The organism is Streptomyces sp. 4N124 (genome assembly GCF_052245395.1).
GTDB lineage: Bacteria > Actinomycetota > Actinomycetes > Streptomycetales > Streptomycetaceae > Streptomyces.
In genome coordinates this window covers 1-57288 of sequence record NZ_JBQQBS010000020.1, presented here as the reverse complement: position 1 = coordinate 57288, position 57288 = coordinate 1, and the positions used below count along the sequence as shown (strand labels likewise).

The 57288-nt window shown below is 69.1% G+C and carries 48 protein-coding genes and 4 pseudogenes (1 of these 52 only partly in view); 23 read left to right on the top strand and 29 right to left on the bottom strand.

What is annotated here, in order from left to right; genetic code table 11:
• The 5 genes from ACTWQO_RS21445 to ACTWQO_RS21425 all read left to right on the top strand — a co-directional run.
• On the top strand, positions 1 to 610 hold the 3' portion of the coding sequence (locus tag ACTWQO_RS21445) for an ABC transporter permease (RefSeq protein ID WP_443238938.1). It extends 158 nt beyond the left edge of the window; 610 of the gene's 768 nt are visible here — the last part of the coding sequence; the start codon falls outside the window, past its left edge; the stop codon is at positions 608 to 610.
• Positions 607 to 1464, top strand: coding sequence for an ABC transporter permease (locus ACTWQO_RS21440; RefSeq protein ID WP_443238937.1), 858 nt, complete (start codon positions 607 to 609; stop codon positions 1462 to 1464). The genes ACTWQO_RS21445 and ACTWQO_RS21440 overlap by 4 nt, the downstream gene beginning before the upstream one ends.
• Before the next feature lie 158 nt (positions 1465 to 1622).
• On the top strand, positions 1623 to 1841 hold the full coding sequence (locus ACTWQO_RS21435; RefSeq protein WP_443238936.1) for a hypothetical protein: 219 nt from the start codon (positions 1623 to 1625) through the stop codon (positions 1839 to 1841).
• A gap of 289 nt (positions 1842 to 2130) precedes the next feature.
• Positions 2131 to 2568, top strand: a complete 438-nt coding sequence (locus ACTWQO_RS21430) for a L,D-transpeptidase family protein (protein ID WP_443238935.1) — start codon at positions 2131 to 2133, stop codon at positions 2566 to 2568.
• 278 nt (positions 2569 to 2846) lie between these two features.
• Positions 2847 to 4130, top strand: coding sequence for a vanadium-dependent haloperoxidase (locus ACTWQO_RS21425; protein WP_443238934.1), 1284 nt, complete (start codon positions 2847 to 2849; stop codon positions 4128 to 4130).
• Positions 4131 to 4339: 209 nt separating this feature from the next.
• On the opposite strand, the gene ACTWQO_RS21420 is transcribed toward ACTWQO_RS21425, so the two are convergent.
• The 16 genes from ACTWQO_RS21420 to ACTWQO_RS21345 all read right to left on the bottom strand — a co-directional run bounded on the left by ACTWQO_RS21420 (position 4340) and on the right by ACTWQO_RS21345 (position 29657).
• A complete protein-coding gene (locus ACTWQO_RS21420) occupies positions 4340 to 6640 on the bottom strand; it encodes an MMPL family transporter (RefSeq protein ID WP_443238933.1) in 2301 nt (766 codons plus the stop codon).
• A 952-nt stretch (positions 6641 to 7592) separates the two neighbouring features.
• Positions 7593 to 9233 carry a PucR family transcriptional regulator gene (locus tag ACTWQO_RS21415; RefSeq protein WP_443238932.1) on the bottom strand — a complete coding sequence of 547 codons (1641 nt, stop codon included), beginning with the start codon at positions 9231 to 9233 and terminating at the stop codon, positions 7593 to 7595.
• A 99-nt stretch (positions 9234 to 9332) separates the two neighbouring features.
• Entirely contained in the window at positions 9333 to 10451 is a 1119-nt protein-coding gene (gene menC / locus ACTWQO_RS21410) for an o-succinylbenzoate synthase (RefSeq protein ID WP_443238931.1), read from the bottom strand.
• Positions 10448 to 11431: a GNAT family N-acetyltransferase gene (locus ACTWQO_RS21405; RefSeq protein WP_443238930.1), complete on the bottom strand. Its 984-nt coding sequence runs from the start codon at positions 11429 to 11431 to the stop codon at positions 10448 to 10450. Before ACTWQO_RS21405 ends, menC begins: the two co-directional genes overlap by 4 nt.
• Complete coding sequence (locus ACTWQO_RS21400) at positions 11428 to 12609, bottom strand: M20 family metallopeptidase (protein WP_443238929.1); 1182 nt, start codon at positions 12607 to 12609, stop codon at positions 11428 to 11430. The genes ACTWQO_RS21405 and ACTWQO_RS21400 overlap by 4 nt, the downstream gene beginning before the upstream one ends.
• A complete protein-coding gene (locus ACTWQO_RS21395; RefSeq protein WP_443238928.1) occupies positions 12606 to 16004 on the bottom strand; it encodes a serine hydrolase in 3399 nt (1132 codons plus the stop codon). The genes ACTWQO_RS21400 and ACTWQO_RS21395 overlap by 4 nt, the downstream gene beginning before the upstream one ends.
• 64 nt (positions 16005 to 16068) lie before the next feature.
• Positions 16069 to 17067: an ABC transporter ATP-binding protein gene (locus ACTWQO_RS21390; RefSeq protein ID WP_443238927.1), complete on the bottom strand. Its 999-nt coding sequence runs from the start codon at positions 17065 to 17067 to the stop codon at positions 16069 to 16071.
• Complete coding sequence (locus tag ACTWQO_RS21385) at positions 17064 to 19109, bottom strand: dipeptide/oligopeptide/nickel ABC transporter permease/ATP-binding protein (RefSeq protein WP_443238926.1); 2046 nt, start codon at positions 19107 to 19109, stop codon at positions 17064 to 17066. The genes ACTWQO_RS21390 and ACTWQO_RS21385 overlap by 4 nt, the downstream gene beginning before the upstream one ends.
• A gap of 3 nt (positions 19110 to 19112) precedes the next feature.
• Positions 19113 to 20147 carry an ABC transporter permease gene (locus ACTWQO_RS21380; protein ID WP_443238925.1) on the bottom strand — a complete coding sequence of 345 codons (1035 nt, stop codon included), beginning with the start codon at positions 20145 to 20147 and terminating at the stop codon, positions 19113 to 19115.
• A gap of 33 nt (positions 20148 to 20180) precedes the next feature.
• Positions 20181 to 21773: an ABC transporter substrate-binding protein gene (locus ACTWQO_RS21375; RefSeq protein WP_443238924.1), complete on the bottom strand. Its 1593-nt coding sequence runs from the start codon at positions 21771 to 21773 to the stop codon at positions 20181 to 20183.
• A 55-nt stretch (positions 21774 to 21828) separates the two neighbouring features.
• Positions 21829 to 23217 carry a serine hydrolase domain-containing protein gene (locus tag ACTWQO_RS21370; protein WP_443238923.1) on the bottom strand — a complete coding sequence of 463 codons (1389 nt, stop codon included), beginning with the start codon at positions 23215 to 23217 and terminating at the stop codon, positions 21829 to 21831.
• Between the two features lie 398 nt (positions 23218 to 23615).
• Positions 23616 to 23969: a hypothetical protein gene (locus ACTWQO_RS21365; protein WP_443238922.1), complete on the bottom strand. Its 354-nt coding sequence runs from the start codon at positions 23967 to 23969 to the stop codon at positions 23616 to 23618.
• A 474-nt stretch (positions 23970 to 24443) separates the two neighbouring features.
• Complete coding sequence (locus ACTWQO_RS21360; protein WP_443238921.1) at positions 24444 to 26921, bottom strand: WD40 repeat domain-containing protein; 2478 nt, start codon at positions 26919 to 26921, stop codon at positions 24444 to 24446.
• A 270-nt stretch (positions 26922 to 27191) separates the two neighbouring features.
• Positions 27192 to 28046, bottom strand: coding sequence for a GNAT family N-acetyltransferase (locus tag ACTWQO_RS21355; protein ID WP_443238920.1), 855 nt, complete (start codon positions 28044 to 28046; stop codon positions 27192 to 27194).
• Positions 28047 to 28239: 193 nt separating this feature from the next.
• On the bottom strand, positions 28240 to 28740 hold the full coding sequence (locus tag ACTWQO_RS21350; protein WP_443238919.1) for a cupin domain-containing protein: 501 nt from the start codon (positions 28738 to 28740) through the stop codon (positions 28240 to 28242).
• A gap of 713 nt (positions 28741 to 29453) precedes the next feature.
• Positions 29454 to 29657: a hypothetical protein gene (locus ACTWQO_RS21345; RefSeq protein WP_443238918.1), complete on the bottom strand. Its 204-nt coding sequence runs from the start codon at positions 29655 to 29657 to the stop codon at positions 29454 to 29456.
• A gap of 43 nt (positions 29658 to 29700) precedes the next feature.
• Between ACTWQO_RS21345 and ACTWQO_RS21340 the strand changes: the two are divergent.
• Positions 29701 to 30051, top strand: a pseudogene (locus tag ACTWQO_RS21340) (ISAzo13 family transposase); the annotation flags it as partial.
• Positions 30052 to 30074: 23 nt separating this feature from the next.
• Here ACTWQO_RS21340 and ACTWQO_RS21335 read toward each other — a convergent pair.
• Positions 30075 to 30899 (bottom strand): helix-turn-helix transcriptional regulator, encoded by an 825-nt coding sequence (locus tag ACTWQO_RS21335; RefSeq protein WP_443238917.1) that lies wholly within the window; start codon positions 30897 to 30899, stop codon positions 30075 to 30077.
• Positions 30900 to 31182: 283 nt separating this feature from the next.
• On the opposite strand from ACTWQO_RS21335, the gene ACTWQO_RS21330 reads away from it, so the two are divergent.
• The gene (locus ACTWQO_RS21330) at positions 31183 to 31380 is read left to right on the top strand and encodes a hypothetical protein (protein ID WP_443238916.1); all 198 of its coding nucleotides are present in this window, start codon (positions 31183 to 31185) and stop codon (positions 31378 to 31380) included.
• Between the two features lie 255 nt (positions 31381 to 31635).
• Here the strand turns inward: ACTWQO_RS21330 and ACTWQO_RS21325 are convergent, their stop codons facing one another.
• Together ACTWQO_RS21325 and ACTWQO_RS21320 are read right to left on the bottom strand one after the other, a co-directional pair.
• Entirely contained in the window at positions 31636 to 32334 is a 699-nt protein-coding gene (locus ACTWQO_RS21325; RefSeq protein ID WP_443238915.1) for an ABC transporter ATP-binding protein, read from the bottom strand.
• Between the two features lie 4 nt (positions 32335 to 32338).
• Positions 32339 to 33787, bottom strand: a complete 1449-nt coding sequence (locus ACTWQO_RS21320; protein WP_443238914.1) for an ABC transporter permease — start codon at positions 33785 to 33787, stop codon at positions 32339 to 32341.
• A gap of 190 nt (positions 33788 to 33977) precedes the next feature.
• Here ACTWQO_RS21320 and ACTWQO_RS21315 point away from each other — a divergent pair, with 190 nt between their 5' ends.
• From ACTWQO_RS21315 to ACTWQO_RS21290, 6 genes and pseudogenes are all read left to right on the top strand, one after another.
• Positions 33978 to 34640 (top strand): response regulator transcription factor, encoded by a 663-nt coding sequence (locus ACTWQO_RS21315; RefSeq protein WP_443238913.1) that lies wholly within the window; start codon positions 33978 to 33980, stop codon positions 34638 to 34640.
• Positions 34637 to 35830 carry a sensor histidine kinase gene (locus tag ACTWQO_RS21310; protein ID WP_443238912.1) on the top strand — a complete coding sequence of 398 codons (1194 nt, stop codon included), beginning with the start codon at positions 34637 to 34639 and terminating at the stop codon, positions 35828 to 35830. The genes ACTWQO_RS21315 and ACTWQO_RS21310 overlap by 4 nt, the downstream gene beginning before the upstream one ends.
• A gap of 73 nt (positions 35831 to 35903) precedes the next feature.
• A pseudogene (locus tag ACTWQO_RS21305) lies at positions 35904 to 36325 on the top strand (ISL3 family transposase); the annotation flags it as partial.
• A gap of 682 nt (positions 36326 to 37007) precedes the next feature.
• On the top strand, positions 37008 to 37625 hold the full coding sequence (locus tag ACTWQO_RS21300; protein WP_443238911.1) for a TetR/AcrR family transcriptional regulator: 618 nt from the start codon (positions 37008 to 37010) through the stop codon (positions 37623 to 37625).
• Positions 37626 to 37657: 32 nt separating this feature from the next.
• Positions 37658 to 37897: a ferredoxin gene (locus tag ACTWQO_RS21295; protein ID WP_443238910.1), complete on the top strand. Its 240-nt coding sequence runs from the start codon at positions 37658 to 37660 to the stop codon at positions 37895 to 37897.
• A gap of 105 nt (positions 37898 to 38002) precedes the next feature.
• Positions 38003 to 39199, top strand: coding sequence for an FAD-dependent monooxygenase (locus ACTWQO_RS21290; protein ID WP_443238909.1), 1197 nt, complete (start codon positions 38003 to 38005; stop codon positions 39197 to 39199).
• A 284-nt stretch (positions 39200 to 39483) separates the two neighbouring features.
• Here the strand turns inward: ACTWQO_RS21290 and ACTWQO_RS21285 are convergent.
• A pseudogene (locus tag ACTWQO_RS21285) lies at positions 39484 to 39906 on the bottom strand (Scr1 family TA system antitoxin-like transcriptional regulator); the annotation flags it as partial.
• A gap of 153 nt (positions 39907 to 40059) precedes the next feature.
• Here ACTWQO_RS21285 and ACTWQO_RS21280 point away from each other — a divergent pair.
• Positions 40060 to 40458, top strand: a complete 399-nt coding sequence (locus tag ACTWQO_RS21280; protein ID WP_443238908.1) for a hypothetical protein — start codon at positions 40060 to 40062, stop codon at positions 40456 to 40458.
• A complete protein-coding gene (locus tag ACTWQO_RS21275) occupies positions 40455 to 40646 on the top strand; it encodes a helix-turn-helix transcriptional regulator (protein ID WP_443238907.1) in 192 nt (63 codons plus the stop codon). The genes ACTWQO_RS21280 and ACTWQO_RS21275 overlap by 4 nt, the downstream gene beginning before the upstream one ends.
• A 242-nt stretch (positions 40647 to 40888) precedes the next feature.
• Here the strand turns inward: ACTWQO_RS21275 and ACTWQO_RS21270 are convergent, their stop codons facing one another.
• Positions 40889 to 41119, bottom strand: a complete 231-nt coding sequence (locus ACTWQO_RS21270) for a hypothetical protein (RefSeq protein ID WP_443238906.1) — start codon at positions 41117 to 41119, stop codon at positions 40889 to 40891.
• Positions 41112 to 42557, bottom strand: coding sequence for a pyridoxal phosphate-dependent decarboxylase family protein (locus ACTWQO_RS21265; protein WP_443238905.1), 1446 nt, complete (start codon positions 42555 to 42557; stop codon positions 41112 to 41114). Before ACTWQO_RS21265 ends, ACTWQO_RS21270 begins: the two co-directional genes overlap by 8 nt.
• Before the next feature lie 311 nt (positions 42558 to 42868).
• Between ACTWQO_RS21265 and ACTWQO_RS21260 the strand changes: the two genes are divergently transcribed.
• Positions 42869 to 43489 carry a TetR/AcrR family transcriptional regulator gene (locus ACTWQO_RS21260; protein WP_443238904.1) on the top strand — a complete coding sequence of 207 codons (621 nt, stop codon included), beginning with the start codon at positions 42869 to 42871 and terminating at the stop codon, positions 43487 to 43489.
• A gap of 349 nt (positions 43490 to 43838) precedes the next feature.
• On the opposite strand, the gene ACTWQO_RS21255 is transcribed toward ACTWQO_RS21260, so the two are convergent.
• Both ACTWQO_RS21255 and ACTWQO_RS21250 read right to left on the bottom strand, forming a co-directional pair.
• Positions 43839 to 44399, bottom strand: coding sequence for a hypothetical protein (locus ACTWQO_RS21255; RefSeq protein WP_443238903.1), 561 nt, complete (start codon positions 44397 to 44399; stop codon positions 43839 to 43841).
• A 305-nt stretch (positions 44400 to 44704) separates the two neighbouring features.
• A complete protein-coding gene (locus tag ACTWQO_RS21250) occupies positions 44705 to 45424 on the bottom strand; it encodes a TetR/AcrR family transcriptional regulator (protein WP_443238902.1) in 720 nt (239 codons plus the stop codon).
• Positions 45425 to 45519: 95 nt separating this feature from the next.
• Between ACTWQO_RS21250 and ACTWQO_RS21245 the strand changes: the two genes are divergently transcribed.
• Both ACTWQO_RS21245 and ACTWQO_RS21240 read left to right on the top strand, forming a co-directional pair.
• On the top strand, positions 45520 to 46602 hold the full coding sequence (locus ACTWQO_RS21245; RefSeq protein ID WP_443238901.1) for a Kelch repeat-containing protein: 1083 nt from the start codon (positions 45520 to 45522) through the stop codon (positions 46600 to 46602).
• Between the two features lie 88 nt (positions 46603 to 46690).
• Positions 46691 to 46900, top strand: a complete 210-nt coding sequence (locus ACTWQO_RS21240; protein WP_443238900.1) for a tautomerase family protein — start codon at positions 46691 to 46693, stop codon at positions 46898 to 46900.
• Between the two features lie 154 nt (positions 46901 to 47054).
• Here ACTWQO_RS21240 and ACTWQO_RS21235 read toward each other — a convergent pair.
• Positions 47055 to 48409: pseudogene (locus tag ACTWQO_RS21235) on the bottom strand (IS701 family transposase).
• Positions 48410 to 48540: 131 nt separating this feature from the next.
• The gene (locus ACTWQO_RS21230) at positions 48541 to 49005 is read right to left on the bottom strand and encodes a MarR family winged helix-turn-helix transcriptional regulator (RefSeq protein WP_443238899.1); all 465 of its coding nucleotides are present in this window, start codon (positions 49003 to 49005) and stop codon (positions 48541 to 48543) included.
• A gap of 134 nt (positions 49006 to 49139) precedes the next feature.
• Here ACTWQO_RS21230 and ACTWQO_RS21225 point away from each other — a divergent pair, with 134 nt between their 5' ends.
• The 5 genes from ACTWQO_RS21225 (at position 49140) to ACTWQO_RS21205 (ending at position 51725) form a co-directional block, all read left to right on the top strand.
• Positions 49140 to 49877, top strand: a complete 738-nt coding sequence (locus tag ACTWQO_RS21225) for an SDR family oxidoreductase (protein ID WP_443238898.1) — start codon at positions 49140 to 49142, stop codon at positions 49875 to 49877.
• Between the two features lie 83 nt (positions 49878 to 49960).
• On the top strand, positions 49961 to 50347 hold the full coding sequence (locus ACTWQO_RS21220) for a VOC family protein (RefSeq protein ID WP_443238897.1): 387 nt from the start codon (positions 49961 to 49963) through the stop codon (positions 50345 to 50347).
• A 189-nt stretch (positions 50348 to 50536) separates the two neighbouring features.
• Entirely contained in the window at positions 50537 to 51118 is a 582-nt protein-coding gene (locus tag ACTWQO_RS21215; protein ID WP_443238896.1) for an SMI1/KNR4 family protein, read from the top strand.
• Between the two features lie 205 nt (positions 51119 to 51323).
• Entirely contained in the window at positions 51324 to 51545 is a 222-nt protein-coding gene (locus tag ACTWQO_RS21210; protein ID WP_443238895.1) for a hypothetical protein, read from the top strand.
• A 33-nt stretch (positions 51546 to 51578) separates the two neighbouring features.
• On the top strand, positions 51579 to 51725 hold the full coding sequence (locus tag ACTWQO_RS21205; protein WP_443238894.1) for a hypothetical protein: 147 nt from the start codon (positions 51579 to 51581) through the stop codon (positions 51723 to 51725).
• A 1028-nt stretch (positions 51726 to 52753) separates the two neighbouring features.
• Here ACTWQO_RS21205 and ACTWQO_RS21200 read toward each other — a convergent pair.
• The 3 genes from ACTWQO_RS21200 to ACTWQO_RS21190 all read right to left on the bottom strand — a co-directional run.
• Complete coding sequence (locus ACTWQO_RS21200; RefSeq protein ID WP_443238893.1) at positions 52754 to 53581, bottom strand: hypothetical protein; 828 nt, start codon at positions 53579 to 53581, stop codon at positions 52754 to 52756.
• Positions 53578 to 56028 carry a WD40 repeat domain-containing protein gene (locus tag ACTWQO_RS21195; protein ID WP_443238892.1) on the bottom strand — a complete coding sequence of 817 codons (2451 nt, stop codon included), beginning with the start codon at positions 56026 to 56028 and terminating at the stop codon, positions 53578 to 53580. The genes ACTWQO_RS21200 and ACTWQO_RS21195 overlap by 4 nt, the downstream gene beginning before the upstream one ends.
• The coding region (locus ACTWQO_RS21190; protein WP_443238891.1) for an ATP-binding protein at positions 56025 to 57288 on the bottom strand (1264 nt) is incomplete at its 5' end. The genes ACTWQO_RS21190 and ACTWQO_RS21195, both read right to left, overlap by 4 nt.

The window sequence follows — 57288 nt, the reverse complement described above, 5'->3', positions numbered from 1 at the left end:
CGCACCGGTGCTGATGGGTGTGTGGAGCATGGCGATGCTGATCTCCGGGGAGGTCGTCGACAACGACCGCTGGCTCGGCACCCTGGAACTTCAGATCGCGGCACCGGCCGACTTCGCCCGGGTGGTGCTCAGCAGGGTCTGGGTGACCACGGCGATCAGTCTGCTGACGGTAGTGGAGGTCGCCGCCGTCGCGATCCTCGGCTTCGGCATCGTCCCCGAGGTCCCCCACCCGTTCGTCTTTTTGGTGAGCCTGCTCGCCACCGCGGTCGCCACCGCCGGGTCCGCCACCCTGATGGCCGCCCTGTTCGTGGCTACGCGCACCGCCCGTACCTTTCAGAACTCGCTGAGCTATCCGGTGCTGCTGCTCGGCGGGGTGTTCACCCCCCTCGACCGGCTGCCGGAGTGGACACACCCCATCGGTCGCCTCCTCTACCTTTCCTGGAGTTCCGACCTCCTGCGTGACGCGCTCAACCCGGCCCCCGTTACCTCGGCGGTCTGGCGGACCAGCGTCGTCCTCGGCCTCGGGCTCCTCAGCGGGCTGGGCGGCCGACTGCTGCTCGGCAGGGTCGTACGGCTGGTACGGGAGACCGGAACGGTGGGACTGTCATGAGCGGCGTCACGGACCTCACGGCCACCCCGACGGGCGACGGCACGCCCGACACGTCCAGCGGCTTCGGCCGCCGTCTCCAGGTACTGAGCTGGGCGGCGCGCGCCGGAGCCGCCGACTACGGCACGGTCTTCACCTGGAAGACCTGGCTGCTCGGCTGGTTCGTGCGGATGCTCGCCCAAGTGCTCTTCTTCACCACCATCGGCGACCTGCTCGGCCCCGGCCAGGCCCGCTACCTGCTGATCGGCAACGCGGTGGCGCTGGTGGCGCTGCACGGCATCTTCGCGACAGCGTCGACCACATGGGAACTCCAGAACGGCACCCTGCCGCTGCTGGTCGCCTCCCCCAGCAGCCCCTCGCTGGTCCTGCTGGGACGGAGCCTGTTCTGGCTGCCGGACGGCGTGGCATGCGGCCTGGGCGCGATACTCATCCTCGCCCCCGTAGCGGACCTGCGGCTGACCGTGGCCAGGGTGGCCCTGCTCGCCGCTCTCCTCGTCCTCGTCGCGATGACGACCTACTGCCTCGGCCTGTTCCTGGGCTCCCTGGTGCTGACCGCTGCGGACCTGCGCAACGTGGTGTCGAACGCCACGTTCACGGTGATGCTGATCGTCTGCGGCCCTGAGGTCCCGGCGAGCGCCGTCGGCCCGGTGCTCGGCCGGATCGGAGACGTCCTGCCGCTCACCCACGGCCTCCTCGCGGTCCGCGAAGTACTGGCCGGAAGAGCGGGTACCCACACCGCTGTGCTGGCGGGCTGGGAAACACTCATTGGGGCCTGCTGGCTCGCGGCAGCCCTCACGGCACTGACATGGCGAGCCCGCCGCAGCCGCCGCGACGGGGCGGCCCTCTTCCTGACTTGACCCCGGTCCGTGACCTGAGCTCAACTCTCTCGGGATCTTGAGGCTCCCGGTGCCCCCAGCATGATCAAGGAAAACGCTTGGGCTGTTCCCGATACCGGCCCTTTTCGCCGTCACCCGTCCGTCCGTGTCGCGGACCGGGTGAGTTGGAGCAGCCTCTGATGGATTTCTCCGATGTCCAGGACGTGCCAGCCCTCCAGCGCCCATCACGTCCAAGCGGCAGCCGCGACCCCGCGGTGACGGCGATGGTCTGGGGCAGGACGACCACCCGGGAGGGGCTGGGGCGGACGGCTGTGAACGAGCGGGCGAAGACCGCCGAGTCGACGTCAGCGACGACGGCATCGGACCCGGCCGTGCCCAGGGCGGCGATCGCGGTGTAGGCCAGCACGGCTGCTCGGCGCGGTTACTGGCGTGGCGTTGCAGGAGGTAGCCCAGGCAGCCGCCGAGAAGGGCCGACGACTGCGATGAAGCCGGTAAGGACTTGGGTCACCGGTTCGGGAGCGGGCGTTACAGCGGGAGTTGTATACCAAGTTCCTGCATGGCGGCGGAGGGCGGGCCGCCTTCGGGAGTAGCCCTTGACGCGGGGTTGGAGGGTGCGATCCTGCGGAGCGAGGCGTCGGTGCCGCGAGCCGGCCTGGACCGGAGGTCGGTAGGGTCGGCTCCAACGGCGTGACCGACGGGGCCACCCGCCGACAGGGCACGTACACCACCCCCACCGGCACCTACACCATCACCGAAGGCTTCTGCGTCGAGGCAGGCGGCACCACCATGCCGTACCACCGGGTCACCGACGACGACTGGTGGGTGGAGGACCCCGAGTCGAAGTTCTACAACTCCATGCACGGCGAAACAGGCGCGGACTTCCCGCTCACCGAGTCGGGCGACCGCAGCAGCGAACACCTCATCAACTACCCCGTCCAGTACGCCAAGGCCCTCGTCATCAACTTCAACCGCTGGCCCGCCACCCCGGGCCGCGGCGCCGGCATCTTCCTCCACATCAACGGCAACGCCGCCACCGCCGGCTGCGTCTCCGTGCCCAGGGCCACCATGGACCGCATCATGAGCTGGATCACCCCGTCGGCCCACCCTCGCATCGCCATCGGCTGAGCATCGTTGCTCTTTTCCTGACTGCGCCGCGCTGATCCTGCTCGACGAAGGACAGGTGGGCACCTTCTGACAGTCAACTCAAAGATGCTTGCTGACAGTTGGGGCAGCGGGGAGCGTGGCACGCGAACGCTTCGCCAGGTCGCTCTTTCCTCCGCCACCGGGACGTCAGGGACCTTGACGAGGGTCGGCGGTGCGAGGAGATTGGCGGGACCGGGCCGACGGCGGCGCGGGTGGATCTCGCCTCCTGGTCCCGCCGACCGGCTCCGGTTGGGGGAATCATGTCTGCCAGGAGGTTCTTGCGGTTGGCCGCCGGGTTCACCACGGCGATGGCGGTGGCGGCCTCAACCGGGCTGGTGGGCACCGCGCAGGCATCCCCGCGCACCACCGCGGACCCGGCGGTGATCACGGACTGGAACGTCATTGCCGTGCGGACGATCTTCACCGAAGGGCAGCAGCCCCCGCCGGTGGCGCAGTTGTATCTGGGGTTCGTCTCGACCGCCGTGTACGACGCAGTGGCGGCGATCGACGGCAGGTACGCGCCATACGCCAAGCAGCCGCGCCCCCGCCCGCACGCCTCCTCGCAGGCCGCCGCAGCGACGGCCGCGTACAAGGTGCTCAGTCACTACTTCCCGGCGTCCGCGCAGGCGTTGAGCTCCGATTACGCCGCGTCGCTCGCGAAGATCCGCGAGGGTGCCGGTAAGACGCACGGCATCCGGGCGGGACAGGCGGCCGCCGCCACCCTGGTGCGGCTGCGTACGGGTGATGGACGCGGCGCCGACGTGACGCTGGACGTGACCCCCGCGCCGGGGGTGTGGCGGCCGACGCCGCCCGCGTTCGCGCCGATGCTGGCTCCCTGGCTCGGGTTCGTCCGACCGCTGCTGCTCAAGTCCCCGACCCAGATACCCCTGGCCGGCCCTGACGCCCTGAACAGTGCCGCCTACACCCGGGACTTCGACGAGGTGAAGGCAGTCGGCGTGGCGTCCAGCGGCAGTCGTACGCCGGCGCAGACGGAGACCGCCCGGTTCTGGAACGACAACCTGCCCCGCCAGTTCCAGACCGCGTTCCGTGACCAGGCCGCCCGCCGGCATCTGGACATCGCGGACAGCGCGCGGATGTTCGCCCTCCTCAACGCGACCGCCGCGGACGCGGCCATCGCCTGCTGGCGCGGCAAATACGACCAGGCCTACTGGCGTCCGAGCACCGCGATCCAGCTCGCCGGCACCGACTCCAACCCGGCGACCGCACCCGACCCGGCGTGGAGTCCGCTGGTCGTGAACCCGCCCTATCCGGAGTATCCGAGCGGACACGCCTGCCTCACCGGCGCGACCACGGCCGGCCTCAGCCACCTGTTCGGGGCGCGGCACATCGCCCTGACGGTGGACTCCGCCATCACCGGCACGACTCGGCACTACACCGCCGCGGACGCGCTGAATCAGGAGACGAAGAATGCCCGGATCTGGCTGGGCATCCACTTCCGCACGGCGACGACCGACGGCAACCAGCTGGGCCGCTCAGTCTCCCGCTGGGCACTGGGGCGCTACTTCCGGCCCGCCGGCCGGTGACCTGGGCGGATAGCCGGCGTCGGCATCGTCGATGGTCGCCACCGATTACCGCGAGCCAGTGAGCACGGGCGAACCTTGTTCGCCGTCGCCCGCTTGATCCTCGTCATCATCTGGCACCTGATCAACGACGCCGACGTCACTGAAAACCGCCGAGTGGGACCTGGCTGTGCGCCTTGCCGCTGCAGAGCCAATTCCGCAACGTATCGGCGCTATTCACTCCGCCTCGCTTCGGCCTGGCCCAGGCGTGCCGGAGTGTTCACGATGGCGGCGGTCTCGCGCTCTCCTTCGGTGTCCACGTGGGGCAGGAGCCTGTCCAGCCAGCGGGGTGTCCACCACGCAGATCGGCCGAGCAGGGTCATGGCCGCGGGCACGAGCAGCAGCCGGACGATGGTGGCGTCGATGAGCACGCTGGCGGCCAGTCCCAGGCCGAGCATCTTGACCACGATGTTGTCGCTGACGATGAATGCCGCGAAGACGCTGACCATGATGAGCGCCGCACACGTGATGACGCGCGCCGTGATCTCCAGGGCGTGCGCGACGCTCGCCTTCGGTTCCCCGGTGCGCAGCCATGCCTCGTGGACGCGGGAAAGCAGGAAGATTTCGTAGTCCATGCTGAGCCCGAAGACGATGGCGAACATCATCATCGGCACGTAGCTCTCGATCGGAACGTCACCGGAGACGCCAAGTGCCGGGCCGCCCCAGCCCCACTGGAAGACGGCCACCACGACGCCGTACGAGGCGGCGATCGACAGCACGTTGAGTACGGCCGCCTTGAGGGCGACGAGCACGCCGCGGAAGACGACGAGGATGACGATGAAGGCGAGGCCGACGACCACCGCGATGATCAGGGGCAGTCGGCTGGAGACGATGTCCAGGAAGTCGACCTGAGCGGCCGTCGTACCTGTCACGTACGTACGGGCAGCGGTGCCGGACACCGCCTGGGGCAGGACGTCGTCCACCAGCCGGTTGACCAGATGGGTGGTCTTCTCGTCCTGCGGAGCGGCCACCGAGTACGCGGTGCCGATCAACACATCACCGTCGGACGTGGGCTTCAGGGGAGTGATCGTCGCCGCGTCCGGCACCTGGGCCAGGGCGCTCTGCGCGGCGGTGGCCAGTGACGCGCGGTCGGCTTGTGGGACGTCGGTCTGGTCGATGACGAGGGTCATCGGGCCGTTCGAGCCGGGCCCGAACGCCGAGGACATCAGGTCGAAGGCGCGTCGGTCGGTGAAGGACTTCGGGTCGGCTCCGTCGCCGATGTGTCCGAGCTGGATGGAGAAGAGCGGGATCGCGAGGACGGCCAGGACCGCGATGCCGGATGCCAGGAACCTCCAGGGGTGGCGCTCCACGCGTTGGGCGTAGCGGTGCCAGGTGCCGTGGGCCTCCTCGCCGGGTTCGGCGTCGGTCTCGGCGACGGGCTTGCGTACCCGGAGCGTGTCGATCCGCCGGCCGATCAGTCCGAGCATCGCCGGGACCAGGGTGAGCGCGCCGAGCACGGCCGTGACCACGGCGACAGCGGCGGCCAGGCCGAGTTTGCCGATGAAGCTGATGCCGGAGACCCACAGGCCCGACAGGGCGATGACGACCGTGCAGCCGGAGACCAGCACGGCGCGGCCGCTGGTGGCCGTCGCGAGGCCGGCCGCGATCACCGGGTCCTGCCCGTTCATGAGGTTCTGGCGGTGCCGGGTGATCAGGAAGAGCGCGTAGTCGATGCCGACACCGAGACCGATCATCGTGGCGAGCGTCGGCGAGACCGTGGCGAAGGTGAACGCCACGGCCAGCAGTCCCAGGAGCGCCAGTCCGCAGATCACTGCGATGAGCGCCGTCAGCAAGGGCAGTGCTGCCGCCATGACGCTCCCGAAGCCCAGCAGCAGCACGAGGATCGCCACGCCGAAGCCGATCGCCTCGCTGATGCGGTCGTCGGGTTCCGGCCGGGCCAGTTCGCCGAGCGGGCCACCGTACTCCACCGTCACGCCGGCTGCGCGCAGCGGTTGGACAGCCGTGTCCACCCCGTCCAGGTAGGAGGAGCCGAGCGTGGAGGGCTGGACGTCGAATCTGACGGTGATGTAGGCCGTCTTCCCATCGGTGGAGAGCGGGCCGACGTTCGGGGTCCCGGCGGGCGGCGGGGTGGTGCCGGGTGCGGGCAGCGGGTTCTGCGCGCTGATCACATGGGGCAGTTTCTGCAGGTTCGCCACCACCGTCGCGATCTGGGAGCTCACGTCGGCGAGCGGTTTGGAGGCGTCGTGCAGCACGATCTGGGCGCTGTATCCCCCGGCGTCGGGGTCGTGTGCCTTGAGGACGTCGACGGCGTCCTGTGACTGGGAACTGGGCAAGGTGAAGTCATCCGAGTACCCGCCGCCGTGCGCCCGGTCCAGCACCTGGAGCCCGGCGAGAGCGGTCAGCCACAGGACGACGACGGTCACGAAGTGGCGGGCACACCACTCGCCGACGCGACGCAGCACGCCTTTGCCGGGAACGGTGGCGCGCTCGGCTGCGGGCTGAGACAACGACATGCTTACTCCCGACGACCACCGGCGCTGCCGCGGCGACGGTCCGTGGGGACCCTCGCGCGGGGCTCCCGAGGAATGACGTACTGGACTACCGCCAGTGAAAGGGCCTCCGGTCCCCTCAGCACTTCCGCGCGGGAGAACGGGTGACACGAGGGGCGCCACGTCCCGGGCTGCCCCACACTGGGCGGCAGCCGTACGGATCCCGGCAGGAGACGCATCACCGAAGCCCGACGCCACCCTCCCGACGGCCGTCCTGCCCACCGCCAACCGTCCAGCCCTTTCCGACGCCGCAGGACCCTTCGGCGTACACAGGTCCGGCGCCGACGCGCCTGCGGGATGCGGCGCCAGCACTCCGGAGGCTTGGGCCAACGTGATCAATTTACCCAAGCAAACCTCGCACGACTCCGCCTCCGAACAGGGCTCCCCTGCGGAGAATCTGGGGAGTTTCGGCCGCGCTGGGGAGCGCGTGGGGAGAATCGACTGCATGACGCCGCACCAACTTGAAAGGCAATGAAAGAGGCATCAGCACAGGTCAGGACCGCGCAGGACTGCGTATCCGCAGGCCAGCGCCACCAGGTAGATGACTTCAAGAAGATCTCATCGCGCCTCTTCGCCAGGAGCTCCCAGAGACACACCCACCAGCTCTCTCGCAACTGTCAGCTCCGTACACAAGAAACTACGAAGAAAGTCAGCATGAGTCCGATCAAAGGTGATCGAACCTGCTGAGACTTGGGAACGAGGAGAGTCCCCTGAAGGGGCCGCTGGCCTGGGAAAAGCCCAGTTATGCCGGGATTGCCGCGCCGCGCCGCCTTGACGCATCGTCTCGCCCCCGATGCTCACGGCATCAACGCTCCGGTGACGTTCCGCTGACCGATACGGAGCGAACATCCGGACGCAATCGGCTGTCGGAGTGCCGAGTGCTCCGGGCGGCAGAGGGCGACGTGTGCCTGCCGACTCACCGCATCCGGTCCGGCGGCATCACACGCAGCTGAAGCATGGCGGCGAACCGCGCTTCGGAGTCGTTCAGGTCGATGCCGCCGACCTCGGCGAGACGGTGCATCCGGTAGCGGAAGGTGTTCGGATGGACGTGTACGGCGGCCGCGGCGGCACTGATGTCGCCGAACGCGTCGAGCCAGGCGCGCAGTGTCTCGATGAGGTTCGATCGGCGCCGCCGGTCGTAGGCGGCCAGCCTCGCTATGGGCCCCATGGGTTCGTCACCGCGGGCCGTCACGACGTCCCGAAGTTCGTACAGAAGGGCCTCGACGTGGACGTCGGCGAGCCGGGTCACCCGCCGCTCGCTCCCCTGGGCGCGCAGGACCCGCAGGGCCCGGTCGGCGCCGGAACGGGCTTGGGCGAGGCCGCCCGCGTCCTCACCCCTCGGGCCGATGCCGATCACCCCACCGGTCCGCGCGCCGATCCGGTCGAGGAAGTCGCTGGCGGTCCGCACCGCTCGCTCCTCACCGGCGTCACGGTCCTGCTGCGCGGGGACGAGCCCATAGGCGGTGTCGCCCAGTAGAGCGGCGGCGGAGTGCGGGTGCACCGCGCCCAGGTGCAATGCGAAGGCGTCCGCCAGGCGTTCCCGCACCGTCGTCAGATCCGCGTCCGCCTCGCCGGCGGCGCCATTGGTGCCGTCCCGCAGCCCCAGGGCGAGCACCACGACCGGACGATCGGCCAGACCGAGCCGGCTCAGCGCCTCACGCGCACCGGCACCTCCCTCAAGCGCGGTGCTCACCAGGTCGGCGCGCAGTCTGCGCTCGACGTCGGCACCGGCCCGCAAGCGCAACATGTGCAGAGCGACGACCTTGGCCGAGTCCCGCAACGCCTGGGACCGCTCCGGCGTGAGCGGCTCACGCACGGCGGCCCAGATCGAGCCGATCGCCTCGTCGCCCGCGCGGACGGCGATGGCGACTCGCGGCACGGTGGGACCGTCCGAGCCGTTCTGCAGGGGTGCGACGTGGACCAGCCCGTCGCTGCGGTACAGATCGCGGAAGACACCCCGGCTGGCGAGCATGCGGGAGAAGCGTTCGGGGACCTGACGGCCGAGGATCGTCTCGGTCCGTGAGGCGTCGGCCTTGTGCTGCTGACCAGAGAAGGCCAGCACCCGCGAGTGCGGGTCCTCGATCGTCACGGGTGCGTCGATCAGCGCGGCGATCGCGTTGGCGACGGCGAACAGGTCGCCGGAGAGAGTGCCGCCCAGGGTCTCCAGACCGTCGCCGCCCACGTCGCCCTCGGCGACGAGGGCCCGCAGCATGGCGGCGACCTGGATCCACGACGCCCCGCGGGTCAGCCCGAGGACGCCGACGCCCGACTCCTCGGCCGCGATCTTCACCGCGGTGTCCAGCGGCACCGGAGCCCGGACGACCAGGGCTACAGCGTGCCGACCCCCCAACTCACCGAGCAGGCCGGCGATCTCGTCCGGTTCACGCAATCCGACCCCGAGCACAAGCGCGTGGGCCGGCAGCACGGAGTCCTCCACGGGGTCGTGGATGACGATGCCGCCTATGCCGGCGCTGTGCCGCGCCCCGCCGTGGACGACGTCGAGCAGAGTGCCACCCAGGTTGTGCAGAACCTTGACGAGGCTGCCCTGTGCGTTCATGGGACCGGTGCCTTCCGGAGTTACAGCAAGACAGCACCACACTTGGTGTGCGGCCACAAGACCGTGCACGGTTTCGGTGCCGACGCACGGAGCCGGACGTCACAGCAGGGGCTGGCCGGAAATCCACTCGACGCTGCGCGTGACGTCACCGAGTTCGCCCTTCAGGGGGTCCACGCCGATGCCGGGCCCGGTGGGCACCTCCAGGTGGCCGTCGCGCACGACGAACGGCTCGGTGATGTCGGTGCGGTAGTAGCGGCCCGAGCCCGAGGTGTCTCCGGGAAGGGTGAAGCCCGGCAGTGCGGCCAGAGCTACGTTCGCCGCCCTGCCCAGTCCGGTCTCCAGCATGCCGCCGCACCAGACCGGCACGCCGTGCGCCACACACACGTCGTGGATGCGCCGCGCCTCCAGATAGCCGCCGACCCGGCCGGGTTTGATGTTGACGATCGCGCAGGCGCCCAGCCGGATCGCGTCGGCCGCCGCGCGCGCCGACGTGATCGACTCGTCCAGGCAGACCGGTGTGCGGATCTGCCGGGCCAGCTGGGCGTGCCCGAGGACGTCCTCCTCGGGCAGCGGCTGCTCGATCAGCAGCAGGTCGAAGTCGTCCAGACGGGCCAAGTGGCGGGCGTCTGCGGGGGTGTACGCGGTGTTCGCGTCGACCTGGAGCGCCACCTCATCACCGAAGCGTTCGCGCACGGCCCTGACCGGCTCGACGTCCCAGCCGGGCTCGATCTTCAGCTTGATCCGGACGTATCCCTCATCGAGGTAACCCGCGACGCTGTCCAGCAGCGCGGGCACGGAGTCCATGATGCCGACGGAGACACCGCACGCCACCTTGTCCCGTACGGCGCCGAGTTCACGGGCCAGCGGACGCCCGGCGGCGCGCAGTTCGGCGTCCAGGACGCCCATCTCCAGGGCGGCCTTGGCCATCCGGTGGCCCTGGAAGGGAGCCAGCGCCAGGGCGACGGCGACCGCGTCAAGGCGGTCGGTGCGGGCAAGCGCCGGTATCAGGAAGCGACGCAGGACGTCGGCGGCGGCGTCGACGTACTCGGAGGAGTACAGCGGGCTCGCCATCGCCACGCACTCGCCCCAGCCCTCTCCCTCGTCGGTGACCACCCGCAGCAGGAGTGCCTCGCGGCTGGTGGCGGTGCCGAAGGACGTGCGGAACGGCGCCACCAGAGGCATCTCGATTCGGCGCAGTTCAACGCCCGTCAGCTTCATCGCTTCTCCTCGTCTGTCACGGGATGGTGGGGTGCGCGGGGGCGCTCTGCGGCGGAGCTCTCGTCGCGTCGTAGGACGTACCAGCCGGACCGGTCGAAGCCGGTGACACGGGCGCCCTGCTCCATCAGCGTGCCGAGGGCCTCGCGCAGCGCCGCGCGCCAGTCCTTGGCCTCGCCCGGCCCGGTCAGTCTGAGCCGCTCGATGTCCGGTGGGACTGCGACGAGCAGCGTCGAGGAGTCGGCGGTGCCGGCGACCGGTGTGCCCTTGGGGCTCTTGTCGAGGACGACGGCGGCGCCCGCCGCCCGGCAGGCCGCGGCGTCGGCCGACGCGAACTCGCCCGCGCAGGCCGCGCGGACCGGTTCGCCGACGAGCTGCCACCTCACGAGCAGACGGTCGGTGTCGTCGCCGTCGTTGATGCCGTCGTGCACGCCGCCGTAGAAGTTGGCGAGGTACTCCGCGGGCCGCGCCGCGAGTTTGACGAGGTTGAAGTAGGCGTTGCGGCGGATCAACGGATCGAAGGTCCAGCTGATGGCCGACACCCCGCGCCGCAGTGACCAGGCGCGCTGGTGCAGCTTGAGGGCGAAGCCGACGCTGCGGCCCCGGGCTGCGTTGGACACCCCGGCGATGTGGCTGTGCATGGCCTCGTCCGCCGGGGCGCCGAAGAATCCGACGCACGCGCCGACCAGTTCGTCGCCGTCGAAGGCGCCGCCGATGTAGTTGCCCGACTTCGCGAGGGCGCGCAGCAGTTCGCCGGTCATCGGCGCGCCGGCGGGTCCGGGCTGCCAGATGAGGTTGAACAGGTGGTGGACGGCATCGAGTTCCCGCCCTCCGCTCACCTCGCGGACCTGTACCCCGGCTGCCGCGGCGGCGGCGATGGCCTGGTCGACGGCGTCGTCGGCGGCACCTCGGATCGCGTCTGCGGTGAGGTGGTTCGGGTCGATCACGGTCCTGGAACCTCCTGCCAGTGGTGACTCGGTCATGGGCGGTCTCCCTGAAAGACGGGGCCGGCCCGACGTGCGCCCGTGCGGGGCGGTGGATCGGTGAGCAGATCGTCCGTCAGGGCGGCCAGTAGCGCGGTGCGTCCGGGGAGTTCGGCGACGACCACGTGTTCGTCGTCGGCGTGTGCGCCGCCGCCCACCGCGCCGAGGCCGTCCAGGGTCGGGGTGCCGACTCCCGCGGTGAGGTTCCCGTCGGACGCCCCGCCGACCGCCGCGCCGACGGGCTCGGGCAGGCCGAGCCGGCCCGCGAGGGTGATGGCGCGTGCGAGGAGCCCCGCTGACGAACCGTGTTCCAGCGGCGGGCGGTTGGGGCCGCCGGTGATCTCCAGCCGGGCACCGGACAGGACCGGTCGCAGCGCGCGCATGGCCCGGTCCACCCGGGACTGCTCCGCCGTGTCCCGCACCCGTACGTCGACGGCGAACCGTCCGGCGTCGGGCACCGTGTTGGTGGTGTGGCCCGAGGTCAGCACGGTCGGGGTGACACTCGTGCCGCGCTCCGCGTCGGGCAGGGCGCTCACCGTGAGGACCTGGTGGGCGAGTTCGAGGGTGGTGCTGACACCGCGTTCGGGTTCGAGGCCGGCATGGGCGGCGCGTCCGTGCGCCGTCACGTGGTACAGCGACACACCCTTGCGGGCGGTCTTGAGCGCGCCCCCGTCGGCGGATGCCTCCAGCACCAGCGCCGCGACGCAGGCGGACGCCTCTTCCTCCACCAGCGACCGTGACGAGGGCGAACCCAGTTCCTCGTCGCCGGTGATCAGGATGGTGACGCCCGACGGGTCGGGCAGGGCCGCGACGGCGTGGAAGGCCATCACCAGGCCGGCCTTCATGTCGAAGCAGCCGGGGCCGCTCACCACGCCATCGACGACGGAGAAGGGGTGACGAGCCAGCGAGCCGATCGGCCACACCGTGTCGTGGTGCCCGAGCAGCAGCACCCTCGACGGCGCGTCGCCCAACCGCCACCGCAGATGGGTGCGCCCCTCGACGACGATCCGCTCCGGCGGAACGCCCAGCCGGGCCGTGCCCAGCTCGGTCACCACTGCGGCGCTCGTGGCGACCGCGTCGAGGTCGGCCGACGGCGATTCGCAGCACACGAGCGTCTCGAGGTCGGCGATCATCTGTGGGAGGACCGCCGTCATGTGTCCGACCGGCGATGCCGTCATGACGTGGCCACCTTGGGGGTGGCGCGCACGCCGTGGTGCACGTATCGCTCGCCGCCGGGCAGAGTGTAGAAGACCACCGGCTGCCAGATCTGTCCGTCCGGGTCCCGGACCGCGAAGCGCTCCCCGGAGGCGTCGAGGGGCACCATCGGATACTCCTCCACTGGGTCGGGAACCAGCTCGGCCAGCGGACCCGTGACGGTGATCCGCAGCACGCCCCGGCCGTCCCGCTCCAGCACCTCCATGCGAGCGCCGGCCCGTTCATAGACACCGACGTGCGATCGGAAGTCGACGGCCGGCGGGCTGGCGGGCGGTGCCGGTGTGCGCGGCATGTCGAGGCCGGCCAGCTCCGCGAAGATCTCCTGGAAGAGGTCCTCGTACAGGTCCCGGGCGTTGCCTCCGTTGGTGAGGAGTGTGACGGCGAGTCCCTCGGCGGGCAGCAGGCGCAGGAACGCGGCCTGGCCGATGGTGTTCCCGTCATGGCCGAGGACGAGATGGCCGTCCCAGGTGAAGCGGCCCCAGCCGAGCCCCCAGGAATCGCCCAGGGTGTACGGATCGGGCAGTTCGGCGTGCAGGTCGGCCATGGCTCGGGTGCCGGCTTCGCTGAGGATGCGTCCGCCGTCCGCGGTGCGTCCGCCGCACAGGTGGGCGCGGGCGAAGGCCAGGACGTCGGCGGCGGTGGAGGTGATCAGCCCGGCCGGTCCGAGTGAGCGGGGCAGGCTCCAGACCCGCGCCCGCTGCGGCGAGCCGCCGTCGTATGTTTCGTGACCGACGGCCGCACGGTACAGCAGCGCCTCCTCAGGCAGGGTCACCGTACGCTGCAGCCCCAGGGGCGTGAAGATCCGCTCGCGGATCGCCTGGTCCCAGGTGAGTCCGGTGATCTTCTCCACGACCCGGCCCATCAGGGAGAAGCCGGAGTTGCAGTACGACCAGGTGGCGCCCAGGGGGTGGTTCTGCGGCACGTCCGCGAGCCCGGCGACATAGGTTTCGAGGCAGTCGTCGCCGCGTCCGGTGTCGGTGAACACGTCACCGTCGATGCCGCTGGTGTGGGTCAGCAGGTGCCGCATGGTGACGGACTTGGTGGTTTCCGGGTCGGACAGCACCAGTTCGGGCAGGACGGTGACGAGCGGTGCGTCCAGGTCGAGCAGTCCCTCGTCGGCGAGTCGCATGACCAGGGTGGCCGTCCAGACCTTCGACACCGAGCCGATCTGGAAGAGCGAGTCGGTGGTGGCGGGCACACCTGTCTCGGTGTTGAGCACGCCGTGGGCGACCTCGGCGAGTTCGTCCTGTGCCGTGGCACCGTCCGGACCGACCCGGAGGATGCCCAGGGTCGCCCCGGGCACCCGGTGCCGGGCGGCCAGGGCGGCGAGCCGACGCTGCCAGTGTGCGGTGTCGACGGGTGGCCGCCCGCTTCCCGTGGACCGGCCGGAGTGGCGCTCCACCCACTCGGCGACGCGGCCGTTGAAGTCCAGCAGGTGTGACGGGGGTCCTTCGAGTACGAACAGGTGCGAGCCCCCCGGGTAGAGGACCAGTTGGGTCGGCACGTCCCGCTCACGCAGGGCGGTGTGCCACTGCGATGCCTGGCCCACGGGACATACCAGGTCGGCCGTGCCGTGCAGGATCAGGGTGGGGGTCTGGACCCGGTCGACCCGGGTCAGGGGTGACATGGCCGCGTACCGCTGCCGCTGGGCCCAGGGCGGTCCGCCGAACTCGTGCGTGGCGAGGAAGTGCCCGTCCTCGGCGGCGCCGGCCATGCTGGTGAGGTCGCAGACGATGCCGCCTGCGACGGCTGCGGCGAACCGGTCGTCGTGACCGGTCAGATAGCAGGTCATGTAGCCGCCGTAGCTGTACCCGGTGACCGCGAGGCGGTCGGGGTCGGCGATGCCTTCGTCGACCAGGGTGTCCACGGGTTCCAGGAAGTCCTGCGCGTCGGCCAGTCCCCAGGCGCCGTTGACTGCGTCGAAGAACCGCTCGCCGTAGCCGTCGCTGCCGCGCGGGTTGACCAGGAGCACGCTCCAGCCACGGGCGGCGAGGATCTGGTGGTAGAGGTGCACGTGGTCCGCGGCGGCGTTCCACGCGTTGTGCGGACCGCCGTGGATGTCGAGCAGCAGCGGGCGCGGCGAGCCGTCTCCGGTCGCTCCGTCGCCGATCAGCCAGCCCTGGACCGTGGTGCCGTCGGAGATCGTGAACTCCCGCTCCACGCGCGGGTACAGCTCGACGTCGGACAGGGCCGCGCCGTGTGAGGTGCGTACGGTGCGAGAACCCGACGCGAGGTCGAGCACGACGATCTCGCCGAACGAGGTAGGCGTGGCGAGGACGAGCGCGACCTTGCCTCCGCGCACGGACATGCCCGACACGGTGTGTCCGGCGCCGCCGAGCACGAGGCGGGGTGTGCACTCCTCGGGGGAGGCGTCGAGATCGACCGCGTAGACATGGGTGCATCCGCGGTCGCGGACGCAGAACAGCACGGTGCGGCCGTCACCGGTGAGCTGGGGCAGGGCGCCGGGGTAACCGGGGCCGCCCGGCATCACGTTACGGTCGAGCGAGGCGGCGAGGTCCGCCACGTCGGTGCCGGGCTCGTCGCCGAGCGGCATGTGCAGCAGGCGGGCGTGGCCCACCGGGTCCTTGAGGTGGCCGACGACCAGCAGCGCGTCACCGTCCGGGGTCCATTCGGCGGTGGCGGCCCTCCCGTCGGCGAAGCCGACCCTCTGTGGCACCGCGGCGACATCGTCGACGGCGACGACATGGGTCGCGGCGTGCGCGGTCAGGTCCGCATTCGGCGCGGTCGCGGCGGTGAAGGCCAGCTTCCTGCCGTCCGGGGACCAGGCGGGCCGCGAGGCGTACCAGTCCCCGTCGGTGATCCGGCGGCAGGCTCCGGTGGTGAGATCGAGGACGTGCAGGTGCTGGCGGACGTCGCCCACCAGGCCGTCCCCGTCGGTCTGGTAGTCCAGCCGGTCGATGACCACCGGCCTGCCCGGTGGCGTCGGGCGAGCGGTGTCAGGGTCGGCCGTGATGTCGACCGGTGCGCTGAAGGCGATCCGGGTCCCGTCCGGGCTCCATACGGGAGCTCCCGCACCCAGAGGCAGCGTGGTGAGCCGCTCGGCCTCACCGCCGTCGGCCGGCAGCTGCCACAGTTGCGCCGTCGTGCCGTCCGCGCGCAGGAACGCGATCCGGGTCCCGTCCGGGGACCAGGCCGGGGCTTGGTCGCTGTTGCCGCGGGTCAGCTGCCGGGCTTCGCCTGTGGCGCCCGGCACCAGCCAAAGGTTGTGCGCGATCCGGTCGGTGTCCAGGTCGCTCGTGCGCAGCACGTACACGATCCGCTCGCCGTCCGGAGACAGCGCCGGCTGCTCCGGGGTCGCGATGGCGGCCAGGTCCTCCAGGCGCAGGGGCCGTGTCATGGGGCCCTCCTCAGTGATGACAGGTGGGTGTGCAAAGGGTCGAGGTGCTGAGGGGCGGGCCCGCTCACGTCGGAGTGCTCGTCGGCACCGACGCTCCGACGGCGAAGTGGCAGGCGGTGGAGTGCACGCGTTCCGCCGCGCCCGCGGAGGGGTCGAGGGTCAGGCACTCGGCGCGTCCGGGCAGGACCAACGGCCCCACAGGACAGCGTGGATGGAAGCGGCAGCCGGCCGGTACGTGGTGCGGGTCGGGTGGTTCTACGTCGGTGACGGCGGCGCCGGTCTGCCCGGGGACGTCGTCCCGCACGTATCCGTCCCGGTGGGGTGCGGCCGCCAGGAGCTCGCGGGTATAGGGATGCTGGGGGGCGGCCAGGACCTCGTGCGCGGGGCCGCACTCGACAATGCGGCCGAGGTACATCACCGCGATGATGTCGCTGACGTACCGCACCACCGCGAGGTTGTGCGAGATGAACAGCGTCCCCAGGCGCATCTGCCGCTGGAGGTCACGCACAAGGTTGAGCACGGTTCCCTGGACCGACACGTCCAGTGCCGAGGTGATCTCGTCCGCGACGACCACCTCGGGACGGCCCGCCAACGCCCGTGCCAGTGCAACCCTTTGACGCTGCCCACCGGAGAGTTCGGCCGGCCGCGAGTGGACGTGCCCCGCGTCGAGGCCCACCAGCCCGAACAGCCGCGCGACCTCAGCACCGCGTCCCTGGCTGCCGGTCAGGGCGCCGCGCGGGATGGCCTCGGCGACCGAGTCGCCGACCCGCATCCGGGGGTCCAGTGAGGCGTACGGGTCCTGGAAGACCATCTGCACGGCCCGGCTCGTTCCGCGGGCCGGGCGGCGGTTCACGTCGTCGCCGTCGAGCAGTACCCGTCCGGCAGCGACCGGCGCGAGGCCGACCGCCGCGCGGGCCAGCGTGGACTTGCCCGAGCCGGACTCCCCGACCAGGCCGACCACTTGCCCCGGGGGCACGGTCAGACTGACCCCGTCGACGGCTTTCAGGGCCCTGCGCCCCGTGCCGTAGCGCACGGTGACATCTTCGAATCGCAGCTCGCTCAAGGCCGTTCACCTTCCTCGCCGGTGGAGGCGGCCGGCCGCTCGTCGTCGAGGGCCACCCCGTCGGTCTGCGGGTTCCAACAGGACACCCGGTGTCCCGGCGCGCTCACCTCGAGGTGTGGTTCGTCCGTACGGCACCGGTCCTGCGCGAAGGCGCACCGGGCCGCGAAGGCGCAGCCGGCCGGCACCTGGTCCGGGATGACGGGACGGCCCGGGACCACGGCGAGCGGCCGGTCGAGTTCGGTCTCCATGTGCGGCACGCTGGCGATGAGGGCACGCGTGTAGGGGTGCCGGGCCGCGGTGAGCAGCCGGTCCGAGGGCAGTTCCTCCACGATGCGGCCCGCGTACATCACCAGGACCCGGTCGCAGGTCTGCGCCACCACGTCGATGTCGTGGCTGATCAGCAGGAGGGCCACGTCGTCGGCGGCGCGGACCCGGTCCAGCAGGCCCAGCACCTGCCGCTGCACCGTCACGTCCAGTGCGGTCGTGGGCTCGTCGGCGATGATCAGCTTGGGGCGGCACATCAGGCCCAGGGCGATCATCGCGCGCTGGCGCATGCCGCCGGAGAACTCGTGCGGGTACTGGGCCGCCCGTCGCTCCGCCGCGGGCATGCGGACCTCACGCAGCCGTTCCACAGCTCGGGAGAGCGCTTCGCGGCGGCCGGTCCTCAGGTGCTGCTCCGCCACTTCGGCGAGTTGCCGACCGATGCGCATGGTCGGGTTGAACGAGGCTGTGGGGTCTTGGAAGACCATGGCAAGGGAGGTGCCCAGCAGGCGTCGAGTGGCCGCCCCGTGTTCTGCGCCGGCGAGCAACGAGGTCCCGAGGAACTCCAGACGGCCGGCGTCGACCGCGCCGGGATGCTCGACGAGCCGGCTCACGGCGAGGGCGGTGAGGCTCTTGCCGGACCCTGACTCCCCCACAACGCCCACCGCTTCCCCCTGGCCGACGTGGAAGCCGATACCGCGCACCGCGGTCACGGGGCCGCGCGGTCCGGGGAAGGTCACCCGCAGGTCTTCGACGGACAACACCGGCTCCTTGCCGGGCGCGTGGGTGTCCGGCGTCGCGACCGGTGCCCGGTGGGCCGCGGGCGGCCCGTCGGGGCGGAGGGGGCGCGAACGGTGTGCGGTGGGGACGCCGACGGCCTTGGCCACGGCCTCGCCCGTGAGGTTGAAGGCCAGTCCGGCGATCACTACAGCGACGCCGGGTGCCAGGGCCGCGGCAGGGTGGGTGTAGATGCCGCCCAGGCCCTCGCCGAGCAGTCGTCCCCAGTCGTACGACGGCGGCTGTACGCCGAGGCCGAGGAACGACAGCCCGGAGAAGGCCAGCAGCGCACCGCCCGCGCTGATGGTGGCGTTGACGATCAGCGGTTCGGAGATGTTCGGCAGCACATGGCGAGCGAGCACCCGCGCCTTGCCGACCCCGGCAACGCGGGCCGCGTGCACGTAGTCCCGCTCGCTGACCGACGCCACCAGCGTCTGGGCGAGCCGCGCGAAGCCGGGTGCCATCGCGAAGCCGATCGCTAGCACCGCGCCCTTGGCGCCGAGGCCGAACACCACGGCGAAGAACAGGGCCAGCAGCAGTCCGGGGAATGCCACGGCGACGTTCACCATCGCCGTCACCAGCCGTCCGACACGGCGGCCCAGCAGTGTCGGCGCCACGCCGAGCACCAGTCCGGTCACCACACCGAGAGCCGTGGCGAGCAGTGCCAGGGCGACCGAGAGCCGGGTGGCGACCAGCACCCGGAACAACACGTCCCGGCCGAGGTTGTCGGTGCCCATCCAGTGACGTCCCGACGGCCCCTGGAGGATCCGGTCGGTGTCGATGGCGTCGGCGCGGCCGGACCACAGCAGCGGTGCGAACACCGCGAGCAGCAGCACGAGCAGCAGGAGCGCAGCCGCGCAGCCACCGAGCGGGGTGCGCAGCAGTCCGAGCCACCGGTTGCCGTCCGGGCGGCTCGCAGCCTTCACGTCCTCTGCCGGGTCGCGGGCCCCGTCCGACATCGCTTGGCCCTCGCGCGCCCTGCGGGCCTCGTACTCCACCGCCATCGGTCAGCTCTCCCGGATCGCGGAACGGGGATCGAGCAGGGCCAGGACCACGTCGACCACGAGGTTCACCAGCAGCACTCCCGTGCCGTAGACGAGGACGACGCCCTGTACGACGGGGTAGTCCTTGGACAGGATCGACTCGACGATGGTGCTGCCAAGACCCGGCCACGCGAAGACGTTCTCCACCAGAACGGTGCCGGCCACCAGGCCGCTGAGCAGGAGCCCGCCGATGGTGAGGCCGGCGGTCACCGCGTTGGGCAGGGCGTGGCGGAGGTAGATCCTTCGCAGGGGCAGCCGTTTGGCGCGGGCGGTACGGATGTAGTCCGTGTGCAGCACCGTCAGCGTCTCGATCCGGACGATACGGGCCAGTACTGCCGCCGGTCCGGCGGCCAGCGACAGTACTGGCAGTACATAGGAGGCGAATCCGCCCTGGCCGGCGACCGGGAACCAGGCCAGCTCCACGCCGAACACCCAGACGAGGCCGACGGCAAGCAGGAACTCCGGGACACTGGCCACCAGGACACTGGTCGAGGTGAAGGCCAGCTCGGTACGGTGCCGACGTCCGCCGCGGGTGAGGACCGCCATCGCCAGGCCGAGCGGCACCGACAGCAGCACCGCCAGCAGGAAGGACGCCACGGCGAGGGAGACCGTGGACGGCAGCCGGTCCCCGATCATCTGGTTCACCGGAAGGCCGCTGGTCACGGAGGTACCGAGGTCGCCGCCTGCCAGATCCCGCAGGAAGCGCAGGTACTGCGTCGACAGCGAGTCGTTCAGCCCCAGCTGTTCCCGCCGCAGGTTCACCACCTGTGGCGAGGCGTTCATCCCGAGAGCGCCCCGCACGGGGTCGCCGGGGATGAGGTGGAGCATCGCGAACGCCGCAGTGACCAGCACCCACACCGACAGCACCAGCCGGGTCAGGCGACGTACCGCGAAGCGAACCCACGGGTGTTCCACCAGGCTGCGGGCCAGGCCCGGCAGGGCGTGCGGGTGTTTGTCGCCGGTCCCGGTCAGGAGCGGGTCGGCCGTAGTCGCGTTCATCTGTGTGCGTGCCTCCGGGTCACGGCCGGCTGGTCATCCGACGACGCGGATCGAGGTCGGGGCGATGGCGCCGTCGGCGAGGTCGAACGTCGCGCCGTTGCCGAACACGGGCGTGGCCAGGTCCGCGAACGGGACGACGTCGGCCCGCTGGAACAACGCCTTCTCCGCGGTGGCCCACGCCTCGCAGACCTTCGCGCCGACGAGCGCCGAGGCCTTCTTGACGTGGGCCTCGTACTGAGGGTTGTCGATGGATCCGAAGTTGTTGCCGTTCGGCGGGGTGGCGCCCGACACGAACGGCACTGCCTGGGTGGGCAGGGTCACCAACAGCGGCATGAACATGGCGTCCCAGGAGCCCTGTCCGGAGAGGACCTGGTCGAACTGGCTGTCTGCCGCGCCCCGCAGGGTCACCTTGACACCGGCCTTCTGCCAGAAGGACCGCAGCAGTTCCGCCGCGTTCTGCATCGGGGCGCCGCGGCTGGTCGGGTAGTAGAAGGTCAGCGACAGCTTCTTGCCGTCCTGCTGGCGGACGCCGTCGGAGCCCTTGACCCAGCCTGCGTCGTCAAGGGCCGCTTCGGCCGCGGCCCGGTCGTGGGCCGGGAGCGTGCCGTCGAGGGTGTCCTCGGTGCACGGGCCCTGCCCCGTGGCGACCAGGCCTGCGGGCAGCGCGCCCCCGCCGTTGGTGACCACCGTGCGCAGCTGTGCCAGGTCGAGGGCCTGGGTGAGGGCGCGTCTGACCTCCGGGTCCGCTGTGGCCGCGCCGCGCCGCTGGTTGAACCACAGTTCGCCCAGGGGGGCGTGCATGGCCCGCTTGAAGTCGAGCCTGGACTCCACCCGGGTCTTGTCCTGGCCGGCGATCAGGGCGGCGTTGATCTGCTTGGCGAGCAGCAGGTTCGCGGCCGTGGCCTCGTTGCGTACGACCTTCAGCACCACCGTGTCCGGAAGCCCCTTGGTGTCGGCCTTCAAGCCCGCGGGCCCCCAGGCGTAGTCCTTGCGCCGGGTGAAGGTGTAGTGGTCGTCGGCGACGGCCTCGGTGAGGGTGAACAGCCCGGTGCCCGAACCGCCCTGCTTGAGGATCGAACGGTCCGTCAGGCCCTTGCGGCACACGATGGGCAGGGTGCCCACGTTGCGTCCGAGGAAGGCGTCAGCCCCGGGAGAGGTCACCGTGACGGTGCCGGCCGCGTCATCGGCCTTCGCCTTCGCGGCGGCGGGAACGTACAGTCCGGTCATGCTCGACCCAGCCTTGGGATCCGCAGCGTAGTTGATGTTGTCGGCGACGTCCTGCGCGGTGAGCGGGGTTCCGTCGGAACAGGTGATGCCTTTGCGCAGCGTGTAAGTCGCGTTCGTGGACGTGGACTTCCAGCTGTCGGCCAGCGCGGAAACCTCCTTGCCGGCGGGGTCGACAGCCAGCAGTGAGTCGTACATGAACAGACCGACCTGGTGCGCGACGGACAGCGTGGTCGCGTGCGGGTCGAGAGTTCCGGGGTCGGCAGCCATGGCGAGGGTGAAGGTACCGCCGTCGACCGGCTTCCCGGACGTGCCGGCGGTGCCTCCACCGCCGCTGCACGCGGTCAGGGCGAGTGCCAGTGCGCCGGCCATCGCGAGCGTAGTCGTCCCTGCATTCTTCATGGGTGTCTCCCGCAGAGGGGTCCAACGGGCCGAGGGGGAACACCGGCCCGGGCGGTCACTGGGCCGTACGGCGGTCTGCCCGGCCGGTGTGCAGGAACTGCGCGGGGCCGTCGGGAGTGCTGCCGACGAAGGCGTACGGCTGGTGGAAGCCGTGCTCCTGTTCCTTTGCGATCAGCGTGTCGCCTTCGAAGGCGATCAGCTCGACCTTGGTGGTTTCCATGCCCATTTCCGCGGCGAGCCCCTTGGGGACGCACTCGACCCAGATCCGGTGTTCGTCGTCCTGGGTGACGGTGTTGTCGAACATGCTGGAGGTGTAGGTGCCGACGTAGCGGCTCGCGTCGACGGGACGGGGGGCGGCGGGCGGCTCCGGCATCGTGGGCAGATCGACGCCTGCCAGCTCCCGCAGGGCGTGCCCCACGACCTCGCGGTAGAGACCGAGGGAGTGGCCACCGTTGGTCAACAGGGTGACGGCGAGGTCGTGTTCAGGGACCAGCCGCAGAAATGCGGACTGGCCGATGGTGGTCCCGTCGTGTCCGATCAACCCGGTGCCGGCGCCGTCGAACATCTCCCAGCCCAGACCCCAGGCGTCGCCCATGACCCCGAGGCGGGGCAGCCCGACCTCGCGCCGCCGCATCGCCTCCGCGCTGGCAGCGCCCAGCACGACCGTGCCGTCACGGGCCATGCCCAAGTCGAGGTGCATCCGGGCAAAGGCCAGAAGGTCCTGGGGACGCATGGCGAGCATCGAGCCCGCCGGCGCGTTCGAGGGGGCGAGGGACCACATGGGGGCGGGCTGCAAGGGCGCTTCGGGCGAGGGGCGGAGGTGTCCCACCGCGGTGCGGTACAGGATCGCCTCGTCCGCTCCGTGTGCCGCATGGGTGAGCCCGAGCGGGGTGAACAGGTGGTCGCGCAGACAGGCGCCGAAGGGCTTGCCGCGCACCACCTCGACCAGTCGGCCGAGCACGCAGTATCCGGCGTTGTTGTAGGAGAACAGCTCCCCCGGCGAGAAGAGCTGCGGCACGTCGCCCAGGGTGGCGACGTACTTCTCCACGCAGTTGTCGTCCCTGCCGGTGTCCGTGAAGATGTCCCCCTCGAACCCGGCGGTGTGGTTGAGGAGTTGCCGGACGGTGATCGTCGCCGCCGCGGACTCGTCGGCGATCCGGAACTCCGGCAGTCGGCTGCGCACCGGGGCCTCCAGCTCGACCAGGCCCTCGTCGACGAGCTGCATCACCAGCGTCGCGGTCCACAACTTCGTGATGGAGCCGATCTGGAACAGCGTGTCGGTGTTCACCTCGACCCCGGTCGAGAGGTTCACAACGCCCGCACCGTGGTCGGCGACGTCTCCCCGCAGGTCCACGGCCACTGCCGCACCCGGCACCTCGTACTGCTCGAGAAGCGCGGGCAGCCGCTCTTCCCACCATGCTCGAATCGCGTCGAGTTTCATCATGCGGTGAACGTAGGCGTGCGCACGCCGCGCGAACTCGTACCGATACACGAAGCCTCGACGCCAACTCCGTCCTCCCGTACGAAGTCGGCGACCGCAAGCCTGTACGGGCATCCTGCTCCGCGCGCCGACGCTGCCGCACCACATCGATACATCTGCTCTAAAGACAACAAGCCGCAAGGATTGCGCATGAATTATTCTCTATTTCAACAAATACAGCAGAGCATGGAGGGGGCATGGGCAATAAAAGGTCGGATGAAAAGCTGCTCTGGCCATTGATATGGTTAAGAACTCCTAACGAAATGATCTTCGAGGTGGTTGGGTCACTCCAGGACCGGTGTGACCACCGATCAGGTGACGGCTTTGGTGCCCCTGGCATCAAGCACTCGCCGAGAAGGCAGTCAGTTGAAAGCGTCTGTCATACAGTCCACCCGGCAGTCGGCGGCCTCGTAGCGCTGGCGGAGGGCGGCAGCTGCTTCTTCGCGCTCCACGTAGAGCCCGTAGTGCTGACACGCCACCCTGGTCACGTCGTTGACCGTGACGATGGCAGGTTCGCCGCGTGCGGCCCGGCGGCGCGCTTCGGCGATCGCCATGTCCGCAGAACGCAGCAGGTTTCTGGATCGCTCCCGGATTACAGCCGCTTGGGCCCGTTTTACCGAGAGGGGGCGCAGGACACGTCCCCGCCAGACGAAGCCGGCGGCGACAAGCGCGAGACCGAGCGCTATGAACAGGAGTCCGCCGGGATCGTGACGCATCTGTCCAGTCTTCACCACTCGCGTCATGATCGTCCTGCCCGCGCCGAGGTGACGCTGCCGACTTTCGGAGCGACGTGGTGTCAATGAGCCTTCCAGAAGGCGACCGATCTGGTGACGCCACCGGGACGCGCAACGCACGAGACTCCTGCGTCGTTGGGGGAGGTGTTCGAGTCTCAACCCACGGGCACAGGAGCCGCGTTGGTTCCCTATTCTGCCTCACTCGACCTGCCCCACGCCCTGCTCGGGTGGGTCACCATGCTGGGTCCCCTGGACCGTTGTGACGCCCGCCTCTTGTTCGCGGCGGTTCTGACGCGCGTGCGGGACGATGAAAATCCACTCGGCCGCGGTGACGGTGGCCGCGAGCGCGCTGTCCGGCGCAGGGCGATGACGACGGCCAGCTCCGCTCCCCGCAGTGCGGAGCGACACCTGCTGCTCGGCGAATACCGTCGCTACCCTGGCGAGGCCCCTGGCTTGTCAGGATGCCCTCGACAGCACCCCAACCTCGCGACCGAACCCGACCGCGAAGCGCCCGCCCGGTGCTGCCACGAGTGCGTGCACGGGGAAAGGGAGCAGGTGGTCGGTACCGGCTGGGCACCCTGCGGTGAGATCGCGGAACCGCACGGTGCGGTCATCGCCGAGGGCCGCGACGAGCCGTCCGTCGGCCAGCGCTGAGACCGCCAGCGTGTTGCCGGAGCCTGACTCGGCGGCCTGGGCGTCGCGGATCTGCTGCCCCGTGGACAGGTTCCACAGGCGTAGGGTCCGGTCCCGGCCCTTGCTGATCGCGATGGGAGCTCCGCCCAGGGTGGCGGTGGCCACGGCGGTCACCCAGTCGGTGTGGCCGGTCAGGGGTTCGCCGAGCTGTCGCCCGGTGGCGAGGTCCCATAGCCGCACCGTCTTGTCCCAGCTGCCCGTCACTGCCACGGGCCGTCCGTCGAGAACCGCGGTGGCGACGGCGGTAATACGGCTGGAGTGGCCGGTGAGAGGTGCGACCAGGGGCCGTCCGGTGGTGAGGTCCCAGACGCCCACGACGCGATCGCTGCCTGCGGTGAGGGCGACGGGCAGGCCGTCCAGGGTCGCCGAGGCGATGGCCAGGACTCTGCCGTGGCCGCTGGGGAACGGACGGTGGACGATTCGCCCGGTGGCGAGCTCCACCATGTCCAGGGTGGCGTCGGGAGCGGCCGTGACGACGACCGAGCGTCCACCCACCACCGCCGTCGTCATGGCGGACACCTCTGCGCTCAGAGGGGCGGAGGCCTGCGAGCCGGTGGTCAGGTCCCAGGTGCGCACGGTGTGGTCGGCGCCTGCGGTGACGACCACGGGGACACCGTCAAAAACCGCTGTGGCGACCGCCAGGACGGATTCGGTGTGTCCGGCACGCAGTCGGCCGCTGTCCCCTCGGGCAGCTGTGAGGTCCCAGGTGCGCACCGTGTGGTCCTCCCCCGCGGTGACGGCGACGCAACGTCCGTCCACCACGGCGGTGGCGACGCCCCACACCTGGCCGGTGTGCCCGGTGAGGGGCTCACCCTCCTGTTCGCCGGTGGCGAGATCCCAGACCCGTACGGTGCGGTCGCGGGATGTCGTGACCGCCAGGGTGCGCGTCCCGACCGAGACGCTGTCGATGGCCCACACCCGATCGGTGTGACCGGTCAGCACGCTGCCCACGGGCGACGGGTCGAGCGCGTGCCAAGGCGTGACGGTGCCGTTCGGACCGGGGACGAGGGAGACGGGCGTGTCCCCCAGCACCAGGCTCCGGGAAGCGTCCCTCACCCGGATTTCCCAGGCGGACTGGGCGACGACCAGGCCGTTCGTCCGGGCGGAGAGCAGGCTCGCCAGGTCGACGAGGTCTCCCGGACCGCCCTTGACCAGCTCCTTGCCTGCGGCTGCTTCCAAAGGAATGCTGCGAATGCTCCGCGTACCGGCAGGGCCCGTGGAGTCCATGGGGCTCGTCGGCAGGTCCCAAAGGCGCAGTGTGTGGTTTACGCCCACGGCGAGAGCGACACTGCGCTCTTCCATGGTCAGTGTCGGGGACGGGCCGTCGGGAAAGAAAACGGGGGCGAGGTCACCGACGAGTTCCGGTGGACCCTCGTAGTGGGTGTCGAGGACCACGACCCGGCCGCCGACGACCGTCAGGGTTGACACTGTGTCGGCGGCCGCCAGGTCTGACACCGCGTCGTCGTACTCGGCATCCGACACCAACTCCCGCAGGTCGGTTGCCAGAAGCACGTGGCGGTCCAGATCCCACACACGGCCCGCCTGGCCCGCCTCCTTGGTTACGGCGATGTCCCGCTCTTCGAGTGCCAACGGTCCCTCGGCCGGCAGGCACTCGCCGACCTCGCGGCCGGTGGCCAGGTCCCACACCCGCGCGGGGTGGTCCGGTGGGCGTGTGACAACGACCTCGCGTCCGTCCAGCCTCCCTATGCCCACCATCCAAGGGAACACGCCGAGCCGACTGCCAGTGGCCTGGTCCCACACACCCAGGGTCCGGTCCGCCTGGACGGCCAGCACCACGTGCCGGCCGTCCAGGACCAACCGCGCCAGCCCCAGGGCCAGTTCGCCCGCAGAACGCCCCGTCTCCGGATCCCACAGCCTCGCGGTCCCGTCAACGTGGCACGTGATGACCAGGGGTTGCCCGTCGACCACCACCGTGGCCAGGGCCACCAACTCGGGCGACAACGACGACACGGGGTCGGGAGGAGCTGCCGTCAGCGTATGCAGCCGCTCCCCCGTCGCCAGGTCCCAGACACACACCGTCGCATCGCGGCTCGCCGAGACGACAACCGGACGCCCGTCGACGACCGCCGTCGCCACTGCGACCACGGGGGCATCGTGACCGTTGAAGGAGCGGAGCAGCCGAGGGTCGGACGCGGAACCGCACGTCCAGTCCGCCCGCCAAGAGGCCGGCTCCTGCGAGGAAGTCACTTCCCGGGACACGTGATCAGATCGTTCCACCATGGCCCCAAGGCTATGGGGCCGCCCTGGGTCGCAAGAGGTGGACCATGCGCTGGAAGGCACCCCTGAACGCGTGCCAGATCCCTTCGCCGCCGCCTGACCCCGAGCAACAGCTGACACTCAACAATCAAGATCAGCCGCTAAATTGACACACCCAGGGCTGCCTCGCCGAAACCCGTCTCTCGCTCAACACGACAACTCAACGGAAGGTCAGTAGCTGTTGTAAACCCCAGTAGTTGCTGAGGCCTTCCGCGCCGGGGATTGCGCTCCCCCTCAGGCCTGGGGCCGACGCGCCTGCTCAGCGGCTTGAGCGAGGCTCGCCAGCTGTGGATTTTCCTGGTGGGTCACGGTGAGTTTGAATCGGCTGATGCGCCATCCCTTCGGCGTACGGACCGCCTCGGTATCGTAGAAACCCACCACCAGCCAGCGGTCGGGTCCGTCACCGACGAGTTCCACCGGAAGCCAGTGCTCGGCACGCACGTGCGCATGAATCGTCGCACTGTCGCCGTCGATGGTGACGACGTGACCGGTGATCGCGTGGTGGGTCGCAGCGAAGGGCGCCAAGGTTGTGCGGAGGAGTTCGACGCAGTCACGCAGCGAAGCAGTCACCGCCGGCATGCCGGTAACTGCTTCGAAATCCACCGTCAGTGGATCGGTGCAAATGCGACTGGGCAGGTGGGTGAACTCCTTCATGTCTGCGATATCGGCATATCGGCTCAGCAGCTCGGCGAGATCAATACGGTCGTCCATAACGTCCCTTTGCTTGACGCACTTTGTTGCCTGACCAGACGGGGATCGGGGCTTTACCGTTGAACCGGGCGAAGGCGGCCGGGGCAGACCGGTCCGCTCGGTGATGAGGTGGATCATTGCCGCCTCGTTGCCGCCCCACACGGTGAACATCAGCGCCGGGCCGCCGCCTGCGAGCGTTGCCTGCTCGCAGGCCGCCATCGCGGCCCGACCGTAGCCTTTGCCGCGGTGCTGCTCCTGGGTGTACAGCGAGTAGCCGTAGGTAACCCCCGGGAGGTACCGGTGCTTCAACCAGCCAGTGCCTATCTGCTCGCTGGCCGCTTCGAGCACCAGGAACGTGTTGTCGGGCGTCGCCAGGCCCTCGGGAATCAGCGCGATCACAGCTCGCCAAGGCTGTCGGCGTGTCCGCACTTGCGTCGCCGGGCTGCTCATCATGGTTACATCGCTCAGCCCGGCTACCTCCGTGACCGGAGCGGGACGGGGCCTGGCCGAGTCCTGGATGACGTCGGGCTGTCGAAGGCCGCCCAGGCTCGGTGAGCTTCGGCCGACGGCCGGGCTTGTCGGCCCCTGCGGGCTACAGGAACTCGCTTCGGTAGGTCAAGGCCAGCTCGGCCGCGCGGCGGCGGCGTTCCGCGAGTTCGTCCTCCGACAGTTGCGGCGGCGGTGCGTCCTTGCCCGCGACGACATCGCCGATGCGCATGAAGTACTCGTCCTGGCCGGCGGGGGTGCACATGCACAGCATGCGGGCCGGCGCACCCGAGGCGTTGCGGAAGTTGTGCGGCGCGTTGGCCGGGATGTTGATCGTGGACCCGGCCCTTACGGTGTGCTTCTCGCCGCGGAAGGTGAACTCGATCTCGCCTTCGAGGATCGTGAACATCTCCTCGAAGTCGTGCCGGTGCGGCGGTGGGCCGCCGCCGTCGGGGATGCGCATGTCGATCAGGCAGTATTGGCCGTTGGTCTGCTCGCCGGTGATCAGCATGCCGTACGTGTTGCCCACCAGCGAGATGTACGTCGTGCCGGGATCGTCGGGGTTCGCGACGGTCAGCGACCGGGACGGATCGTCGTCGGGGATCATCGTGGTCGTCTCCTCAGATGTCGGTCAAGTGGGAGTCGGTCGCCTGGCGCGACGACGACCTTGCCGCTGGGCAGAGCGCCCGCGGCGTCGGCGTGCGGGCCGACGACTCAGCCGGGTGCACCCGCGGGCGGTTGATTGTTGACGGTTGAAGTGCAGCCAAGAGTAGGAACGGCCATGCGTAATAAGCGTGTACTTTTGCGACACCGGATGGGATTCCGACGACATCTTCGTCGGCGCGGAGGACACATGAGCAGCAGGCCGCGTTTCCTCGGCCCGGGCGACAGGATGGGCACGTTCACCGTCGACCTCCGACTCCGACTCCACCGGCACCGGCACCGGCCGGGGACGTGGGAGCCGTTCATCGACACATGGAGCGACCGCATGGGGGGACCTGTACCCTCGGCCGGAATTGAGCGCTTCCACAATCGACGGCTTCCAGGGAGCGATGCGCTGGGTGACCCCGCGGCGCACCGTTGTCATCGAGCTCTGGGGCTCTTCGCCCTGACTGTCTCCGAAGCCGCCGCGCGCTGGCACTTCACCGACAGCAGCCACTTCATCCGCGCATTCAAAAAACACCCGCCCAGCACGTCCGCCGACCAACCTGACGACGAGGCTTCCCCCGTTCCGGTTCACCGGCGACCGCCGCGGCCAGCCCGGCATCTCGCCGCGTCCTGATCCGCTGCGGTCTGCGGGCTCCGACGCCTGTCGAGTCCTTATGCTCCGCCTTTGCGGCGGCGAGGCGTGGCCGAGCGGGGCGGTGTGGAGCGCATGTGGTCGCGTACCGGCGCCAGCAGGCCGGCGAGAGTTTCGGCGTCGTCGCGCGAAAGCGGCTCGAACAGGAGGCCGCTGACCACCTCGACGTGACCCGGCAGCACCTTCGCATACGCCCGGAAGATCGTGAACCGTATCCGCGTCATGGGCTTCACCGGACCCGGCCAGGTGTTGGAGGGCTTGCCAGCCGACTTCGCGCTGTCCATGGAGGACATTCCGGACGAGCCGGCGACAACCTCGACAGGCGCCAGCCCCGCTTGGGACCATGCCCTGCTGTCCGATCCCGCCCTGACCGGCATGCCCCGGCAACAACTGGACGACCTCACAAGAACCTTGGCTGCCGCCGAACCTCTCGCCGTACTGTTCGGCAGCAGCCAAAGCGCGATGCACCGCACCCTTCTGAAGAACCGGAAACTGCCCAAGGCACACGGCGTCGTCCATCCCACCCGCGACGACGCCACCCGTCTTCCTCACGGCCCTCCAGGCTCGGGTCCTCGCCAAACCGGCGAGTCCCACAACAAGATCAAGACGACGTGTTAATGATCTGCAAGCCCTTGGCTTAGCTAGGCCGTCACGGCTGCCAGGAGTTGGAGTTTTTCGTAGTTCGGTGAGCCGGGCACGGCGGAGAAGACCAGCAGTTCCTGGGCCTGGTCGGGGTCCACCAGCCGCTGGCAGTACAGCTCCATCTCGCCCAACTCCCCATGCCGGTAACGCTTGAGGTCCTGATGGTGGGTGACGTCGACCTCGTGCAACCGCCACAGCTCGGCGAACTCGGGGCTGACCTCCAGCAGTGCCGCGACGATCTCGCCTGCCCTCCCCTCAGGGTCCGCCGTGTACGCCGCCCGGATCTCCACGGTAAAAACCCTGCCCCGCAGGGCGTGATCCTCGACGGGATACAGATCGCGTTGCGCCGGGTCGGTGAACCAGCGATAGACCAAGTAACGGGACAGTCCGCTGAACCGGGTGTAATCACCCAGCAGCGCAACCGCCGGGCGGGTCTGCAGCAGCGTCTCACCGAACCGGGACATCACCAACGCGGGCGTGTCCGAAAGCCGCTCCACGATGCGCCTCATGGTCGGGCTCACGTGATCCTCGCGCAGCACCCGCCGCGGCGCGGAGTGCCCGGCGAGGACGAAGAGGTAATCCCGCTCACTCAGGCTGAGATGCAGCCCTCGGGCGAGCGCGGCGAGCACCTGCTCGGACGGCATCGGGCCACGCTGCTGCTCGATCCGACTGTAGTAATCGACCGACATACCAGCCAGCGCGGCCACCTCCTCACGCCTCAGCCCACCGGTACGACGCCGAGAACCGCGGGGAAGCCCGACATCCTCCGGCTGCAACACCTCCCGACGCGCCCGAAGAAAGTCGGCCAGCAGTACCCGATCCATCTCAACCTCCGCGGGCCAGACGCATGCAGCCAAGAGTAGGAACGGCCATGCGTAGCAAGCGTGTACTTTTGCGACACCGGATGGGATTCCGGCGACATCTTCGTCGGCGCGGAGGACACATGAGCAGCAGGCCGCGTTTCCTCGGCCCGGGTCGGCGCGGCCCGTGTGCGAGGGACCTGCCTCGGGCGTCGGGTTCTGGGAGGCGCCGAAGTCAGAGCCTGCGGAGGATCCTGCGGGCGGCGTCGGCATGTGTCGGCGCCACGCGGTGTGAGGGAGCCACCCGGTGACGTTGGGCAACGGCCTCACCGGGGTGGAGAGAGCAGCGCTCAGGCGCACCGGGGTGGGCACTGTCGCCGATGGCGTCCTTGCGCATGCGGATCGGCGCCGCGACAGTTCAGTGGTTCTGGAGCAGCAGGCGGCGGTGAGCTTTGCTCTTCAGGTCGTCATTGGTTCCTTCCAGTGCCCGCTGGGCGCCAGTTGAGGACCATCAGCGCGCGGACGAGCACGAGCATGACCTCACCCACCCATGCCACCCCCGTGACCTGCACGTTCAAGACCACCGAGGGCAAGACAGACCGCGAGATCCGCCGCTGCCTCAAGCGATACCTCGCCCGACGCTTCTATCGCCACCTCAACAGCGCCGCTGCGGCGATTGGGGTTGACGGGATATAGAAGCTTCATTGGGAAGTCCTGCAACCCGAAGCCACGCTGGAAACCAGGTGCGGGGAGACGTCGGCTACCGCGCGCTGAGCTTCCCCCGCTTGAGCTGCAGCACCTCGTCCGAGGCGTCCGCCACCTCGCGTGAGTGCGTCACGACGATCACGCACTTGCCCTCGTCATGCGCCAGCTTCTGGAACACGGAGATGATCCCGGCCGCCGTCTCGTAGTCGAGGCTTCCGGTGGGCTCGTCGGCGAAAAGGATGTCGACCTCGCAGGCCAGTGCGCGGGCGATGGCGACGCGCTGCTGCTGGCCGCCGGACAGCTGCAGGGTCTTGCGGTTCTGGTCGACGCGGTCCACGCCGAGCAGGTCGAGGAGTTCGACGGCGCGCCGCTTCTTTGGAACGCCCTTTACCCCGGTGATCTCCATGGCGGAGGTGATGTTCTGCGTCGCCGTCATGTAGGTGAGCAGGTTCAACGACTGGAAGACCGTGGCCACATGGCGGTTGCGGTACCGGCCAAGGCCCAGATCGCCGACGTCCTGGCCCTGGAAGCGGACGCTGCCCGAGGTGGGCGAGTCCAGGCCGCTGGCCAGAGAGAGCAGCGTGGTCTTGCCGCTGCCGGAAGGGCCGATGACGGCGTACATACGGCCGGGTTCGAAGGCGTAGCTGACGTTCTTGAGGACGGCGCGCTTGCGGCTGCCGCTTTGGTAGGTGCGGGTGATGTCGATGAGTTCGAGCACCGGGGACGAGCCTCCTGCCGCGGTCGGGGTGGTCATCGCGTCAGTCGCCCTTCGTGAGGATGTCGCGCGGGTGGAGGCGCAGCACTCGGGCGCCGGGGATCAGGGTGGCCAGGGCGGCGATGCCGAGGCCGGTGGCGCCGACCTTGCCGATGTCGGCGGGGCCGAGGTTGATGTCCATGTGGTCGATGGGCTTGACTTCCGGCTCGTTGCTCTCGTTGTCGCCGCCCATGCCCAAGGTGTCGGAGGGGTCTGGCTTGTCGGCCTCGTTCGCGGCTGCCTCATTGGCGGAGGAGACCTCCCCGGAGAGAAGCTGGTTGCCGATGGCCTGGGAGAGGAACTGGCTGCTCACGGCGGCGAAGCCGATCGCCATGACCGCGCAGGCGGCCACTTCGACCAGGTGCTGGCCGAGCAGCTTGGGCTTCTTCTCGCCGAGGGAGAGCAGAATGCCCAGCTCCTTACGGCGCTCGCGCAGTGACGAGGCGACGATAAGGGCGAGGATGACGGTGCCGGCGAGGGCGACCAGCCAGACCGTGATGGAGGCGAAGCCGGCCGTCTTGTTGATCGGGCCGACCAGGGTCTTGTACTGCTTGTCGTTGACGGTCAGCGGGAAGATCTTGAGGTCGACGCCGGCCGCCTGCGCGTCCAGCTTCAGCTGGCCCAGGTCGGCGGGGTCGCGCAGCGTGAAGGTGGCCTGGTTGAGCACTCCCCCGTCGGCACCGACCTCCTTGCTGTCGAGCCGGGTCGCGCCGCCCGGGGTCACGTAGATCTGGTTCGAGGGGGCCATCATCGGCGGAACGTACGTGCCGGTGTCGGCGGAGTTGTTCCGGTAGATGCCGCCGACGACGAAGCCTATTTCCTTGAAACCGATCCTGCCGTCGGGGTGCCGGACGATGGCCTTCAGCTTGATCTTGTCGGCGACCTTGAGGTGGTTGTCCTTGGCCATCCGCTCCTCGATGACGACCATGTCGCTCTTGCTGTCCGGCTTGATCCCGGAACCGGCTACGAGCCTGGAGTCGCCGTTGCGGAACGCCGAGACCGCCTCCAGATCACGGACCCCGTCGGCCTTGAAGAAGTCCGCGCCACGGTTGTCCTGCCCGACCGGCGCGGGAACCGGCTGGTGCAGCTTGACCTGGTCTGTGGGGGCCGCGACGCTGTCCTTCCTGTAGTTGCAATTGGCCACCACCGACGACTTGCAGATCTTGTCCACCAGGCTGCGTTGCAGATCACCCTCGGCACCGATGAAGCCGGGCTGGCCTGGATCCTTGCCCTGCTGCATCTTCCCTGAGTTGAGCAGGGCATTCAGATCCAGCTGCATCGTGGCCACCGCACCCACGCTGTTCCTCGCCGACTCGGCGGCGCGCGCCGCGGCCGACTGGATCAGGAACCCGGACAGGACCAGGGTGCAGATGACGAAGAACAGCCCGCCCAGCATCAAGGTCTTACCCAGATGGCCGGTCAGCCGCCACCACGCCCGTTTGAACAGATTCATTGCGTACGACAACTCCTTGCCCGGCGACTTTGCGAAATCTGGATGTGACGATAGCCAGTCGCCGTTTTGAGCCGTGTTTGCAAAGGGTGGGGGCCGGGCGCCGGCTCATACACGCCTCAAATCCCGCATCTGATAAATGTGGGCATCCGGGATGTCGAACGCTCAGAATTCATAGAAAGGGTTGCGGATCGTGCGGGTGCTGGTGGCGGAGGACGAGCAGTACATGGCCCGGATCCTGGAGATCGGACTGCGCCGCGAGGCCATCGCCGTCGACGTCGTGCACGACGGGGCGGCTGCCCTGGATAGGGTCACCGTGTACGACTACGACGCGGTGATACTCGACCGTGACCTGCCCGGCGTCCACGGCGACGAGGTGTGCCGCCGCATCGTCGCCATGCGCCTGGAGTGCCGCATCCTCATGCTGACCGCCGCCGGACGCCTCGGCGACAAGGTTGAGGGCCTCGGCCTCGGCGCCGACGACTACCTTGCGAAACCCTTCGACTTCCCCGAACTCATCGCCCGGCTGCGCGCGTTGTACCGGCGAAGCCCCGTGGCGCACGCGCCCGTCCTCACCTTCGCCGATCTGTCCTTCGACACCCACCGACGCCGCGTCCTGCGCGCCGGACGGGAGGTGCGCCTGACCCCGAAGGAACTGGCCGTCCTGGAACTCCTGATGCGCGCCGACGGCGGCGTGCTGAGCGCCGAATACCTCCTGGACAAGGCGTGGGACGCGCACGCCGATCCGCTCACCAACGCGGTACGTCTCGTGGTGCACACCCTGCGCAAGAAACTGGGCGAACCCCAGCTCGTGCACACGGCGATCAGCGCCGGCTACTACCTGGGGGCGAAGTGAGACGGCCTTCCTGGCTGCGCCGAGTATGGTCAACCCGCGCCCTGAGCATCCACACCCGGCTCTTCCTCGGTTTCGCCGGCGCGCTCGCCGTCTCGGCGGCCCTGATGGTGGCCGTCATCTACTCCGGCATGCGTTTCCTGCCGACGTACGACTTCACGGACACCGTCGTCACGGATCCCGGGGCCCTGCACGAGCTGCCCCACACGGGGAAGCCGTTCCCCGAAGCCAGCGTGCCGCCCGGGGTCACGCCGGGCACCAGGGTGAAAGGGGCGATCAGCAGCAAGGAAGACGTCTGGAACACCGCGCTCCAGGTGTCCGCCGGCGGGCTGCTCCTGGTGATGGCGATCGGCCTGGTGGTCGGCTGGCTGCTGTCCAAACGGCTGCTCGCGCCGCTCGGCACCATCAGCCAGGCCGCCGCCAAGGCCGCCGACGGCCAGCTGCAGTACCGCATCAATGCTCAAGGCCCCGCCGACGAGTTGAAGCAGCTGGCCGACACCTTCGACACTATGCTGGCCCGCCTGGAAGAGTCCTTCGCCGCCCATCAGCGCTTCGCGGCCAACGCCTCGCACGAACTGCTCACCCCGCTGGCCACCACACGAGCCGTCCTGCAGATCGCCGTGGCCGACCCATCCGGCGAGGAGTTCGCGGAGCTCGCCCCGATGCTGGTCGAGACGAACGAACGCAACATCACCATCGTCAAGGCCCTCCTCGACCTGGCCGCCGCCGGCCACGCCCCTTTCGACCCCGAGCCGGTCGACCTGGCGGCACTCACCACAGCCGCGGCCGCCGAACGCACCACGCAGGCGGTCCTGGCCGGCATCCGCCTGGAAGTCGACACCAAGCCGGACAGCACCGTCGACGGCAACGCCACCCTCCTGCGCCAGCTCCTAGTCAACCTCCTCAACAACGCCCTCACCTACAACACCCCGGGCGGCTCCGTGTACCTCACGGTCCGGCGCGAACGCCATGTCGTCCTCAAGGTCGAGAACACCGGACCGCACGTCGACGAGGCCTTCGGCCAACGCCTCTTCGAGCCCTTCTACCGCCTCGAGCCCCGCGTCACCAGCGACCGCTCGGGCCACGGCTTGGGCCTTGCCATCGTCCGCTCCATCGTCCACGCCCACCACGGCACGGTCTCCGCGCGGGCCAATCCGGACGGGGGGCTGACCGTCCGGGTCGAGCTTCCCTAGTGGGGTCCATCAGGATTTGGGCTCTGTTCCGCAGTCGGTGGTGACGGTAGGTGACGGGCGTCGTTGACGTTGCATTCGAGACGTCAACTCCCTTGTGGGAACGGTGTTTTCGGGACTCTCGGCGCTGGTCATCGACGATGTGGCGGACGACGGTGAGGTCATCCGAGTCTTGGCCCGGAACCCGGGATGTTCCCTTTCCCTGCCCGATGTTCGGGGTCCCGACGGGGAAGGTGCACGGATACCACGTCCAGACAGTTGCGGATGTGCCGGTCGATGGCCGCCGGGTCGTGGTCAACGTCCAGGTACGACGAGGAGTTGTGCGGCCGGGCGGCCGTCCGGCTCACCCGGTCATTGGCCGTGCCCGTATCGTTCGCCACCGCCCTGCAGGTGCTGCGGGGGAATCCCCCGCCAGCGGCGCGGATCCCGAGGGTGATCGGGCTCGATGACTTAGCCCTGCGCCGCCTTCACCGCTACGCCACGATCATCATCGATGCCGTGGGGCCTTGACCCGGAATCTTGGACACGGGCTATGCGGCTGGGCCAGCGTAGTTGATGTTGTTTCGAGTGCTGTCTCGTAGGCGATGGGGCTGCGTTGTCCGAGGCTGGAGTGGCGGCGGACGGATCGATCGAGCGGGCGAGCGAGTCGTTGCTCGCAGCCTCAAAGTGAAGAGGGCACCTTTAATGCGACGAATCGTCGCAGTAGTGCTACGGTGCTTTCGCGGGCAGGGACAGGCGCCCGGTCACAGGAGGGGCTGCGTGGCCTCGCGCCGGGCGTATCCCCTTGCTGGAGCAACCCCAGGAGGAACGATGGCAGCTTCTCCACTGCCTTCCGGCGACAGCGATGTCACGCATGCGCCGGGAAACACCCTGCTCCTTGAGAACGAACGGGTGCGGGCGTGGTCCGATGACGCTGGAGCCCGGCGGCATGTACGGCTTTCACCGGCATCACCACGACCACGTCATCATCCGGCCCGGCCAGGGGCAGTCCAGGGGCAGGTGCCCGGCTCCGAGGACGCAGCCGCACCGGATCAGCAACGTCGGCATCACCGAAACCACGACGCACGTGATCGTCGACCTTCTGGAGCCCTCGCCCCACGTCGAGGCAGAGCCCTGCGTGCGCAACGGGCGGGCACATTCATCCCGGCCGGTGAGACCGAAGAAATCCGCGAGGAGTGACGTGGCACCCGAACAGGCGAGGCAGCAGCAGGCCGTCAAGACCAGGCCAGGCGGACGTAACGCTGTGCGTGCCCGGGTGCTGGAGGCGGTCCTGGAACTGGTCGCTGAACACGGTTTGAACGGCGTCCGCTATGACCAGATTGCCGAGCGTGCCGGGGTGCACCGGGCCAGCGTGTACCGCAACTGGCCCTCCGTCGATGAACTCGTCTACGACGCCGTGGCCGGATATGCCGAGCAGATGAACCCGATCGCAGACACCGGCGACATCCGGGCCGATCTCGTTGAGGTGCTGCTTTCGCTGGCGGCGACCCTGAACAGTCCGATGGGGCAGGTCATCATGCGGGCGATGCACCGGCCAGGACCCGACTTTCCCCGGGTGCAGACCTTCACGGACGAGGTGGTCACCCGGCGTTTGGTGATCCTCCGCCACCGTTTGGACAAGGCCGCCCAGCTAGGGCAGCTGCCGGCAGTGGACGCACGTTCCCTCAATGAACTGCTGTCCGGAGCGGTGCACTACCGCCTGGCCTCCGGCCGCAAGGAGCCCTTCACCCGCAGGGACGCCGAGTGGATCGTCGATGTCGTCCTGGGCGGCGTGCGGACAGCCGAACGGCCCGACTGACCGGCCGGCACCGGCTGTCACGGGCACGCGCCGTGGTGAACGAGGCGGCGCTTGCCAACGAAGAAGGGTCTTTCACGGTGCACACCATCGTCGACGAAGGCAAATGCTGCGGCACCGGGCAGTGCGTGCACGCTGCACCTGACGTCTTCGACCAGCGCGAGGAGAGCAGCGCCGTGTTCCTCCTCGGCACTGCCATCGCGGCTGATCGGCTCACTGCCATGCAACAGGCGGCAGCCCTGTACCCGGCGGCCGCCATCGACATCACGGAGTGACCCCACCCCGGACCGTCGACGGGGTCATCGCGACGGACCGCACTCGCATCAATGACACCTGAGGCACGCGCTTCTTGGCGTGGCCAACCTGGGAGGAACCCACCCATGAACTACTCCGCGAACCGCAAGGTCCTCATCTCCGGTGCCAGCATCGCCGGCCCGGCCCTGGCCTACTGGCTCACCCGCTACGGCTTCGAGGTCACGGTGGTCGAGAAAGCAGCTGAAATCCGCGGCGGCGGTTACGCCATCGACATCCGGGGCACGGCTCGCGACGTCGTGGACCGTATGGGGCTGCTCCCGCAACTGCGCAAGGCCCACGTCGACACCCGGAAGATCTCCTTCGTGGACCCCGCGGGCGCCCTGATCGCCGCCATCCGCCCCGAGGCCGTCACCGGCGGGCAGGAGGGCCTGGATCTCGAAGTGCGCCGCGGTGACCTGGCGGACGCGCTCTACGCGCCGGTCCGCGACACGGTCGAGTTCCTGTTCAACGATTCCATCGCCACCCTTGAGGATCGCGGGGATCGCGTTGACGTCGCCTTCAACGGCGGCTCCCACCGCACCTTCGACCTGGTGATCGGCGCCGACGGACTGCACTCCAACACCCGCAGCCTGGTCTTCGGCCCCGAGGCGAAGTTCCACCGCTACCTCGGCTACACCTTCGCAGGCTTCACCCTGTCGAACGACCTCGGCCTCGAACACGAGGCGATGAACTGGAACACTCCGGGGCGAGCTGCGATCCTCTTCGCTCACGAGCCCAGCGATCGTCTGCACGGCTTCCTTATCTTCGCCCAGGACGAGCCGCCTTTCGACGCCTTCCGCAACCCCGAGGCGCAGCGGGACCTCGTCGCCGCCAAGTTCCCCGAGCAGACCTGGCAGATCCCCCGCCTGGTCGCCGCCATGCGCACCGCCGACGACCTGTTCTTCGACGTCGTCAGCCAGATCCACATGCCCACGTGGTCCAAGGGACGCGTCGCTCTGGTGGGCGATGCCGCCCACGCGACATCGTTCATATCCGGCCAGGGCTCCAGCGTCTCTCTCGTCGGCGCCTACATCTTGGCCGGCGAACTGGCCGGCCATGCAGACCACACCGCCGCGTTCGCGGCATACGAGCACAGGACCCGGGAGTTCGTGGAGAAGAACCAGGCACTGGCCACCACCGGCGGCACCATCGTCGCCCCACGCACCCAGGAAATGCTCGACGCGCGCAACGACGCCCTGCGCAACCCGGCCGCCCTGACCGGAGCCGAAGGCCGCGCCGCCAACACCGGCCTGGTCCTCCCCGATTACGGCCATGCCGGGTAAGAGGTCGAGCATCGTTGACAGTGAGACGACGATCAGAGCATCACGGGCTGTCGGCGGAGAGGCTTGCTGACTGGCCGGTCTCTATCCGTTCGTGGCGTCGGTCTGCTTCGAACAGCGTGCTGGATCGGGTGAGTTGGGCGACGTCGGGGCATGAAGGAAGGACCTCTTGGTAGCTCGCGGTTGTCGAGTCCAGCGAGAGGTGGAGTGGACGATCCCCAAGGCATGACCGAACGTCCTCGGCGCAGCTGTGACGGGCCGTCTGGGGCTTCCGCATGCCCGCTTGGTCAGTGCAGGGCCTCGATGGCCCTCACGATCAGGGCGCGAGCGCCTGCCCCGTACGCGGCCATACCGCGCAGCTGCTCGAACGCCTTCACATACAGGGTGATCTCCGACGGCTGAGTCACCGGCACGCGAGCCGCGAGGAGTTCGACCGAGACGAGGGACTCGTCGTACACGTGCAACAACTCCTGCGGCCACAAGGGCGCTCCCGCGTCGCTCAGGGGATGATGCCCCAGCCACACCTGCGGCAGCGCGGCAGCGGTCAGCAGGTAGCCGAGCTGCGCGGCCATCGCATCCGGATCACCCAACTGGTAGTAGAGCGACGCTTCTTCGATGACCATCACGAACCGATGCCCGGGCTCGTGGATGATCCGGGATCGTTCGAGCCGCGCGGCGACCGCGTCGGCGACGTCGTCGGGGACGTCGCGGAAGCGGGTGATCGAGGTCATCAGCCGGCCCCGTGCGGACCTTGCGGCGTATGGCTGACCAGATGACCCTTGATGTCAAGCACACTTGACATCAAGGCGCGACGCCTCGTAGCGTGTCAAGTGTCCTTGACATTGCATCGGAGGGTGACACCCGTGCAAGCGCATAACGAGTTCAAGGCGAGCGCTCGGTTCGCGCTCTGGACATTCGCCTGGGTGGCGACCGTCGCCCTGGCCAAGTTCGGCCCGCAACTCCTCTGGGATCCGCCACAGCGGGTGGCGGGCTGGGCCGCCGTCGCCGTCAATCTCGCCGTCGGCATCGGCTGGATCGTCGCCTTCACTCGCTTCCTCCGCACGATCGATGAACTGCAACGGAAGATCATGCAGGATGCGCTGGCGGTCACCCTCGGCGTGGGGTGGATCCTCGGATTCGCCTATGTCGTCACGGACCAGGCCAGCCTCGTCGCCCGCGACGTCAATATCGCCGTCCTCCCCGCGCTCATGGGAGTCGTCTTTGTGGTCGCCTTCGTCGTCGGCAAGATCCGATACCGATGAAGAACCGCATCACGGACCTGCGTGCCGAACGGGGCTGGACGCAGGCCGAGCTGGCTCAGCTCACGGGCGTGTCCAGGCAGACGATCAACTCCATCGAGACAGGGAAGTTCGACCCAAGCCTTCCCCTCGCCTTCCGTCTCGCCAAGCTCTTCGACCTGAAGATCGAAGAGCTCTTCCTCTACGAATGAACTCAATGCGTTTCTGACCAGTAAATATGCGTGGGCGGATTCATCGCCGAACATCACGGACCGTCTTGCGAGTTCCGGAAACGGAGATCCTTCGTAAAACCGGCCCGATCGCGTCACCGCTCAGTAAGCGGAAACTGAGGGAACTCGAAAACAAGCCGGCCGAAGAAGAACCTCGCGGGGATGACGAGCACCGTGGAACCCTTCGACCTCCGCAGTCAGGAATTCGGTGTTTGCCCCCCCGGCTACTCCCGGAGGGTGCCGCGCCGTACCGGGACATGCATCAGGTCGGTGCCCAGGAGCATGCGGCCGCCGTAGTCGGATCGGCGTGCGCTGTCGCGGAGCAGGCGGCCCCAGGTCGTGTCGGAGACGGCGGCCGGGTCTACGGCGGCGCCTTCGTCGGCATGCCGAACCAGCTGACCCAGCTGCCACCGTTTGCCGGTCAACTCCACGATGCCGATGGTTACGTCACCCACCGCTCTGGCGAGCGGCCTTGCGAAGCGAGTCCCACAGGGTGTCGATGTGGTCGGGCAGCGTCGTCGTCGCGCCGATTGCGACGCGAATCGCGAAGTGACCGTTGACCGATGTGTGCGTGAGGAAGGAATGCCCTTCGGCGTTGACCGCCTCCATTGCCGCCTTGGTGGCGGCGTCGTCGGGGCGACCGTCCCGGTCGACGAGGTACAGACATACGAGTGCCAGTGACGGCGGGGTGGCCAGCGCGAAGCCCGGCTCGCTCTCGATCCTGCCGGCCAAGGAGTCGGCCATGGCGACGTGGCCGCGGATGCTTTCGCGCAGGCCTTCCAGTCCCGCGCCGTGCACCACCGACCAGATCTTCAACGCACGCATACGACGGCCCAGCGGAACCTGCCAGTCGCGGTAGTCAACGACTTCGCCCGAATCCGTCGCAGCGTTACGCAGGTACTCCGGCGTGATGGACAGCGCTGTCGGCAGCGCGCCGGCATCCCTCACCCACATGAACGAGGCGTCGAAGGCGGTGTAGAACCACTTGTGCGCGTCGGTGCAGAAGGAGTCGGCAAGGTCCACGCCGTCTACGAGCCAGCGGAACTCGGGACACAACGCCGCAACTCCCGCCCACGCGGCGTCGACGTGCACCCACGCTTCGTGCTCACGCGCTGCCGCTACGACGTCTCTGACGGGGTCGATGGCACCCGTGCCGGTCGTTCCCACGGTCGGACAGACCATGACCGGCCTCTTTCCGGCGGCTGTGTCCTTGGCCAGCATGTCTGCCAGGGCATCCGCCGACATGGACAGCGTGCCCTGTGCAAAGGGGACGATCCGCAATGCTCGCGCGCCGAGGCCGGCCACACGCACGGCCTTGGCCAGTGACGAGTGGGTCTCGGCAGTGACGTACACCGTCTCGGTGCCGTCCACGCCGTGCTCGCGCCAGTCCGGGTTGCTGCGCTGCAGCGCTGCCAGCAGCGCCACCAAGGATGCCGACGAGGCCGAATCCTGCAGCGAACCGCCTCCGCCCCCGGCGAAAGTGAACTCGCGACCAAGGCCCAGCGCGTCCGCCAGGCCGTCGAGCAGGACCTGCTCGATCTCCGTCCCGGCCGGCGATGTTGACCAGAGCATTCCCTGCGCTCCGATACCGCCCGATGCGATGTCACCGAGGAGCGACAGCAGTGACGCGTTCGCTGGGAAGTAGCCGAAGAAGCCCGGGTGCTGCCAGTGGAGCGACGAGGGAACGACCACGTCGTTGAGCAGGGCGACGAGATCATCGCCCAGCGCCTGGGACGGCTGCTCAGGCAGTTCACGAGGAAGCTGAGCCTTCACGGAGCCTGGTGAGACATTCGGCTGCACGTGCAGGGAAGGGAGCGAGGCACGGTATTGGGCGACCCAGTCGACCAACTGGTGGCCCTGGCGGCGGAATTCATCTGGCTCAAGATCAGGCATGCTCTGTCCTATGAGGTGGTGAGGGTCATGACGTGGGCTGGACGAGCCGTCCGTCTACAGTTGTAGATTAATAGCTCCAACGTAGTCCCTTATGGGGTCGCTGGGAAGGGGGCGCCATGTGGACCGCTCTCACGCGACCGGGAAGGGCAGCTGTTCGCCCCCGCTCCGTGCGGCCCCTCCCGCGAGAAGGTGGCGTACGAGGTACCAGGTCACAGGACTGGGCCTGCGGTCACACGACCCCTCAGACGGCCGCGATGGTGCTGGTCATAGCCCTCAGCATTCGGGCGTTTACCCGTTGGTAAGGTGTCACCATGCCCAAGATCGTGGACCACGACGCGCGGCGCGAAGAGATCATCGAGGCTGTCTGGCGCCTTGTCGCGCGGCGAGGATTCGCGGCGCTGAACATGCGGGATCTCGCCGCCGAAGCGGGGTTCACCAACGGTGCGCTCGCACGATACTTTCCGACCAAAGCAGCCATTCTGCGGGCCGCGCTGGAGCGCGCCAACGCAGCCACCGAGCAGCGGGCCGCCCGCACCATCGCCGGCGCCAACGGCGTGGACGCGTTCCGCAAATTCTGCATCGAGATCATGCCCCTGGACGACGAGCGTCTCAATGAGGCCCGCGTTGTCATCGGTTTCTGGAACTACGCGGTAGCCGATGAGGAACTGATCGACGTCTACGACCAGGCAATATCGCGCTGGCGCGATCAGATGCTCTCGTATCTGCGCACCGCGGCTGAAGCAGGAGAGATCAACCCGTCCTGCGATCTCGATGCGTTCTTGGACCTTGTGATGGCCACGCTGATGGGACTCCAGATCAACGCGATCTTCGCAGCTCGCCTGACCACGCCCGCCCGCCAGTTGCGGATACTCGACGGACTCATCGCGGGGTTGCAGACCGGTGAACATGGGATGCCGTCGGCCAGGGCTTGACAGAGAGGCTCGTGTGCAGGTCAAGGTGGCGCGGCTGGCAGCCGCCTCGGCCCGGAAAGCGCATCCGCGACACCATCGCCCACAGCGGAAACTGCGGCAGTCCGGAACGCCTCAGCAGATGTGCGTCAGGGGATCTGTGAGGCGGGCGACACCCTTCAAGGGGCTTTGAGCCAGGTCTGGCAGCAGCCGCACAAGCCGGGCGGTGAGAACTGCCCACTCGGCGTGGCTATCGAGCGGGCTGGTCAGCAGGTCGTGCAGAAGGAGGCGTACCCGGCCGCCGATGGTGGCAGGCTCTCGGTCCAGCCGCCTCAGCGGGGGCAGGCTGCCGGCAGTGGCGAGTCGGGCTACGTCACGGATTGCGTTCCACAGGAGTGTGACGGCTGCGTGGTCGTCGCCGGATCCCCGAAGCGCCTGGGCGGTGCGAGTCGTAGTGATGAGATTGCCGGTTACCTCGACAGGCGCGGTGGTGAAGCCGGCTACGTAGCAAGAGACGGACTGCGGAAAGGCCTTGGCGCCTCTGGGCGCGAGGCGGCGCCCAGTATGCGGGGCGGGTTGCCCAGCAGCAGCTGGCGGGGGATGTGGCTGCCGCCATCCGTTCGAAAACTGGCACGACCTCGGTGACGGTGTCATCGCCGAAGAGCAGCAGGGCGACGGTCCCGTCGTGGCCGGCGCCGTCGATACGTTGGCGGCGGTGGACGGTGAGGTCGCTCGCGAGTGCTGCGACCTTGCTGCCGAACCGGCGGTCGACGGGGAGTTGGGCGGCGTGGGGCAGCGGGAACGACGCTGGCTGGGCGGCATCCAGTGCGTCGGCAAAGATGCGCCACTTCTTGACCTCTTCCTGGGCCCTGGTCCAGGAGGCTGCGGCCAGGTCGTACTCCAGGGTCCAGTGATCGGAGACGAAGGTGCGCACGTGGCCGCTGTCCTTTCAGGAAGGCCCAACTCTCCAGCGGGAACAGGATGGCCCAAGAAGCGAACGCCGGTCGACGGAAAGGTCAGAGGAAAACCCTGGAGTCCTTCAACCCAGGCTGTAACTCGCCGGAAACAGGTCTGAATGGCCTGACCCGAAAGGGTGCCCGCGTGGGCTGGGTGAGCCTTTGAACCATCCCGAGTAACGATGCCAGAACCCGCCGGACAAGTTTGAGGCTAAGGAGGAGCATGCGAAATAGGCATCCCCGGGGAGACGGCGCATCGAGGAAGCGACGTCGGCACCGGCGGTCATGACTCCCCTTCAGAGTGCGGGTGGGTCGTCAATCTGGCCAGCAGCTCCAGAAAGATCGCCCGCTCACCGAAGGTGAAGGGTGTGTCGCCGGCCTGTGCCAGCGCCGCCAGCAGCATCTCGGCGTGGGCGGGGAGGCCGCGGGTCGCTCCCGACGACCGGGTGATCAGCGTGGCGTTGAGCGCTGCCTCTCGGTTCCGCTCGGACAGACCTCGCACACCTGGTGCGTCCGGGTCGCTGATCAGCAGGAGTGTGGTGCCGACCGTCGCGGCGTGAATGGTCTGCACGGCCTCGTCGACCGGCAGCGACAGCAGCTTCGCATCGTCGATCCGCTCAACGATGCGACGCAGGAGCTGCTCACCCTCCTTCGCCGCGGGATGCGGCCCGACGCGCGCACCGCCGTACATCAGCCCATAGAGCGCGGGGTTGCGGATGCCGAACTCGACATGGCGGTTCCAGCCGCGTCGCAGGTCCTCAACCGGGTCCGCGGACGGGCGGAGCTCGCGCTTTTCAGCGAGGTAGCGCTCGAACCCGTCGGCGGCCACGGCATCGAGCAGGCCGCGCTTGTCGCCGAAGTGGTGGTACACGGTGGGCGCGGTGACGCCGGCGGCGGTGCACACGTCCCGGATCGAGGCCGCATCGGCACCGGATTCGGCGATCAGCGTCGCCGCCGCGGCCAGGATGCGCTCACGAGCCTGGGGTTGCTGCACCTGCTCCATGTAACGCCACTATATCTGCTGTTGTCACCGTTATAGAAGTGACCTAACATCGCTATACACGTTCGTTAGTGACGTTAAAGATGGTGAGGGTCTTCATGAACCGGCGGACAGTCTTATTCCTCGGTGTCACCCTGGCGGTGGCCCCATCTGTGCAGGTGGCGCAGGCACACCCGGGTCACCCGACGCCACCCGGTGAGGTGCCGGCGGTCATCGAACCCACCTACAGCGACGGGTGGCGGCCACTGGCGCCGATTGCGAGCGGACCTCGCCAGGAGCACAGCACCGCCGCGATCGGCCCCAAGGTGTACGTCCTCGGTGGCATCGTCGCCAACCCGGCCGGTGGCGTCACCACCACCGACCGGATGGAGGTCTACGACACCCGACACGACACCTGGTCGGACGCGGCACCGCTGCCTGTGGCGATGAACCACCCCAACATGGCGGCGGTCCGCGGAAAGATCTACGTCATCGGCGGGCTGTCCGGCGGAGCATCCTGGCAGGCCCTGCGCGACAGCTTCGTCTACGACCCGCGCACGGACCGGTGGACGCCACTGCCGCCGATGCCCACGGGGACCGAGCGGGGCAGCGCCGCGGTGGGCGTACACGGCACCAAGATCTACCTCGCGGGCGGCATGCGCACACTGACGCCAGGAGCAGGCGGCCTCCAGGACACCGTCGACACAGTGTCGTCCTACGACGTCGCAACCGGACGGTGGGAAACCTTGCCGAGTCTGCCCCAAGCGCGCGACCACGTCGGTGGAGCCGTCATCGGCACAAGGTTCTACGTGCTCGGCGGCCGGGACCGGGGACAGGTGAACGTGCGGAACACCGTCTACGCACTCGACCTGCGCACCCACCGGTGGTCCGAGCGGGCACCGATGCCGACCGCCCGCGGCGGCATAGCCGCTGCCGCCGTCGGCACGAAGATCTACACCTTCGGAGGCGAGGGCAAGCACGACGGCACCAACCCGAACACCGTCTTCAGCGAGAACGAGACGTACGACACCGTCCGAGACCGCTGGCAGCAACTCGCCCCGATGCCAGTGCCACGCCACGGTACGGCCGCCGTCGCCGTGGACGGCACGATCTACATTCCCGGCGGCGGCACCGCGGCCGGTGGTGCCAGCCTCGTGGACACCAACGACGCCTACCGGCCCTCACGTTGGAAGACCCCCTGACCAGCGGCAGCACTCTCTGATCGCTGTACCGCTCACGCCATGACAGGCGCATTTCGACAACCCTCTTGTGCAACCTCTAGGAGACGACATGCCTTTCGCCAACTTCAAGGTTCCCGCAGGCTCACTGACTCCCAAGCAGAAGGAAGAGATCGTCACCCGCACGACCGACCTGTACGCCGAACTCTTCGGTGATCAGGCGCGCCCCAACACCATGGTCCTGGTCGAGGAGGTCGCAGACGGCGGCTGGGGAATTGGAGGAAACATCCTGATTCTTCCCGACGACACCGCGAGCGCATAGCGGCTTGCGCAGGAGCGGCAGTGGATCACCACTCGCCGGAGCGAACTGGACGCCCTGGCCGAACAGATGGCTGCCTCGCCGGAACCAGTCTCACGTTGACGACATCACGCCAACAAAGTCAGTAACGGTAGTTCGTTAAACCCGGCGGTAGAGATCAAGGGGTCTGTCGGCGGTGACGGCGTCGAGGAGGGCTTGGAGTTCGTGCGGCCGGGTCCTGGCCGGTCCATGCTCGCCACCAGCGGCGCAGGGTGATGGCCCGGGTGAGTCAGGATCGGACAGCGCGTAATGCCTTGGGCCAGCAGGGCAGTTGGGCTGGTGGGGCGTGGCGGTGCCCCCTCTCTGGCCGGCCGCCGGGGCAAGGGTCCGTGCGGCGGCATCCAATGGTCCGTGCGGGGCGAACCACTGGTCCCAGCAGAATGAGAAGGCGCAGTTGACCAGGGTCTGGTGGCGGCGGATGGCGTGATCGGAGCGGACCTGGAAGTCGGCCCAACCGAGTTCGTCCTTGACCTGCTTGTAGCTCTGCTCGATCCACGGCCGCAGCCCGTAGAGCCGCACGATCTCGGCGAGGTCGGCCGGCGGGTGCGGGCTGGTGCCGGCGTGCGGGCGTCGGGGTGAGGCAGGTTGGTGGCCAGGTACCAGGTCGCTTTCTCCGGCATGGTCCCCTGGGCGGTGGTGGCCACGACCAGGCGGCAGGGGCTGTCGGGGCCGTAGCAGCCCAGGTGGGCGTCGGCGGCCCACCAGGTCTCGGTGTGCCCGTCTCGAAAGTGGCGCTCGACGGGCGTCCACTCGCCGGGTCGGCCGGCATCCCGCCAGGCCAGCGCGGGGGCGGCGTCGATGGGGGTGTGCGGCTGGTCGGCCGGGGCCCAGGTACCGTTGCGCCGCTTGAGGGTCACCACGTAGGCCGGCCCGGCGTCGCACAGCGTGAAGTACCAGTCGTCGCTGACGAAGTAGGCGCAGTCGGCGACCACCGCCCGGCAGCCGAAGCCCGCCTCCTTCGCCCGTGCCGCGAGGGTGGCGGCCAGCCGTGGTTTCGTGCGGAAGGCTGGGTCGGACCGGCCGCGGGCGAAGTGGTGAGCGGGGGTGTAGGGCTGTGCGTGCAGCGGGCAGTACCTGCGGCCGTCGGTCCTCACCGTGGTCACCGTGACAATGCCGTTGTCGGTCTTGCCCAGCCGGCGCAGCCACTGCCGGCCCACATGCACCGGCGTGCGGAGCGGTCACCGTCTGCCCGCACAGCAGTTCAAGCCGTCGGTCGTTGACCTGCTCGGCGTCCCGGGCCGACTCGGTCAGGAAGAACTGCAGCCGCTGCGCTGTCGCCGTTCGCGCACCGACGACCGGCTCCGCTCCGGCCAGACAGGTGATCGTTTTGTTCCGCTCCCGCGGCGCCAGCAGCCCGGTCAGGTACTCGCGAAACCCCCGCCGCTGGGCGAGGCCAGCGAAGAGGTCGTCGAACCGGTCCGCGTACTCCCCCAACGGGCCTGGCGCGAGTGGACACCAACGGCGGGCAGTCATCTTCGGCCCCCAGCACGGCAGTTCACTCCCACCACCGCCCCACGACCGAACCACCCAGCCGTCAACCCACGCTACCGCCCAGTTTAACGAACTACCGGTAACCGCCTGAGGTATCTGTGCGGTCACGGCACCTAGCCGGATCGGGTGCCTTGGTTGTCCATGCCGCTGCGCCGGGCAATGAGTTCGTCCTCGATGCGCCGGAGGGTGGCGTTGACGATCTCGATCGTGGCGGGGTCGTCGATGATGCCCTGGAGGGTCCGGTCCCAGTTATCGCGGAGGTACTGGAGATTCTGGTGGGCCTTCTCGGTGGGGTACAGACGCACGCCTCGGGCGTTGCGGTCGTCCACGACACGGTCCACGAGACCTCGTTTCTCCAGGCCGCGCAGTACCCGGCTGAAGTTGCTCGACGGCAGCAGCGTCGCCTCCGACGCTGCCCGCGCAGAGGTGCCGGGGTTGTGGTTGATGAACCGCATGACGCTGATCTCGATCGGCGTGCACGGCTCGAAGGCGGGGTCAGCCGGGGGTCGCAGCTGCCGCCCCACGGCGAAGATCAGGTCGGCCAGCTCGTGGAGGCTGGCGGCTTTGACATCGCTCATCCCGCGAGGATACCTCCCTATCGCACGATAACTATCACTTGATAGCATCGAAGGGAGGGCACGCCACCCCGGCCCGAAGACCAGGGCCCTGCCTGCGGGCAATCACCCCCTACTCGCGAATGAGGAAACCCTTCATGGACATCAACGGAGCCGTCGTGCTCGTGACCGGAGCGTCGTCGGGCATCGGCGCGGCCACTGCACGAGCCGCCTCCCGGGCCGGCGCTCGAGTAGTGCTCATCGCCCGCCGCGAGGAGCGTATCCAGCAGCTCGCCAAAGAACTCGGCGAGTCCGTGGCCCTGGCCGTGCCGTGCGACGTGACGGACCGGACCCAGGTCGAGACCGCCGTACGAGCCGCGATCGAGGAGTTCGGGCAGATCGACGTCCTCGTGAACAACGCAGGGCAAGGACTCCAGGCCACCATCGACGCCATCGACCCCGACGACTTCCGAGCCGTCCTCGAACTCAACCTCGTCGCCCCTCTGGTCACGACACAGGCAGTCCTCCCGCACCTGCGTAAGCAGGCGGCCGGGGCCATCGTGAACGTGGGCTCCGGCATCATCTGGTCGACGCTGCCCGGGTCCGGTGCGTACTCCGCCTCCAAGGCCGCTCTCCAGAAGCTCTCGGCCATCGCCCGCGCCGAGCTCGCCGACGAAGGCATCGCCGTGTCGATGATGTTCCCCTCGATCACCGAGACCGAGTTCGTTGGAACGGTTCGCGGCAACGTCGAAGACGCACGCCAGATGGAAGCCGCCAGCGGGCTGGTGCCCCAGTCGCCCGAGGGCGCCGCCGACACGATCATCGAACTGATCAGGAGCGGCGCCGAGCAAGCCGACCTGGTCCCGGAGGAGTTCGGCGGCACGCTCAAGAGCTGACTCGCCGGGAACCGAACATGTCCCGACGCACACCATGAGGCCCGGCCAGGGCGCTGGACCTCTCACAGCCTGAAGGAGCCGAGATGGCAAACGAGTTGAACCACATCATCGTCCACTGCCGTAACCGGCGCGAGTCCGCTGCGTTCCTGGCCGACCTGATGACCGCCCCCACCCCAGTCGACTGGGGCCGGTTCACCCAAGTGAACACATCGAACAACGTCGGCATCGACTTCGCCGACGACCTGGTCCCCCCTGACCGCATCAACGAAAGCCACATCGCCTTCCTCGTGACCGACGACGAGTTCGACACGATCCTGGAGCGCCTGAAGAAGGACTCCGTCCCCTTCTGGCCGAACCCAGGCAAGTCCCGAGAAGGCGAGATCAACCACCTGTTCGGTGGTCGTGGCCTCTACACACTCGACCCCGGCGGCACGGTCCTGGCCGAGTTCATCACCACCCCCTACGGCTAAATGACGTCCCATAAGCGGATGTTGGGGGAGGCTGGAGTGCTCCCGCCCTCTGGCCGGGACGTTCTCCCTGGTCCGCGGAAAACCCTGCCCGTAACGCATAACTGCTCGGCATGCGTGGTGTCCGCGCTGCCATCCGGCAGCGCGGACACCACACCCCGACCGTCATCTCCGACGACGAAGGAGTGGAACATGTCGGTTGAAGAGTCCTGGGAGAAGATCGAACAGTGGATAGTCCGACATGCGCCGAACGAGCCTGCTTTGCCAGGGCCGTGCACTCCCGCGGACATCCAACAGCTTCATGATCAGCTCGGGGTACGCCTACCGGAGGACGTGGAACGTTCCCTGCTCCGCCACGACGGCTCCGGCACCACCACGATCATCCCTCCCGGCTTCACGCTCCTCAGCATCGAAGACATTCTTAAGAAGCGCGCATCATGGCTACGTTTCGCCATGACAGACGACAGCAACCTGAGCGAAACCGATAAACCCTTCATCGTGCCCATAGCCGCTCTGAGTAGCAACATGCTCCTTGCTGACACCAGAACGGGAAAGCTGGGCTGGTGGGACATCGAGAGCCCCTACTCGTCCGACGCGCAACTTCCCGGGGGAACTTTGTCGTCGGTTCTCGATTTCGTCGGGAACCTGCTCGCCTCGCCGCGCCCTTGGATCGCAATACTGCCGGGTGATGAGGAGTGGGAGGCCACGGACGCCCATCCGGACTTTCCCCGAACGTTGATCTGGACGCAGGACGAGCTGCCCGCGCCCCAATGAGACCTGTGGAACATGAAGTACGCAGGTCATGGGTCTGATGTGCGGGGCGGGCGGGATACTCGCGCTGGTCGTCGGCGGGTGTCCATGGTGAAGATCGTCTGACCTGGCGGCCGGGGCCGTTGCCGGGTTCTGCTGCGCCAACCGCCGTGCCACTCCTACGATCCGTGGCCGGGCCGGTGCGCCGGGAGGGCGCGGGGAGGGCGCGGTGATGCTGGAGCTGGAGCGGATCGCGGCTCGCCGGAATGAACTCGACACGCTTGCCGAGGAGTTGGCCAAGCAGCTGGCGGAGGTTCAGGCCGCGCGGGAGGAACTGATGATCGTCGAGCGGGTCCTGCGCCGGCTGCCGAACGAGACCGGGCTGCGCAGGAGGCCGCCACGGCCGTCGCCCCGACGGCGGCCCGGGTTGCGGGGCGGGCGGTCCTGCTGATCCCACACCGCAGCGAGAATCCCGACGAGCCCGGTGCAGGTCAGGGCCGTCGGCGAGGAGTTGGGCCTTGAGGTGACGGTGCGCGGGAAGCTGGAACCGCTGCGGGCGAAGATGACCAAGCTCGGCGACCGCGGCTGGCTGCACAAGCGCCCCGACGGCAGGTTCACCGCACGCTCGTAGGCGTGGGCAAGGCGGGCGGCGACGGGGCGTAACTGGCGGGCCCCCGGCGTCAGTTGAGTTTGGTGCGAAGAAAAACAACCATCCCGTTGAGGGCCCTGACGGCCTTGTCCACACTGCCCGTCTGCCGCTGTCGAGTGCCACCCTGAACTGGCTCGCCGGCCTGATACGCGGACGCCTGAAGAAGATCGGCTCGCGGTGGCGGCTCTGCCCGCGGGGAAGATCGCCACCATCGTGCTCGCGGTACAGCGCTATGACCAGCGGCCCGGCGACCTGGCCGGCGGCAACCAGATACACCGCACCACCGTGACCCGGTGGGTCAGGGAAGTCGTCGGCTCGCTGGCCGCCCCGCGCCCCGCGCCTGGACCGCGCCCCCAAAAGGATCGCCCGCAAGGGTGGCGGGGTGGTGCTGGAAGAACTACTCCGGCAAGAGCAAATGCCATGGCCTGCTCGTGATCCCGCTCACCGACGACCGCGGCCGACTGCTCTGGGGCTCGGCGACCCGGCCCGGACGGACCTCGGAGATCACCGCCTGCCGACACGACCAGCTCACCGCCACGCTGCGGGCGGCCGGCCTCGGAGCCATCGCCGACCTGGGCTTCGTCGGCCTCGACGACAGCGGTCCCGACATCGACCCAGATCACTGGCTACAAGACCGCCCGGAACCGCCCCCTGACACGAGGACAGAAACTGTCGAACACCGCACTGGCACCGGTCGAGCACGGCTTCGCCCACCTCAAGAACTGGCGCGTGCTCGGCAAGGTCCGCACCGACCCGACGCGGGCGACCGCCCTGGTCAGGTCCCTGCTCGTCCTCACGAACCGCGAATCTTCACCGAAGTCATCCGCCCACGACCAGCACGAGCACCCCGAACCCCACGCACACCAGACCCGTGACCAGCAACTTCACGATGCACGATGGCGGCGGTCAACAGAACCATGTACCCGGGCGGCGGCAACCCGATCAGCTCCTGCTTGGTCTCAGCCACCTCGCCGCCCTGGACATGCGACCCGGAAGTCACATTGACCCGCTCACCCGAGCTCGGCGATCGCCCGGGCGACGTCGGGAAGGCGGAGGTACGACGCGACGCGGTGGAAGTCGACCGAATGGATCGACGCCTCCCCGTCGGTGTCCACACCGGCGAACTTCGTCGCCAGCCACCGGGGGATCGCGACGATGTCGCCCGGATCCGCCAGGTTGACCCATCGCCGAACCCGGGGTGGCCGCTGCCCGAGGCCGTCCCGGGGCGCGGGGCACAGCCGCTCGAAAACGACGGACGGCAGGCCGAGCGGCGAGCCGAGGGTCACCAGCAGGTCGACGTCGGGTCCGGGCCGCGACCACAGTGCCTCGTACGCGATCACCGAGCCGAGCGAGTGCGCGATCACCACCCGCGGACGGTGCTCGATGATCGACTCGGCCACCGAGTCGCGTACTGAGGCCCGCCCCGGCGCGCCGGGATGGCCCAGGTAGGCGTGCACCTCGCGGCAGAACACCGCGACGAAGGCGGACATCACCGGCACCGCGACGCCACCGCGCGCCGCGAGCAGCGCGATCGCCTGCCGGAGCGGCAGCGTCAGCCGGCCCTGCCGTACGGCCGTCGCGTCGACCTCGGCGACCAGGGCGGCGAGCACGTTCAACTCGGACGGGGACAGGCCGAGGGGGTCGGTCTCGGGCCCTTGACGGCGCCGCCGGTGCAGGTGATGGGCCCAGTACGCGACCCGCACGTCGTCCGGCCGTACACCGGCGCCGCCGGCGGTGAGATGCCGTCGCCAGGTGGCCGTGAGCCGCTCGGCGGCCTCCGCGGCGGAGCGGTGCGGGTCGTGGTTCCCGACGCCGTGAACCCCCAGGATGCGCGTCACGAGCCGCCTCCCGCGACGGCACCGCCCATGTCCAGGACGGCGACCTCCTGCCCATACCCGACGGCCACCAGGCCGTCGTCGTCGATGTCGAGGCAGTGGATCCACCCGCCGGGAAGCACAGTGTCGGCGAGCCGTTCGCCGGTGAGCAGGTCGTGTACGCCGAGGTGGCCTGCCTGGGTGCCGACCACGCAGACAGCGCGGCCGTCGACCTCACCGCAGGCGAGCGCGGTCTGCGGGAACTCCGTGTCGGCGTCGTTGACGACGCGGCTGACGAGGGTGCCGGTCCTCGCCTCCCACACCGCGAGGGTGCCATTGAAGTCGGCGAACGCGACGAGCGGGACGCCCCGATGCTCGTGCACGGCGAGGCACTGCGCCGAGCTGTATCCCTCGAACGCCTGGATAACGACGTCGCGCCGGGTGCGGCTCGCGAGATCGTATAGGGCGATATGGCCCGTGGTGGGTCCGTACTCCGCCTGGACCCCGGCGAGCACAGGCGCGCCGTCCACCAACAGACCACGCCAGACCGCCCGGTGGGCGTCGCCGTCGGGCACCTTCCAGCGCAGCAGGCATTCGCCGCCCAGCAGGTCCCACATCCAGACGAGACCGCCGTCCCCCGCTCCCACGATGACCGGCCGGCCGTCGATCCAGAGCACGTCGACGGAGTGCACCCATTCCATGTCGTCACCGGGCGACCGATAGTCGGCGAGGGGCTGTCCCGACGCGAGATCGTGCAGCCGTACGCCGGCTCGGGGGCTCCCGGTCACCGCCACCTGGTGCTCGGCGATCGTGGTCACCGCGATGTCGGTTATCCGGAGGTCCCCGTGCCGCAGCCGCGCCGTCCGCGCCCCGGTACGGGCATCGCGACGGTACAGGTCGCCGAGATGGCCGCCGCTGAGCACCACCGGGTGCCCGCCGACCCGGGCCAGGGCGATGGACTCGACGCCGATCTGGTGGCCGGGAGACGGATCGGCCGGGCCTGAGTCCGACGGTGACAGGTCGGCCACCCTGAGGGCGCCGTCGTCGCACGCGGCGAGCACCAGGACGCGCCCGTCGGCCCGGGCGATCTCGAGATCGCCCACCCAGCCCTGGACGCGCCCGACGCGGAGCAGCTCGTGCGGTTCCCCACCGCCGCTCAGGTCCCGTACGGTCACGGCGCCGCTGCCGTCGCCGGCCGCGAGCACCGCGTGGCCGTCCGTCAGCGTTACCGCCAGCGCCGTGATCCCCTCGAACTGCGTCCAGGCGGGGAACCGTTCCTCACCGGTGAACACGTCCCGGATCTCGACGTTGGGGTGATGTCGCTGGCCGTTCGTGTCGGTGTGCACCTGCCGGGGACCCACGACGACGACGGGGCGGCCCTCGTGCAGGCCGAGGCGGGCGATCGCCGTGCCGGACCGGGGTGAGCACCGGTGGGCAGGGCCGATCTGGGCGCCGCTGTTCAGGTCGATGACCTGGCACGTGCTACCGGGGTCCTCGTCTCCGTATTGGCCGCTGTGGGTGGCGTAGACGAGGACGGGGTGATCGCCGATCTCTGCGATCTCCAAGGAGCAGACACGCTTCGGCGGCGCCTGGATCGCCGGGCCGACGGGCGTCCCGGTGTCGAGGTCGCGCACGAGAATCCCCGGTTCCTCGTCGACCGCGACGACCGCTCGCCCCGCCAACACCCCGGTGGCCAGGCGGGATCCCTCGCCTGTGGGGTGCTCGCGTACGATCTGCCCGGTGGCCACCGACCGTACGACCAGCCCATCCTCGGAGCGGAGGACCACGACGGCCGCGCCGTCGACCTCGGACACCGCGATCGCACCCCGGTACCGCGACACCCGTCCCGGATGCTCGCGGTCACCCGTGATCGTGATCGGCGGCAGCGTGGGCTCACCCGTGCGCAGATCGCGAAACCGGACGATCGTGTCGTAGCCCTCCCGGTCGGTGCCTGTGGTGACCACGACCTGCCGGTCACCGGTACGTGCCACCACCACCGCGTACACCCGGAAGTCACCGTCGTCGAACACGGCCCGTACGGCGGGCTTGATCTCGGAGCCGGTGGAGAACAGCGGCTCCAGCGCGAGAGCCGGCGATCCGAAGGGCCGGCTGAGGCGCCGGGCCAGCGCCTGGGCGCCGACGCGGGAGCCGCTGATGGCAAGGTACTGACGGCGCCGCTCGGGCAACGCGGACGGGAGGTCCTCCAGCGCGCTGCGGTAGACGGTCGCGGCGATGACCGCGTCCGGACTGGACGCGCCGGGCAGCGCGGGGATCAGCGTGGCGGGGTCGGCGTAGACCAGGAACTCGGGGTCGGCGAGCAGCTCGTCGAGGCGTCCGCCCTCGACCGCGTGCTGCACGGCGTGGCGCAGCAGATACGGGTCGGCCTCCGCCCAGCGACGTGACCCGTCGGGGTGGCGACCCACCTGGTCGAGCAGGATGCCGGCGAGTGCCCCGCGGTCCGTACCGCTCATGTCGCCGGCTCCGCTGCCGCGTCGGCGGGTACGGCACGGGGGTGCGCGCGCAGGTATTCGACGAGACTCTCGTGGAAGAGGCGGAACACGCTGGTTCCGCTGACGTCGGCCGACTGGCGGAGGTAGAAACGCCCATCCTCCAGGGCGCGGCGCACGTCCCGGGTCGATGGTGATCCCAGGTCCTCCGTCGCGAACAGGGGTGCGATCGCCCGAATGATCTTCGGTGGCATGCCCACGCCGCGCGCGTGCGCCAGCGCCGCCAGGACCGGACGCATCCAGGGACCGGCCTCAGGCCGGCGCAGCGTCATCTCGAGTACCTCGGGCAGCGAGGCCGGGACCTGGGCGAGCAGCCGCTCGGCCTGAGCCTCGTCGGTGACCGGGGGCAGCGTGTGAGCGACGTACTCGGCGAACAGCCGGGCAATCAGGAACCCGCCCCACCGAGGCTGGGCATCGCCGGCACGGGTCAGCGTGGCGGCGACCCCGTCCGCGATCGAGGTCACGAAGCGGTGGCCGTCCACCGAGCCGTACCCGCGGCCGGCCCGCAGGACGCGCTGGACGTAGGCGCGCAGGTTCCCAGCCAGTTCCGTGGCCGGGACCTGGTCGAGGTCCAGGATCGTGCCGCCCGCGAGGGCGACGGCTTGCCGGAGCGGCTCGAACTCCTCCCAGGGGCGCATGCCTACGATCAGCCGGCACGCTGCGGAGCCATCCGCCCTGCGTGCGCGGGTGAGCGGCACCACCAGCCGCGCGCTCAACTCCTCGGAATCGATGGCCTCGTCCAGCGAGTCGATCACGATCACCGGGGCGACGGGACGGTCGGCGACCGCCTCCAGCAGCGCCTCGGCCGACGCCGGCGCCTCCGCCGACACCGGCGCCGACTCCGGCGCGAGCTGCGTGAGCAGGGACGTCGTGATGGCGTCGACGGTCTGCTGCCGGGCGTGTACGGCGGCGAGGTGCGGCGTGGCGGCCGGCGCGGGCAAGTGGCCCCACACCTCCTCGGTCGCGTGCCGCAGCGTGGGGTGGGCCGCGCACACCAGCACCCCGAGCAGGGCCGATTTCCCCACCCCGGGGCTGCCGGTGACGATCCACGGCACCGCTGCGGCCGCTCCGTCGACCAACGCCGAAAGCGCCCGCAGCTCGCGCTCACGCCCCTGGAACAGCCCGGGCCGGCGGCCTGCTTCCCAGCGGGCAGCCGCGCGGTCACGGAAATGGCGGGGGTCGACGAGGTGGTCGACCTCGCGCGCGAACTCGGCGAGCCGGTCG

What these genes read in the sequence shown, in the direction of transcription:
- ACTWQO_RS21440 (WP_443238937.1), top strand. Translation starts at nt 607, where the DNA reads ATGAGCGGCGTCACGGACCTCACGGCCACCCCGACGGGCGACGGCACG.
- ACTWQO_RS21435 (WP_443238936.1), top strand. Translation starts at nt 1,623, where the DNA reads ATGGATTTCTCCGATGTCCAGGACGTGCCAGCCCTCCAGCGCCCATCA.
- ACTWQO_RS21425 (WP_443238934.1), top strand. Translation starts at nt 2,847, where the DNA reads ATGTCTGCCAGGAGGTTCTTGCGGTTGGCCGCCGGGTTCACCACGGCG.
- ACTWQO_RS21420 (WP_443238933.1), bottom strand. Translation starts at nt 6,640, where the DNA reads ATGTCGTTGTCTCAGCCCGCAGCCGAGCGCGCCACCGTTCCCGGCAAA.
- ACTWQO_RS21415 (WP_443238932.1), bottom strand. Translation starts at nt 9,233, where the DNA reads ATGAACGCACAGGGCAGCCTCGTCAAGGTTCTGCACAACCTGGGTGGC.
- menC (WP_443238931.1), bottom strand. Translation starts at nt 10,451, where the DNA reads ATGAAGCTGACGGGCGTTGAACTGCGCCGAATCGAGATGCCTCTGGTG.
- ACTWQO_RS21405 (WP_443238930.1), bottom strand. Translation starts at nt 11,431, where the DNA reads ATGACCGAGTCACCACTGGCAGGAGGTTCCAGGACCGTGATCGACCCG.
- ACTWQO_RS21400 (WP_443238929.1), bottom strand. Translation starts at nt 12,609, where the DNA reads ATGACGGCATCGCCGGTCGGACACATGACGGCGGTCCTCCCACAGATG.
- ACTWQO_RS21395 (WP_443238928.1), bottom strand. Translation starts at nt 16,004, where the DNA reads ATGACACGGCCCCTGCGCCTGGAGGACCTGGCCGCCATCGCGACCCCG.
- ACTWQO_RS21385 (WP_443238926.1), bottom strand. Translation starts at nt 19,109, where the DNA reads ATGGCGGTGGAGTACGAGGCCCGCAGGGCGCGCGAGGGCCAAGCGATG.
- ACTWQO_RS21380 (WP_443238925.1), bottom strand. Translation starts at nt 20,147, where the DNA reads ATGAACGCGACTACGGCCGACCCGCTCCTGACCGGGACCGGCGACAAA.
- ACTWQO_RS21375 (WP_443238924.1), bottom strand. Translation starts at nt 21,773, where the DNA reads ATGAAGAATGCAGGGACGACTACGCTCGCGATGGCCGGCGCACTGGCA.
- ACTWQO_RS21370 (WP_443238923.1), bottom strand. Translation starts at nt 23,217, where the DNA reads ATGATGAAACTCGACGCGATTCGAGCATGGTGGGAAGAGCGGCTGCCC.
- ACTWQO_RS21365 (WP_443238922.1), bottom strand. Translation starts at nt 23,969, where the DNA reads ATGCGTCACGATCCCGGCGGACTCCTGTTCATAGCGCTCGGTCTCGCG.
- ACTWQO_RS21360 (WP_443238921.1), bottom strand. Translation starts at nt 26,921, where the DNA reads ATGGTGGAACGATCTGATCACGTGTCCCGGGAAGTGACTTCCTCGCAG.
- ACTWQO_RS21350 (WP_443238919.1), bottom strand. Translation starts at nt 28,740, where the DNA reads ATGATCCCCGACGACGATCCGTCCCGGTCGCTGACCGTCGCGAACCCC.
- ACTWQO_RS21345 (WP_443238918.1), bottom strand. Translation starts at nt 29,657, where the DNA reads ATGACGCGGATACGGTTCACGATCTTCCGGGCGTATGCGAAGGTGCTG.
- ACTWQO_RS21335 (WP_443238917.1), bottom strand. Translation starts at nt 30,899, where the DNA reads ATGGATCGGGTACTGCTGGCCGACTTTCTTCGGGCGCGTCGGGAGGTG.
- ACTWQO_RS21325 (WP_443238915.1), bottom strand. Translation starts at nt 32,334, where the DNA reads ATGACCACCCCGACCGCGGCAGGAGGCTCGTCCCCGGTGCTCGAACTC.
- ACTWQO_RS21320 (WP_443238914.1), bottom strand. Translation starts at nt 33,787, where the DNA reads ATGAATCTGTTCAAACGGGCGTGGTGGCGGCTGACCGGCCATCTGGGT.
- ACTWQO_RS21290 (WP_443238909.1), top strand. Translation starts at nt 38,003, where the DNA reads ATGAACTACTCCGCGAACCGCAAGGTCCTCATCTCCGGTGCCAGCATC.
- ACTWQO_RS21275 (WP_443238907.1), top strand. Translation starts at nt 40,455, where the DNA reads ATGAAGAACCGCATCACGGACCTGCGTGCCGAACGGGGCTGGACGCAG.
- ACTWQO_RS21265 (WP_443238905.1), bottom strand. Translation starts at nt 42,557, where the DNA reads ATGCCTGATCTTGAGCCAGATGAATTCCGCCGCCAGGGCCACCAGTTG.
- ACTWQO_RS21260 (WP_443238904.1), top strand. Translation starts at nt 42,869, where the DNA reads ATGCCCAAGATCGTGGACCACGACGCGCGGCGCGAAGAGATCATCGAG.
- ACTWQO_RS21250 (WP_443238902.1), bottom strand. Translation starts at nt 45,424, where the DNA reads ATGGAGCAGGTGCAGCAACCCCAGGCTCGTGAGCGCATCCTGGCCGCG.
- ACTWQO_RS21245 (WP_443238901.1), top strand. Translation starts at nt 45,520, where the DNA reads ATGAACCGGCGGACAGTCTTATTCCTCGGTGTCACCCTGGCGGTGGCC.
- ACTWQO_RS21240 (WP_443238900.1), top strand. Translation starts at nt 46,691, where the DNA reads ATGCCTTTCGCCAACTTCAAGGTTCCCGCAGGCTCACTGACTCCCAAG.
- ACTWQO_RS21230 (WP_443238899.1), bottom strand. Translation starts at nt 49,005, where the DNA reads ATGAGCGATGTCAAAGCCGCCAGCCTCCACGAGCTGGCCGACCTGATC.
- ACTWQO_RS21225 (WP_443238898.1), top strand. Translation starts at nt 49,140, where the DNA reads ATGGACATCAACGGAGCCGTCGTGCTCGTGACCGGAGCGTCGTCGGGC.
- ACTWQO_RS21220 (WP_443238897.1), top strand. Translation starts at nt 49,961, where the DNA reads ATGGCAAACGAGTTGAACCACATCATCGTCCACTGCCGTAACCGGCGC.
- ACTWQO_RS21215 (WP_443238896.1), top strand. Translation starts at nt 50,537, where the DNA reads ATGTCGGTTGAAGAGTCCTGGGAGAAGATCGAACAGTGGATAGTCCGA.
- ACTWQO_RS21195 (WP_443238892.1), bottom strand. Translation starts at nt 56,028, where the DNA reads ATGAGCGGTACGGACCGCGGGGCACTCGCCGGCATCCTGCTCGACCAG.